59 protein-coding genes and 3 tRNA genes (1 of these 62 cut by a window edge) are annotated in these 54,553 nt (G+C 70.2%); 44 read left to right on the top strand and 18 right to left on the bottom strand.

From position 1 onward, the window contains the following. From DDV73_RS26150 to DDV73_RS26125, 6 genes are all read left to right on the top strand, one after another. Positions 1-1,013: the 3' portion of an acyl-CoA dehydrogenase family protein gene (locus DDV73_RS26150; protein WP_109510214.1), read on the top strand. 148 nt of this gene lie to the left of the window's left edge; only the last 1,013 of its 1,161 coding nucleotides appear in the window; its start codon lies beyond the left edge, outside the window; it ends in the stop codon at positions 1,011-1,013. After that, positions 1,013-2,092, top strand: a complete 1,080-nt coding sequence (locus tag DDV73_RS26145; protein WP_109510213.1) for an acyl-CoA dehydrogenase family protein — start codon at positions 1,013-1,015, stop codon at positions 2,090-2,092. The genes DDV73_RS26150 and DDV73_RS26145 overlap by 1 nt, the downstream gene beginning before the upstream one ends. A gap of 69 nt (positions 2,093-2,161) precedes the next feature. After that, the gene (gene mptB / locus DDV73_RS26140) at positions 2,162-3,616 is read left to right on the top strand and encodes a polyprenol phosphomannose-dependent alpha 1,6 mannosyltransferase MptB (protein ID WP_240617490.1); all 1,455 of its coding nucleotides are present in this window, start codon (positions 2,162-2,164) and stop codon (positions 3,614-3,616) included. A 13-nt stretch (positions 3,617-3,629) separates the two neighbouring features. Then, positions 3,630-4,721, top strand: a complete 1,092-nt coding sequence (locus DDV73_RS26135) for a glycosyltransferase 87 family protein (RefSeq protein ID WP_109510212.1) — start codon at positions 3,630-3,632, stop codon at positions 4,719-4,721. 23 nt (positions 4,722-4,744) lie between these two features. Continuing rightward, a complete protein-coding gene (locus DDV73_RS26130; protein WP_109510211.1) occupies positions 4,745-5,299 on the top strand; it encodes a hypothetical protein in 555 nt (184 codons plus the stop codon). Between the two features lie 74 nt (positions 5,300-5,373). Continuing rightward, positions 5,374-6,255 (top strand): bile acid:sodium symporter family protein, encoded by an 882-nt coding sequence (locus DDV73_RS26125; RefSeq protein WP_109510210.1) that lies wholly within the window; start codon positions 5,374-5,376, stop codon positions 6,253-6,255. A 12-nt stretch (positions 6,256-6,267) separates the two neighbouring features. Here the strand turns inward: DDV73_RS26125 and fahA are convergent, their stop codons facing one another. After that, entirely contained in the window at positions 6,268-7,476 is a 1,209-nt protein-coding gene (fahA, locus tag DDV73_RS26120) for a fumarylacetoacetase (RefSeq protein WP_109510209.1), read from the bottom strand. Continuing rightward, the gene (locus DDV73_RS26115) at positions 7,473-8,366 is read right to left on the bottom strand and encodes a hypothetical protein (protein WP_109510208.1); all 894 of its coding nucleotides are present in this window, start codon (positions 8,364-8,366) and stop codon (positions 7,473-7,475) included. The genes fahA and DDV73_RS26115 overlap by 4 nt, the downstream gene beginning before the upstream one ends. A gap of 80 nt (positions 8,367-8,446) precedes the next feature. Between DDV73_RS26115 and DDV73_RS26110 the strand changes: the two genes are divergently transcribed. The 7 genes from DDV73_RS26110 to DDV73_RS26080 all read left to right on the top strand — a co-directional run bounded on the left by DDV73_RS26110 (position 8,447) and on the right by DDV73_RS26080 (position 13,572). After that, the gene (locus tag DDV73_RS26110; RefSeq protein ID WP_109510207.1) at positions 8,447-9,670 is read left to right on the top strand and encodes a homogentisate 1,2-dioxygenase; all 1,224 of its coding nucleotides are present in this window, start codon (positions 8,447-8,449) and stop codon (positions 9,668-9,670) included. 86 nt (positions 9,671-9,756) lie between these two features. After that, positions 9,757-10,707, top strand: coding sequence for a hypothetical protein (locus DDV73_RS26105; protein WP_154402919.1), 951 nt, complete (start codon positions 9,757-9,759; stop codon positions 10,705-10,707). A gap of 134 nt (positions 10,708-10,841) precedes the next feature. Then, on the top strand, positions 10,842-11,501 hold the full coding sequence (locus DDV73_RS26100) for a type IV toxin-antitoxin system AbiEi family antitoxin domain-containing protein (RefSeq protein ID WP_109510205.1): 660 nt from the start codon (positions 10,842-10,844) through the stop codon (positions 11,499-11,501). A gap of 117 nt (positions 11,502-11,618) precedes the next feature. After that, a complete protein-coding gene (locus tag DDV73_RS26095; RefSeq protein ID WP_240617501.1) occupies positions 11,619-11,930 on the top strand; it encodes a DUF1905 domain-containing protein in 312 nt (103 codons plus the stop codon). 4 nt (positions 11,931-11,934) lie between these two features. Further along, positions 11,935-12,696: an alpha/beta hydrolase family protein gene (locus DDV73_RS26090; protein WP_109510204.1), complete on the top strand. Its 762-nt coding sequence runs from the start codon at positions 11,935-11,937 to the stop codon at positions 12,694-12,696. Positions 12,697-12,751: 55 nt separating this feature from the next. After that, positions 12,752-13,195, top strand: coding sequence for a helix-turn-helix domain-containing protein (locus DDV73_RS26085; protein ID WP_109510203.1), 444 nt, complete (start codon positions 12,752-12,754; stop codon positions 13,193-13,195). Beyond that, complete coding sequence (locus tag DDV73_RS26080) at positions 13,192-13,572, top strand: HepT-like ribonuclease domain-containing protein (protein ID WP_109510202.1); 381 nt, start codon at positions 13,192-13,194, stop codon at positions 13,570-13,572. The genes DDV73_RS26085 and DDV73_RS26080 overlap by 4 nt, the downstream gene beginning before the upstream one ends. Here the strand turns inward: DDV73_RS26080 and nemA are convergent. Further along, positions 13,539-14,645: an N-ethylmaleimide reductase gene (gene nemA / locus DDV73_RS26075; protein ID WP_109510201.1), complete on the bottom strand. Its 1,107-nt coding sequence runs from the start codon at positions 14,643-14,645 to the stop codon at positions 13,539-13,541. The genes DDV73_RS26080 and nemA overlap by 34 nt on opposite strands. Before the next feature lie 119 nt (positions 14,646-14,764). On the opposite strand from nemA, the gene DDV73_RS26070 reads away from it, so the two are divergent. Next, positions 14,765-15,688, top strand: a complete 924-nt coding sequence (locus DDV73_RS26070; RefSeq protein ID WP_109510200.1) for a hypothetical protein — start codon at positions 14,765-14,767, stop codon at positions 15,686-15,688. Positions 15,689-15,789: 101 nt separating this feature from the next. After that, positions 15,790-16,338, top strand: coding sequence for a hypothetical protein (locus DDV73_RS26065; protein ID WP_109510199.1), 549 nt, complete (start codon positions 15,790-15,792; stop codon positions 16,336-16,338). 3 nt (positions 16,339-16,341) lie between these two features. Here DDV73_RS26065 and DDV73_RS26060 read toward each other — a convergent pair whose 3' ends face one another. The 5 genes from DDV73_RS26060 to DDV73_RS26040 form a co-directional block, all read right to left on the bottom strand. Next, the gene (locus DDV73_RS26060; RefSeq protein WP_109510198.1) at positions 16,342-17,901 is read right to left on the bottom strand and encodes a sigma-70 family RNA polymerase sigma factor; all 1,560 of its coding nucleotides are present in this window, start codon (positions 17,899-17,901) and stop codon (positions 16,342-16,344) included. Positions 17,902-17,985: 84 nt separating this feature from the next. Next, positions 17,986-19,938, bottom strand: coding sequence for a serine hydrolase (locus DDV73_RS26055; protein WP_109510197.1), 1,953 nt, complete (start codon positions 19,936-19,938; stop codon positions 17,986-17,988). A 123-nt stretch (positions 19,939-20,061) separates the two neighbouring features. Further along, positions 20,062-21,276, bottom strand: a complete 1,215-nt coding sequence (locus tag DDV73_RS26050; RefSeq protein ID WP_109510196.1) for an acyl-CoA dehydrogenase family protein — start codon at positions 21,274-21,276, stop codon at positions 20,062-20,064. A gap of 28 nt (positions 21,277-21,304) precedes the next feature. After that, entirely contained in the window at positions 21,305-22,021 is a 717-nt protein-coding gene (locus tag DDV73_RS26045) for a hypothetical protein (protein ID WP_338066411.1), read from the bottom strand. 603 nt (positions 22,022-22,624) lie between these two features. Beyond that, positions 22,625-23,755, bottom strand: a complete 1,131-nt coding sequence (locus tag DDV73_RS26040; RefSeq protein WP_240617489.1) for a glycosyltransferase — start codon at positions 23,753-23,755, stop codon at positions 22,625-22,627. Positions 23,756-23,855: 100 nt separating this feature from the next. Between DDV73_RS26040 and DDV73_RS26035 the strand changes: the two genes are divergently transcribed. From DDV73_RS26035 to DDV73_RS26025, 3 genes are read left to right on the top strand one after another with little or no spacing between them, the layout of a single operon-like run. Continuing rightward, a complete protein-coding gene (locus DDV73_RS26035; RefSeq protein ID WP_109510194.1) occupies positions 23,856-26,117 on the top strand; it encodes an FdhF/YdeP family oxidoreductase in 2,262 nt (753 codons plus the stop codon). Continuing rightward, positions 26,114-26,830, top strand: a complete 717-nt coding sequence (locus DDV73_RS26030) for an endonuclease V (RefSeq protein WP_109510193.1) — start codon at positions 26,114-26,116, stop codon at positions 26,828-26,830. The genes DDV73_RS26035 and DDV73_RS26030 overlap by 4 nt, the downstream gene beginning before the upstream one ends. A gap of 32 nt (positions 26,831-26,862) precedes the next feature. After that, positions 26,863-27,825 (top strand): pirin family protein, encoded by a 963-nt coding sequence (locus DDV73_RS26025; protein WP_240617488.1) that lies wholly within the window; start codon positions 26,863-26,865, stop codon positions 27,823-27,825. 14 nt (positions 27,826-27,839) lie between these two features. On the opposite strand, the gene DDV73_RS26020 is transcribed toward DDV73_RS26025, so the two are convergent. After that, positions 27,840-28,481, bottom strand: coding sequence for a hypothetical protein (locus DDV73_RS26020; protein ID WP_109510192.1), 642 nt, complete (start codon positions 28,479-28,481; stop codon positions 27,840-27,842). Positions 28,482-28,662: 181 nt separating this feature from the next. Then, positions 28,663-29,532: an LLM class flavin-dependent oxidoreductase gene (locus DDV73_RS26015; RefSeq protein WP_109510191.1), complete on the bottom strand. Its 870-nt coding sequence runs from the start codon at positions 29,530-29,532 to the stop codon at positions 28,663-28,665. Between the two features lie 78 nt (positions 29,533-29,610). On the opposite strand from DDV73_RS26015, the gene DDV73_RS26010 reads away from it, so the two are divergent. The 3 genes from DDV73_RS26010 to DDV73_RS26000 all read left to right on the top strand — a co-directional run bounded on the left by DDV73_RS26010 (position 29,611) and on the right by DDV73_RS26000 (position 33,130). After that, positions 29,611-30,324, top strand: a complete 714-nt coding sequence (locus DDV73_RS26010) for a flavodoxin family protein (protein ID WP_109510190.1) — start codon at positions 29,611-29,613, stop codon at positions 30,322-30,324. A 9-nt stretch (positions 30,325-30,333) separates the two neighbouring features. After that, on the top strand, positions 30,334-31,239 hold the full coding sequence (locus DDV73_RS26005; RefSeq protein WP_109510189.1) for an alpha/beta fold hydrolase: 906 nt from the start codon (positions 30,334-30,336) through the stop codon (positions 31,237-31,239). 127 nt (positions 31,240-31,366) lie between these two features. Beyond that, entirely contained in the window at positions 31,367-33,130 is a 1,764-nt protein-coding gene (locus tag DDV73_RS26000) for a proprotein convertase P-domain-containing protein (protein WP_109510188.1), read from the top strand. A 46-nt stretch (positions 33,131-33,176) separates the two neighbouring features. Here the strand turns inward: DDV73_RS26000 and DDV73_RS25995 are convergent, their stop codons facing one another. Genes DDV73_RS25995 through DDV73_RS25980 form a run of 4 tightly spaced genes read right to left on the bottom strand, consistent with a single transcriptional unit; the run spans position 33,177 to position 35,149 of the window. Then, positions 33,177-33,482, bottom strand: a complete 306-nt coding sequence (locus tag DDV73_RS25995; protein WP_206051107.1) for a TfoX/Sxy family protein — start codon at positions 33,480-33,482, stop codon at positions 33,177-33,179. 4 nt (positions 33,483-33,486) lie between these two features. Further along, on the bottom strand, positions 33,487-33,819 hold the full coding sequence (locus DDV73_RS25990; protein ID WP_109510187.1) for a YciI family protein: 333 nt from the start codon (positions 33,817-33,819) through the stop codon (positions 33,487-33,489). Between the two features lie 35 nt (positions 33,820-33,854). Beyond that, complete coding sequence (locus tag DDV73_RS25985) at positions 33,855-34,835, bottom strand: TIGR03086 family metal-binding protein (protein WP_109510186.1); 981 nt, start codon at positions 34,833-34,835, stop codon at positions 33,855-33,857. Continuing rightward, the gene (locus DDV73_RS25980) at positions 34,832-35,149 is read right to left on the bottom strand and encodes an ArsR/SmtB family transcription factor (RefSeq protein WP_109510185.1); all 318 of its coding nucleotides are present in this window, start codon (positions 35,147-35,149) and stop codon (positions 34,832-34,834) included. Before DDV73_RS25980 ends, DDV73_RS25985 begins: the two co-directional genes overlap by 4 nt. A 72-nt stretch (positions 35,150-35,221) precedes the next feature. On the opposite strand from DDV73_RS25980, the gene DDV73_RS25975 reads away from it, so the two are divergent. The 11 genes from DDV73_RS25975 (at position 35,222) to rpmG (ending at position 42,293) form a co-directional block, all read left to right on the top strand. Further along, entirely contained in the window at positions 35,222-35,695 is a 474-nt protein-coding gene (locus tag DDV73_RS25975; RefSeq protein WP_154402918.1) for a hypothetical protein, read from the top strand. Continuing rightward, positions 35,673-36,266 carry a DNA-3-methyladenine glycosylase I gene (locus DDV73_RS25970; protein ID WP_206051106.1) on the top strand — a complete coding sequence of 198 codons (594 nt, stop codon included), beginning with the start codon at positions 35,673-35,675 and terminating at the stop codon, positions 36,264-36,266. The genes DDV73_RS25975 and DDV73_RS25970 overlap by 23 nt, the downstream gene beginning before the upstream one ends. A 7-nt stretch (positions 36,267-36,273) precedes the next feature. Further along, positions 36,274-36,618, top strand: a complete 345-nt coding sequence (locus DDV73_RS25965; RefSeq protein ID WP_109510182.1) for a CidA/LrgA family protein — start codon at positions 36,274-36,276, stop codon at positions 36,616-36,618. After that, entirely contained in the window at positions 36,615-37,319 is a 705-nt protein-coding gene (locus DDV73_RS25960) for an LrgB family protein (protein ID WP_109510181.1), read from the top strand. The genes DDV73_RS25965 and DDV73_RS25960 overlap by 4 nt, the downstream gene beginning before the upstream one ends. Positions 37,320-37,366: 47 nt before the next feature. Continuing rightward, entirely contained in the window at positions 37,367-38,794 is a 1,428-nt protein-coding gene (locus DDV73_RS25955) for an ATP-binding protein (RefSeq protein WP_109510180.1), read from the top strand. A gap of 45 nt (positions 38,795-38,839) precedes the next feature. Next, the gene (locus DDV73_RS25950; protein ID WP_109510179.1) at positions 38,840-40,240 is read left to right on the top strand and encodes an amidase; all 1,401 of its coding nucleotides are present in this window, start codon (positions 38,840-38,842) and stop codon (positions 40,238-40,240) included. Positions 40,241-40,364: 124 nt separating this feature from the next. Beyond that, positions 40,365-41,225, top strand: coding sequence for a dihydropteroate synthase (folP, locus tag DDV73_RS25945; RefSeq protein WP_109510178.1), 861 nt, complete (start codon positions 40,365-40,367; stop codon positions 41,223-41,225). Continuing rightward, the gene (locus DDV73_RS25940; protein ID WP_154402917.1) at positions 41,222-41,842 is read left to right on the top strand and encodes a class III extradiol ring-cleavage dioxygenase family protein; all 621 of its coding nucleotides are present in this window, start codon (positions 41,222-41,224) and stop codon (positions 41,840-41,842) included. Before folP ends, DDV73_RS25940 begins: the two co-directional genes overlap by 4 nt. Positions 41,843-41,907: 65 nt before the next feature. Beyond that, a tRNA-Thr gene (locus tag DDV73_RS25935) sits at positions 41,908-41,980 on the top strand. A 6-nt stretch (positions 41,981-41,986) separates the two neighbouring features. Next, positions 41,987-42,060 (top strand) — tRNA-Met (locus DDV73_RS25930). 62 nt (positions 42,061-42,122) lie between these two features. Further along, complete coding sequence (rpmG, locus tag DDV73_RS25925) at positions 42,123-42,293, top strand: 50S ribosomal protein L33 (protein ID WP_109510176.1); 171 nt, start codon at positions 42,123-42,125, stop codon at positions 42,291-42,293. Between the two features lie 156 nt (positions 42,294-42,449). Here the strand turns inward: rpmG and DDV73_RS25920 are convergent, their stop codons facing one another. Then, positions 42,450-43,307: a hypothetical protein gene (locus DDV73_RS25920; RefSeq protein WP_240617487.1), complete on the bottom strand. Its 858-nt coding sequence runs from the start codon at positions 43,305-43,307 to the stop codon at positions 42,450-42,452. Positions 43,308-43,523: 216 nt separating this feature from the next. Between DDV73_RS25920 and DDV73_RS25915 the strand changes: the two genes are divergently transcribed. Genes DDV73_RS25915 through DDV73_RS25900 form a run of 4 tightly spaced genes read left to right on the top strand, consistent with a single transcriptional unit; the run spans position 43,524 to position 45,939 of the window. Continuing rightward, positions 43,524-44,117 (top strand): TetR/AcrR family transcriptional regulator, encoded by a 594-nt coding sequence (locus DDV73_RS25915; protein WP_109510174.1) that lies wholly within the window; start codon positions 43,524-43,526, stop codon positions 44,115-44,117. Between the two features lie 4 nt (positions 44,118-44,121). Further along, complete coding sequence (locus DDV73_RS25910) at positions 44,122-44,523, top strand: FAS1-like dehydratase domain-containing protein (RefSeq protein ID WP_109510173.1); 402 nt, start codon at positions 44,122-44,124, stop codon at positions 44,521-44,523. Beyond that, complete coding sequence (locus DDV73_RS25905; RefSeq protein WP_109510172.1) at positions 44,520-44,897, top strand: MaoC/PaaZ C-terminal domain-containing protein; 378 nt, start codon at positions 44,520-44,522, stop codon at positions 44,895-44,897. Before DDV73_RS25910 ends, DDV73_RS25905 begins: the two co-directional genes overlap by 4 nt. After that, positions 44,890-45,939: a UDP-N-acetylmuramate dehydrogenase gene (locus DDV73_RS25900; RefSeq protein WP_109510171.1), complete on the top strand. Its 1,050-nt coding sequence runs from the start codon at positions 44,890-44,892 to the stop codon at positions 45,937-45,939. Before DDV73_RS25905 ends, DDV73_RS25900 begins: the two co-directional genes overlap by 8 nt. Before the next feature lie 16 nt (positions 45,940-45,955). Here the strand turns inward: DDV73_RS25900 and DDV73_RS28950 are convergent, their stop codons facing one another. The 3 genes from DDV73_RS28950 to DDV73_RS25885 form a co-directional block, all read right to left on the bottom strand. Then, positions 45,956-46,522 carry a DUF4190 domain-containing protein gene (locus DDV73_RS28950; RefSeq protein WP_206051105.1) on the bottom strand — a complete coding sequence of 189 codons (567 nt, stop codon included), beginning with the start codon at positions 46,520-46,522 and terminating at the stop codon, positions 45,956-45,958. Then, positions 46,519-47,574, bottom strand: a complete 1,056-nt coding sequence (locus DDV73_RS25890; protein WP_109510170.1) for an adenosine deaminase — start codon at positions 47,572-47,574, stop codon at positions 46,519-46,521. Before DDV73_RS25890 ends, DDV73_RS28950 begins: the two co-directional genes overlap by 4 nt. Positions 47,575-47,725: 151 nt before the next feature. After that, the gene (locus DDV73_RS25885; RefSeq protein ID WP_109510169.1) at positions 47,726-49,027 is read right to left on the bottom strand and encodes an aspartate aminotransferase type Ic; all 1,302 of its coding nucleotides are present in this window, start codon (positions 49,025-49,027) and stop codon (positions 47,726-47,728) included. Positions 49,028-49,185: 158 nt separating this feature from the next. On the opposite strand from DDV73_RS25885, the gene DDV73_RS25880 reads away from it, so the two are divergent. The 8 genes from DDV73_RS25880 to DDV73_RS25845 all read left to right on the top strand — a co-directional run bounded on the left by DDV73_RS25880 (position 49,186) and on the right by DDV73_RS25845 (position 54,391). Next, entirely contained in the window at positions 49,186-50,160 is a 975-nt protein-coding gene (locus tag DDV73_RS25880) for an ATP-binding protein (RefSeq protein WP_240617485.1), read from the top strand. Positions 50,161-50,196: 36 nt separating this feature from the next. Continuing rightward, positions 50,197-50,589 (top strand): SCO5389 family protein, encoded by a 393-nt coding sequence (locus tag DDV73_RS25875; RefSeq protein ID WP_109510167.1) that lies wholly within the window; start codon positions 50,197-50,199, stop codon positions 50,587-50,589. 125 nt (positions 50,590-50,714) lie between these two features. After that, a tRNA-Trp gene (locus DDV73_RS25870) sits at positions 50,715-50,787 on the top strand. A gap of 37 nt (positions 50,788-50,824) precedes the next feature. After that, on the top strand, positions 50,825-51,073 hold the full coding sequence (secE, locus tag DDV73_RS25865) for a preprotein translocase subunit SecE (protein ID WP_109510166.1): 249 nt from the start codon (positions 50,825-50,827) through the stop codon (positions 51,071-51,073). Between the two features lie 93 nt (positions 51,074-51,166). Further along, the gene (nusG, locus tag DDV73_RS25860) at positions 51,167-52,003 is read left to right on the top strand and encodes a transcription termination/antitermination protein NusG (protein ID WP_240617484.1); all 837 of its coding nucleotides are present in this window, start codon (positions 51,167-51,169) and stop codon (positions 52,001-52,003) included. 80 nt (positions 52,004-52,083) lie between these two features. Continuing rightward, a complete protein-coding gene (gene rplK / locus DDV73_RS25855; RefSeq protein ID WP_109510164.1) occupies positions 52,084-52,512 on the top strand; it encodes a 50S ribosomal protein L11 in 429 nt (142 codons plus the stop codon). A gap of 62 nt (positions 52,513-52,574) precedes the next feature. Then, the gene (rplA, locus tag DDV73_RS25850; protein ID WP_109510163.1) at positions 52,575-53,294 is read left to right on the top strand and encodes a 50S ribosomal protein L1; all 720 of its coding nucleotides are present in this window, start codon (positions 52,575-52,577) and stop codon (positions 53,292-53,294) included. Positions 53,295-53,575: 281 nt separating this feature from the next. Beyond that, the gene (locus DDV73_RS25845) at positions 53,576-54,391 is read left to right on the top strand and encodes an SCO4651 family lipoprotein (protein ID WP_154402916.1); all 816 of its coding nucleotides are present in this window, start codon (positions 53,576-53,578) and stop codon (positions 54,389-54,391) included. Positions 54,392-54,553 lie beyond the last annotated feature (162 nt).

Raw genomic sequence — 54,553 nt, 5'->3', positions numbered from 1 at the left:
GCCGCGACGGCTGGCTGGGCATCGGCTGGCCGACCGAGTACGGCGGGCAGGGGCGCTCGATCGAGGAGCAGTACGTCTTCTTCGACGAGGTGCAGCGGGCCGGGCTGCCGTTCCCGTTCGTCACCGTCAACACCGTCGGGCCGACCCTGATGGAGCACGGCACCGAGGCGCAGAAGCAGCGCTACCTGCCCGGCATCCTCAGCGGCGAGATCGTGTTCGCGATCGGCTACACCGAGCCGGAGGCCGGCACCGACCTGGCATCGCTGCGGACCCGCGCGGTCCGCGATGGCGACGAGTTCGTGGTCGACGGCCAGAAGATCTTCACCTCCGGTGCCAACACCGCCGACTACGTCTGGCTCGCGGCCCGCACCAACACCGCCGTACCCAAGCACAAGGGCATCTCGATCCTGGTCGTGCCTACCGACGCGGCGGGCTTCTCGTGGAGCCCGATCCCGACGGTGGGCGGGATGGTCGTCACGTCGACGTACTACAGCGGCGTCCGGGTGCCGGCCGACAGCATCGTCGGCGAGGTAGACGCCGGCTGGCGGCTGATCACCGCCCAGCTCAACCACGAGCGGATCGGGCTGGCCGCGCTCGGCGGCCGGATGATCCAGCTGTGGGAGCAGGTCATGGCCTGGGCGAGCGACAACGGCACCATCGAGCAGCCGTGGGTACGCCGCGAGCTCGCCCGCAGCCACGCCAAGCTCGAGGCGATGCGGCTGCTGAACTGGCGGATGACCACCGAGGTCGCGAACGGGACGCTCAGCGGCGACATGGCCGCGGCCGCGAAGACCTACGGCACCGAGACCCATATCGACGTCCAGCGCGCGCTCACCCAGGTGCTGGGTGCGGCGGGGCGGGTCCGGCCGGAGTCGCCGGGGGCGGTGCTGGCCGGCCAGGTCGAGCAGCTGTCGCGGCAGGGGATCGTGAACACCTTCGGCGGCGGCGTCAACGACATCCTGCGCGACATGGTCGCCACCGCCGGACTTGGCCTGCCGAGGAGCGCCCGCTGATGGACTTCACACCTTCCGAGGAGGTCCGCGCGGTGCAGCAGCTTGCCCGCCAGATCTTCACCGACCGGGTGACCGCCGAGCGGCTGCGCGAGGTCGAGACAAGCGCGTCGCGGGTCGACGAGGAGCTGTGGGCCGAGCTCGGCAAGGCCGGGCTGCTGGGCCTCGCCCTGCCCGAGGAGTACGGCGGCGCCGGCCTCGAGCTGGACGCGTTCGCGATGGTGCTGGAGGAGCAGGGCCGGACCGTGGCGCCGGTGCCGCTGTGGTCGGCCGGGGTGGCCGCGCTCGCGGTCGCGGCGTACGGCACCGGTGAGCAGCAGGGCCGCTGGCTGTCCGGCTGCGCCGACGGTACGACGCGGATCGCGCTGGCGCTGGAGGAGTGGGCGCCGGCTGTGCCGTCCTCGCCCACCTGCCGGGCGGTTCGCGACGGCGACCGCTGGCTGCTGACCGGCGAGAAGCCAGTCGTGCCGTCGTACGCCGATGCCGACGGTGTCGTCGTCTCCGCGACCGGCCCCGACGGCCCAGGATTGTGGGTGGTCGAGCAGCGAGCCCTGGCAAGCGTCGTCGAGACCACCACGAAGGACCACGCGGCAACCCTGACCTTCGACGCCACGCCGGCGGAGCTGCTGGGCGGTGCCGATGCGTTGGAGCGGACGCTGCTGTGGGCGGCGGTGGCGCTGGCGGCGGTCCAGGTCGGGGTGGCCGACGGCGCGATCGCGCTCACGGCGAGCTACGTGAGCGGGCGGGAGCAGTTCGGGCGGCCGCTCGGGACGTTCCAGTCGGTGCAGCACCAGCTCGCCGACTGCTCGATCGAGGCGGACGCGATGCGGGTGACGCTGTGGCAGGCGCTGGCCGAGCTCGAGCCGCGCGCGGTCCAGGTGGCGCGGTGGTGGTGCGACCAGGCCGGGCTGGACATCGTGCACCGGACCCAGCACCTGCACGGAGGCATCGGGGTCGACGTCGACTACCCGCTGCACCGCTACTTCCTGTGGGGCAAGCAGCTCGCGGGCACCCTCGCCGGCGCCGAGGCCGCCTTGTCCGACCTGGGCGATCTGCTGGCAGCCGAGCCGCCAACGTCCTGACGCGTGCTGGTCAGCTGGAGTTCACACGCACGCCCCGGAGGCGTTGAGGTAGCGGCCTAGCCTGCCTGAGTGCTGAGTCGTGGCCTGATCGGCAGTGTGCTGGTCCTGCTCGGGGGACTCGTGGTTTCCACGCTCCCCGAGTCTGCTGCGCTCATGCAGTTCCACATCCTGCAGGAGCTGCGCGGCCACGGCGCCGGCCGGATGCTCGGGCTGGCCTTCGTGATGCTCGGGCTCGGCATGCTCGGCGCCGCGTGGCTGGCCCTGTGCCGCTACGTCTCCCACGAGAAGAACAATGTCGAGCCCGACGAGGCGCTCAGCCTGGTCCGGCACGCCACCCTGGTCTGGTCCGCGCCGCTGCTGCTGGCGCCGCCGCTGTTCTCGCGGGACGGCTGGAGCTACGCCGCGCAGGGGATGCTCACCCGCCTCGACGTCTCGCCGTACACGCATGGTCCGGGGGTTCTCCAGGGCGGGCCGATCATCGAGGCGGTGGACCCGCGCTGGCTGTTCACGCCGACGCCGTACGGTCCGCTGCCGCTGATCCTCGGCGACCTCGCCGCGCAGGGCACCGGCAACCCGTGGCTGCTGGTCGTCATCCACCGGCTGATCGCGCTGGTCGGGCTGGCGCTGCTGGCCTGGGCGGTGCCGCGGCTCGCGCAGTGGACCGGCATGAACCCCGCCCTCGCCACCGCGATCGTGATCGCCTCGCCGCTGATGCTGGCCAACGGCGTCGGCGGCCTGCACAACGACCTGCTGATGGTCGGCCTGATGGCCAGCGCGCTCGTGGTCGCCGTGGAGCGCAGCTGGTTCTGGGGTGCGGTCCTCGGCGGCGCCGCGGCCGCGGTCAAGCTGCCCGGCGGCCTGGTCTGCATCGGGGTCGCGCTGGTGACGCTGCCGCTCGCGGCCACGATGCTGGAGCGGGTACGCCGGCTGGCGCTGGTCGGCGTGGTCGCCGTCGGGTTCCTGGTGGGCCTGGGCGTGCTGTGGGGGCTGGGCATCGGCTGGGCGGACGCGCTGTCGGTGCCCGGCACGGTCAACACCCCGCTCTCCGTTCCGACGCTGATCGGCGGCGCCCTGGACTGGACCGCAGAGGGGCTGAACACCGGACTGGCGCCGGCGACCTTCCTCGACGTGGTCCGCAAGGTCGCGCAGGTGGCCTCGGTCCTGGCGGCGGCGTACATCGCGCTGCGCTGGCGCACCGGCGACAAGGAGGCCTCGCTGCAGGCGGTGGCCACCGTCGTCGGCACCACGCTGCTGATGAGCCCGGTCGTACACCTGTGGTACTTCCTGTGGCTGGTGCCGTTCGTGGCGCCGCTGCGGCTGTCCCGGGTCGGCACCACCACGGTGATCGCGGTCTCGGTGATCATCGGCCTGGTCGCGCCGCTCGACTCGTCGCTGCACGGCGCCTATCTCGCGATCCTGCTGACCAGCATGCTGGCGGCCGTGGTCTTCGGGGCCCTGCTGCTGACCCGCTCGGCGCGCAACCGGATCGAGCGGATCGCGGACGCCGACTGGCTGCCGGTCTGATCGCCGCGCCCTGATGCTCGAGAAGTGGGTCGAGGAGCACTTCAAGGACCTCTCGGTCTACCGCTTCGGCGGGCAGACGCTGCTCAACGGGCTGCCGCTCTACGAGGGCGCCGACCCGGCCACGGTGCTGCCGTTCACCTACCCGCCGTTCGCCGCGCTGCTGTTCGTGCCGCTCACGGTGCTGCCGTGGCCGGTGCTGGTCGCGGTGTGGTCGGCGGCGTCGTTCGCGGCGCTGGTGCTGGTGTGCCGGCTGTACGGCGTGCCCGGGCGCTGGCTGCCGGTCGGCGTCGCGGTTGCCGCGCTGGCGCTGGAGCCGGTGTGGTCGACGCTCACGCTCGGGCAGGTCAACCTGTTCCTGCTGCTCCTCGTCTCCGCCGACCTGCTCCGGGGCGCGGACCGGCGCTGGGGCGGGGTGCTGATCGGCGTCGCCGCCGGGATCAAGCTGACCCCACTGATCTTCATCTTCTTCCTGCTGCTGGTCGGCCGCCGCGACATGGCCGGACGGGCGGTCGGCGCGCTCGCGGGCACGGTCGCCGTCGGCTTCGTGGTGCTGCCGAGGGACGCGGTCGAGTTCTGGACGCACGCCGTGCTGGACCCGGGACGGGTCGGCGGCGTGCCCTTCGCACGCAACCAGTCGGTCCTCGCCCTGCTGACCCGGCTGCTCGGCGAGGAGCCGTCGAAGCCGGTCTGGCTGCTGGTGGCCGGGCCGCTCGCGCTCGGCGTACTCCTGCTGGCGCGGCGCGCCTGGCTGCGCGACGACCGCCCGCTCGCCGTCGTCCTCGTCGGCCTCGCGATGCTGCTGGCCTCGCCGATCTCGTGGAGCCACCACTGGGTCTGGGTGGTGCCGGCGCTGGTCGTGCTGGCGAGGTCCGGGTGGTCGCGGCGCTGGGTCGCCGGCGGCCTGGTCGCGGCCGTCTTCGCGTCCTGCTGCATCCTCTGGCCGCCCAGCAAGGACGACCGCGAGCTGGCCTGGAACCCGCTGGAACAGCTCGCCGGCAACGCCTACCTGTGGGTCGCGCTCGCTGCGCTGCTGCTCCTGGCGAGGCACCGTGCCGCCGTCGGTACGGCGTCCCCAGGATTGTCGCATTCCGGACACCCGGCCTGACCGGGCTGCCTAGCGTTCGACGCATGACCATCTCGATCAGCAGGCCCGTGACGGCCCTGCTCGCCGTCATCACCGCCGGCGTACTCGTCGTCGGTGGGTACGCCGCGCACGCGGCACTCGCCGACCACAACCCCACCCACGTGACCTTCTCCGGAACCACGGTCGCGGGCGTCAAGATCGCCACCAGCAAGACCGGCGCCTCGGTCACGGGACCGACCTGGACGACGGTCCCAGGGTCCGGAGTCTCGGTCTTGGTGCCGGCCGGCAAGTCCCGGCTGCTCACCGCTACCTTCGGCGGCGAGACCCAGTGCAGCGGCCCGTCGCTGAGCTGGTGCTCGGCGCGGATCGTCGTTCGGAAGAGTGGCGCCACCACTCCGGCCGAGCTCAACCCGAAGTCCGGCGCGGGGTACGCGATGGACGCTGGCAACAGCACCGACAACTGGGAGGGCCACTCGATGGACCGCTCGGGTGTGATCGGGGCCGGGAGCTGGCAGGTCTACGTCCAGCTCGCCGGCACCGACGGCACCACCTTCTACGTGGAGGACTGGCACTTCCGGGTGCAGATCTTCAACCGCTGACGGGTCATCCACGGGTGCGGGCAGCTCCCTGGAAGCGGTAGTACGGGTCGTGGGCGCCACATAGGGTCCCCAGCATGGACACCGTCATCCTCACGGTCGGGATACCGCTGACGCTGGCGGTGATGATGTTCGGGCTCGGTCTGGACCTCACACTCGGCGACTTCCGCGACGTGTGGCGCCGGCCGCAGGCAGCGCTGGTGACGCTGATCCTGCAGATCGGCATCCTCCCGGGTCTCTGCTTCGGCCTGATCGAGCTGTTCCGGCTCGACCCGCTGCTGGCGGTCGGCATGATGCTGGTCGCCGCCAGCCCGGGCGGGATCATGGCCAGCGTCTTCAGCCACCTGTTCCGTGGCGATGTCGCGCTCAACGTCGCGGTGACCATCGTCAATACGCTGGTCGCGATCTTCACCTGGCCGCTGGTGATGGAGCTGGCGGTCAACTACTACGGCGTGGGGGCCGACATCACCGTTCCCGTCGTCGAGGTGCTGAAGGTGCTGCTGGTCGTGCTGGTGCCGGTGGCTCTCGGGATGCTGGTCCGGGCCCGCGAGTCGGCGTGGGCCAAGCACCGCCAGCGGCCGTTCCGGTCGGCCACCCTGGTCGCGGTGGCGCTGCTGGTGGTCGCCGGCGTCGTCGACCAGCGCAACAACATCGTCGGGTACATCGAGGACGCCGGGCTGATCGTGCTGGTGTACGCCGCCCTCAGCTTCGCGCTCGGATTCTTCCTGCCGCTGCTGCTCGGGGTGGACCGGCGGCGCGCGGTGTCCTGCTCGATGGAGCTCGGCGTACACCAGTCGGCGCTGGCGCTGCTGATCGCCAGCCAGGTGATCGACAACGACCGGGTCGCGATCCCCTCGGCGCTCTACAGCCTGTTCTCGCTGATCATGGCCGGCTTCTGGGGGCTGGCCATCCGCGGGAAGCGGGACGCGTACGTCGGCCGGCGGCGGGTCGAGGTCTAGTGGGCATACCCACTAGCTCACGACCTCGCCGGCGACCTCGCCGAGCGCGATCCGGCCGCCGAGGGTGCCGGGCGCGGTGTAGCGCAGTACCACCCGGTCGCCGTCCTCGAGGAAGGTCCGGGTGTCGTCGCCGACCGCGAACGGCTCCTTGCCGCCCCAGCTCAGCTCGAGCAGCGAGCCGCGCTGCTCCTTGTCCGGGCCGGAGATGGTGCCGGAGGCGAACAGGTCGCCAGTGCGGAGCGAGGCGCCGTTGACCGTCATGTGGGCCAGCATCTGGGCGGGCGACCAGTACATCGAGGAGTACGGCGGCCGCGAGACGACCTCGCCGTTGAGCTCAACCTCGACGCTGATGTCCAGCCCGGCCGGGCCGTCGACGGCGAGGTAGGGCAGCGGGGCCGGGTCCTGGCCGGGCAGGTCGACCCAGGCCGCGTCGAGCGCGGCGAGCGGGGTCACCCACCGCGAGATCGAGGTCGCGAAGGACTTGCCGAGGAACGGGCCGAGCGGCACGTATTCCCACGCCTGGATGTCGCGTGCCGACCAGTCGTTGAGCCCGACGACGCCGAACACGTGGTCGGCGAAGGACGCGGCCCCGACCGGCGTACCGAGCGCCGAGGGGGCGCCGACCACGAAGCCCAGCTCGGCCTCGATGTCCAGCCGGGCGCTCGGCCCGAAGGTCGGCGCGGTGGCATCGGGTGCCTTCCGCTGGCCGGACGGCCGGACGATCGGCGTACCGGAGGGGACGACGGTGCCGGCCCGGCCGTGGTAGCCGACCGGGAGGTGCCGCCAGTTCGGCAGCAGCGGCTCCTGGTCGGGCCGGAACATCTTGCCGACGTTGGAGGCGTGGTCGAGCGAGGCGTAGAAGTCGACGTAGTCGGCGACCTCGACCGGCGGCAGCAGCTCGACCTCGTCGAGCGGGATCAGGTGCGGCTCGACCAGGTCGCGCTCGGTCTCGTCGGTCAGCAGCCCGGTCAGCCACTGCCGCAGCGAGCGCCAGGCGAGCGGCCCCTCGGCCATCAGCGGGTTGAGCGACCGCTCCTCGAACACGTGGTGCAGGTCGAGCATGTCGGCAGCCGACACCGGCGTCGCGTCCAGCACGAAATCGCCGATCCGCACCCCCACCCGCGGGTCCTCGTCGGCGCGGGTGAACACGCCGTACGGCAGGTTGTCGACGTCGTACGGCGAGCCCGCCGCCCCTTCGACCCAACTTGTCGGCGTCGTCATCTGTCGTCTCCCTCAGTGGCACCCGTCACAAGACCTAAGGCCATCAGATCATCCAGGGGCTCGGCAATGCTGCAGGACCCGTACGACGTGAACCAGCGCCGCGCTCCGGTCAGGTCGACGGAAGCCGCGTCGTCCAGCAGTCGCCGAGAGTCGCGCTGTTCGAGCGTGGCCCGGGCGTCCGGGACCGATGCGCCGGCCAGGTACTGGGCGGTCGCGACCAGGATGTTGAGGAACCCGTGATGGTCGAAACCGTCGTCGCCGGTGTGCCGGACGGCGCGGTGCAGGCCGGCGGTGCACTTGAACGGGATCGCGTGGGCCTGCGCGAGGTCGAGCCAGTCGGCGAGGACCGCGGGCTCCGGGAAGAGATCCGCCTCGAGGCCCCCGGTGCGCAACTTGAGGCGGAAGTCGTGCTCGACGAGGACGTCGATGGGGTCGCCCCAGTGGCCGAAGTAGCCGGTGTTCGGGAGCTCGACATAGATCGGGGTGTCGAAGTCGAGCACGCCCTCGGACCGCGCGGCATCCACCGCGACCGCGACCCGCCGGACACCGCCGACCAGGTCGTCGGGATCGCGCAGCGCGACCTCGAGTGCGGCCAGCGTCCGCGGCGCCTTGCCGGCCAGCTTGGCCGCCCCGGCGATGGCCCCCGCGCCGCCGGTGAGGACCACGGAGACGGCCACCGACTGTGTGCCCGACGGAGTCACCGACGGCAGGTCGGTGTCCTTGACGACCAGCGGCCCGACCAGATCGGCGTACCAGCTCGCGCGGTAGCCGAGGTGGGCGGCGATGGCGTCCGGAAGCGGGCTGTTGCCGGGCGGGAAGATCGCGGCGTCGTCGATGAAGCCGGACCAGAGAGACGGAATCCGGGCGGGAGGGGCGACAGGGGTGGACACGGGCGCTAGCCTAGCCGTGACGCAAATACCGGACTTAATCGTCCGATAATCGATCAGGTGAACTCTGGGAGGCTGGATACATGGCGCACTATCGGCAGGTCGGCGAGGTCCCGCCCAAGCGGCACACCCAGTTCCGCGACCCCGACGGCAAGCTGTACCGCGAGGAGCTGATGGGCGAGGAGGGCTTCTCGTCGGACTCCTCGCTGCTCTACCACCGGGGCGTGCCGTCGGCGATCGTCGGCTCCGAGGTGTGGGAGCTGCCGTCGCAGGAGCGCACCCCCAACCATCCGCTCAAGGCGCGCCACCTCAAGCTGCACACGCTCTTTTCCGCCGGTGCCGATGCTGTCGAGGGTCGGCGGCTGGTGCTCGGCAATAACGACGTCCGGATTTCGTACGTCGTGACCGGCACCGAGGCCTCGCCGTACTACCGCAACGCGATCGGCGACGAGTGCGTGTACGTCGAGTCCGGCACCGGCACCGTCGAGACGGTCTTCGGCGCGCTGAGCTACCGCGCCGGCGACTACGTGCTGATCCCGCGCGCGACCACGCACCGCTGGCTCCCGGCCGAGCCGTCGAGGCTCTACCCGATCGAGGCCAACTCCCACATCGCGCCGCCGAAGCGGTACCTGTCGCGCTACGGGCAGTTCCTGGAGCACGCGCCGTACTGTGAGCGCGACCTGCACGGACCGGGCGAGCCGCTGCTCGCCGACGGTGAAGATATTGATGTCCTCGTCAAGCACCGGGTCACTAGCCAGCCGGGCGGCATCGGCGGAAGCAGGATGACCTACGCGACGCACCCGTTCGACGTGGTCGGCTGGGACGGCTGCCTCTACCCGTACACGTTCAACATCGAGGACTACATGCCGATCACCGGCAAGATCCACCAGCCGCCGCCGGTGCACCAGGTCTTCGAGGGCCACAACTTCGTGGTCTGCAACTTCCTGCCGCGCAAGGTTGACTACCACGAGCTGGCGATCCCGGTGCCGTACTACCACTCCAACGTCGACTCCGACGAGGTGATGTTCTACGTCGGCGGCGACTACGAGGCGCGCAAGGGCAGCGGCATCAACGTCGGCTCGATCTCGCTGCACCCGGGCGGCTACGCCCACGGCCCGCAGCCGGCGGCGATCGAGGCCTCGCTCGGCGCCGAGTACTTCGACGAGTCCGCGGTGATGGTCGACACCTTCCAGCCGCTCGACCTGGGCGAGGGCGGCATCGCGGCCGAGGACCCGGCGTACGCCTGGACCTGGGCCGGCCGGTCCAACGGAAACGGCGACGACCCGGCGGTCTTCTCTAACTCCTGAAGCGCTCACGGGTAAACCGATCGGGGCGCTCATCGCGTCCTTCATCGACGAGGCGGAGCAACCGCCCACCCTCCCGAGGAGACAGAATGCTTGGTCGATCTCAGTCAGCTCGCTACCGCCTGGTGGCCGCGTCCGTGACCTTGGCTGCCGGGCTGGCGCTGGTGGCCGCGCCGGCCGGCGCCGTACCCGATCATCGCGACCCCAAGGCCTCGTCGCCGACCAAGGGCCCGGCCGCCGCGGACTGCAGCACCAGTCTCTTCGGGGTCAGTACCGGCAACCGGATCATGTCCCGCTCCCTGGAGGACGACCGGGTGGTCGGCAACCATGCTGTCCCGAGGAGACTGCCTTTCGCGGTGACCAGCATGGGATACGGCGAGTCGGCCAGCGACATCAACGGCTCCTTCGTCGAGATCCTGAGCCAGAACGCCGATCGGACGCCGCGGCTGATCACGGTCCGGTACCGGAACAACTTCGACGACGGCAGGTGGACGGCTCGGCCGCTGGCCAACCGCGACTTCCGGCACCGGCTGCTGACCGGCAGTACTTCGAACTACTTCGCCGTCGACGCGAAGGGCGTCCTGCGGCGGTGGCACCTCCTGCGCAACGACCGCGGCCAGCGCTACCTCGGCTCGGGCAAGGCGGTCCGCCGCGGTCTGGGCGGCCTGAAGACCCTGACCCACTACGGCACCTTCGTACTGGGCGGGTTTCACACGGCGGTTCTGTTCGGTACGACGCGGTCCGGTGGGCTCGTCCAGATCAGGGTGGTCGACCGCAACACCGACCGGACCGACGAGCCGGTCGGCCAGGTCCGCCTGGTGTGGCTGCGGAAGACCGGGTACGGGAGGTACGACACCGCCACGGTCGGCAACTGCAACTGGACCTACAACCAGGCGGCGATCACCTTGGTCGACCGCGACGGGGACCGGGCGCGCACCTACAAGCTGTCCCAGGCGCTGACCGCTCCGTCGGGGAAGCGCCTGGTCGACGTCGGCCAGGTCGGGCCGAACGCACACTGGCAGCTCCGCGCCGCCTTCTGACGGCAAGGGCCACACCGAAGGGCAAACAGAGCGCCGGAGCACCAGATCTGGCCGATCGGCCGCTGTTTGCCCTCGGTTGTGGCCCCTGTGGATGACGAGGTGCGCTGACTCGCCCGACGGTGCAGGCTCGCCCCATGGATCCGGTGGCGGCACTCGAGCGGCTCGGCGGCGTAGCCTCGCACGCCGACCTGCGCCGCCTGACCAGCCGCAAGCGACTCCGTACGGCGCTGAAGTCCGGCCAGGTGCGGCGGCTGCGGCGTGGCCACTACATGCTCACCGAAGCGGACCGCGCGCTGGTCAAGGCCCGACGGATCGGCGGCGTCGTCTCGCATCTCAGCGCCGCACAGCTGCACGGCTGGGAGGTCGCGTTCCCACCGGCTCTGCCCTGGGTCACCGTGCCGCGCAGCCGCGTGGTTCCCGACCGCCACGGTTGTCACCTGTTCTGGGCCAACCTCGACGGTGAGTCCGGCGACCTCACCTCGCCGGTCCGCACCGTGCTCGACTGCGCCCGGCGGCTGCCCTTCGGCCCGGCGCTCGCCGTCGCCGACTCAGCGCTCCGGCATCGCGACGTCTCGCCGGAGAGGCTCGTCGCGGAGGCCGACCAGATCCGCGGCAAGGGGCTGCCGCCGCCCGCCGGGTGGCCGCCATGGCCAGCCGGCTCGCCGCGAACCCCTTCGAGTCGGTGCTCCGCGCACTGGCGCTGGAGGCCGGCCTCGACGTCGTCCCCCAGGCCCCGGTCCACACCGACGACCGGATCGTTCACCCAGACCTGGTCGACCGCGGCCGCCGGATAGTCCTGGAAGCAGACTCCTGGGAGTTCCACACCGGCAAGGACGCGTTCGAGCGTGACTGCCGGCGCTACAACGCGCTGGTGCTCGACGGTCAGGCGAGTGTCGGTGCCGCGCGGCATGATGCACAGCGTGGAGACTTTCGAGTTCACCGCCGAGCTGTGGGAGTGGGACGCGCAGGGCGGCTGGTTCTTCGTGACCCTGCCGCCCGACCTCAGTGAGGACGTCCGCTTCGACGCCGGTCCGCCGCGCGGGTTCGGCTCGGTGCGGGTGGAGGTGACCGTGGGCAGTACGACGTGGCGGACCTCGGTCTTCCCGAGCAACGAGACCGGCTCGTTCGTGCTGCCGGTCAAGAAGGCGGTACGCCGCGCCGAGGGGATCGACGCCGGTGACCCGGTTGCGGTGTCGCTCACCCTGGTGGACGCGGCACCATAGGCCCATGGCCGAACGCGTGAGCTTCCCCAGTGTCTCCGGCGAGAAGCTCGCGGGACTGGTGGACCTACCGGTCGGGGAGGTGCGCGGCTGGGGCGTGTTCGCCCACGGCTTCACGCTCGGCAAGGACTGCCCGGCCGCGGCTCGGATCTGCAAGCAGCTCGCGGCCGAGGGCGTCGGCATGCTCCGCTTCGACAATCTCGGCCTCGGCGACTCCGAGGGCGACTGGGGCAGCGGGTCGTTCTCCCACAAGGTCGCCGACACCGTCGAGGCGGCGAAGTTCATGGCGGCCGAGGGACGGCAGATCGAGCTGCTGGTCGGCCACTCGTTCGGCGGCGCCGCCGTACTCGCCGCCGCCCGCCAGATCGAGGGCCTGCGAGCCGTGGTGAGTATCGGCGCACCGGTCGAGCCGCGCCATGTCGAGCACAACTACGACGCCCTGCTCGACCGGGTGCACGCCGACGGTCAAGCCGAGTGGGTCGTCGGCGGCAAGGCGCTGACGCTGCGCCGCGACTTCGTCGAGGACGTACGCCGCGCGGACCTGCGCGAGAAGATCCAGACCCTGAAGATGCCGCTGCTGGTCATGCACTCGCCGACCGACAACACCGTCGGCATCGCCAACGCCAGCGAGATCTTCCGGACCGCCCGCCACCCGCGCAGCTTCGTCTCCCTCGAAGGCTCCGACCACCTGCTGACCAAGCCCGGCCAGGCCCAGCGCGCCGCCCGGATAATCAGCGCCTGGGCCGACCAGTACCTCGCGATGGACTGAGTGGAGCCGTCGCGCACCACCGACTCTCGACATACCAGACGGTATAGTCAATGGCATGAACGACGTACGCTCCATCCGTCTGGCCGCCGGCCTGTCTCAGGCGGAGCTTGCCCGCCGGATCGGAACCTCGCAGCCGAGCATTGCGGCCATGGAGTCCGGACGGCGCAACCCATCGCCAGCCATGCTCGTGAGGTTGCGGGCCGCAGCGAAGCCCCGACCGTCACGCGTGCTGGCCGAGCACCGGGATGCCATCCTCGCTCTTGCTCATGAGCACCAAGCGACCGACGTCCGGGTCTTCGGCTCGGTGGCCCGCGGTGAGGACGTGTCGGGTAGCGATATCGACCTGCTCGTTCGATTCACCGCAGACGCCGATGTCTTCGACCTGGCTGACCTGGTCGCCTCCCTCGAGGAGCTCACCGGACTCGACGTGGATGTGGTGTCGGAGGGTGGCCTGGCGCCTGGTCCCAATCCGATCAGAGACCAGGCAGTCGCCCTGTGACCCTCGATGAGCGTACGACGCGCATCTTGCGCGACCTGGTCACGTTCGCCGCCATGGCGGAGCGGTTGGTCGCGCGGGGCAAAGAGGAATACGACGAGGACGAGACGCTGCGGCTGGCCGCGGAGGCAATCCTCCACAAGATTGGCGAGGCAGTGTCGCGGCTGCCCGACGAGTTCCTGGCCGACCATCCGGAGGTCCCCTGGCGCGCCATGAAGGCGACCCGAAACATCGTGGCGCACAAGTACGAACAGGTCGACTACGAGATTCTGTGGCGAGGTCTCGCTGTCCGTCTGCCGACTGAGATGGAAAGCATCCGGGCTGTGATCGCCGCCGAGGAACCGGCTCAGTCGACGGGCGAGGAAACGAGCGCGGGGTAGTCGGTGTAGCCCTCGGCTCCGCCGCCGTAGAACGTCGCCTTGTCCGGCGGGTTGAGCTGTGCGCCGCTCGCCAGCCGGTAGGGCAGGTCGGGGTTGGCCAGGAACGGCCGGCCGAACGCGGCGGCGTCGATGAAGCCGGCCTCCAGCAGCCGCTCCGCCTTGGCGAGGTCGTAGCTGCCGGCGCCCACGATCACGCCGGAGTACGCCGCGCGCAGGGCCTTGCGGAACTCGTCGGTGTGCTGCGGTCCGCCCGCCCAGTCCGGCTCGGACAGGTGCAGGAAGGCGATGCCGCGCTGGTCGAACTGCTCGGCGAGATGGAGGCCCATCTCCTGCCCGGCGACGTCGTCGATGCCGTTGAAGATGCCGAGCGGCGAGATCCGGATGCCGACCCTGTCCGGGGACCACTCGCCGACGACCGCGTCCAGCACCTCCAGCGGCAGTCGGGCCCGGTTGGCCAGGGACCCGCCGTACTCATCGGTGCGGTGGTTGCTCTCGGCCGACATGAACTGCTGAAGCAGGTAGCCGTGCGCGCCGTGGATCTCGACCAGGTCGAAGCCGGCCTCGCGGGCGTTGCGGGTGGCGCGCCGGTAGTCCTCGAGCAGCCGTGGGATCTCCGCGGTCTCCAGAGCGCGCGGCGTCGGACACGGCACCCGGACGACTTGCCCGTCCTCGCCGATCACCGAGGTCCGGCCGCCGAACGGCAGCGCGCTGGCCGAGACCGGCAGCGCGCCGCCCTCGTGGAGCGACTCGTGGGAGACCCGGCCGACGTGCCACAGCTGCAGCGCGATCCGGCCGCCGGCGTCGTGTACGGCGTCGGTGATCCGCCGCCAGCCCGCGACCTGCTCGTCGCTGTAGATGCCCGGGGTGTCGCCGTACCCCTTGGCCTCCGGCGAGACCTGGGAGCCCTCCGCGATCACCAGTCCGGCGCTGACCCGCTGGACGTAGTAGGTCAGCATCAGCTCGTTGGGTACGTCGCCCGGCTGGGTCGCCCGCATCCGCGTCAAGGGCGCCATGAACACCCTGTTCGGGACGTCGAGGGCACCGACGGTCAGCGGCTCGAACAGTGTCGTCATGTGGGTCGGAACTTTGGCCCGTGAGGCGCGTATTCCCGTTTGCCGGACGATTGTCGGTGGCTCGGGTTAGCGTCGGGCCGTCCGAGTGCGTGGGCACTCACCGAACACGGGGGATTACCTTGAATCTTCGTCGTACCCTGCTCACCGCAGCCGCCTCCGCGGCCACCGGTCTGACCCTGCTCGCGGCGCCCGTCGCCGCGCAGCCGGTGCTGGCCGACGACCCGACCGTCACCGCCCGGGCTGCCTCGTCGGCACCCGTCTGCGAGACCGCCGTCTATGCCTTCACCCAAAGTCAGCGGTTCGTCCGCCGCGTCGTGCGCAAGACGACGGTGCCTCAGAAGGACTACCTGTCGACGACCTCGATGCGGTTCAAGGTGAAGTCGTCGGCGCACGCGTTCGCGCCTCGCGACAACCAGGTGGGCGTGCTCACGGTCAACGGTGACTTCCGAGCCCGTCACCTCGTCTTCAGCGTCAACAGGCAGACCAAGAAGTACAAGCTCGTGCAGACCAAGGTCCTGCTCAACCGCAACTTCCGGCAGCGCCTGATCGTGCCGGCATCGGGTGCCAACTACTACACCGTCGACCCGGCCGGCACTCTCCTGCGTTGGGAGTTCTTCCGGAACTCGAAGGGGCAGCTCTTCCTGGGCAACCGGACGCTCGTCAAGCGCGGCCTCGGCAACCTCAAGACCCTGGCCTACTACAAGCAGGCGAGGTTCGACGGAGTCGCCTACAACGTGCTGGTCGGCACCACCAAGCAGGGCGCGGTCCAGCAGATCCGGGTGCCCGTGCAGAACCCAGCGAGGACCAAGGTGCTCACGCTCCAGGCGACGGGCTTCAAGCGCTACGAGGCGATCTCGCCGAGCATCTGCATGGTCGACGGCAAGCCCGACTGGAACCACGCGACCCTCACCATGATCGACACCGACTCGAACCTGGCCCACTTCTACGGCCTGAAGCCGTTCCTGCGGCCGGCCGAGCCGGTGATCACCAACCACGGCCGGATCGCGCGGTCGCTCAACTGGCGTCTGCACGCGGCGTACTGACTGCCTGAGGCCGGCTGCCGGGCTGATCCGCGGGGCGTTCTGGGAAACCCTGGGGCTCTGCGGCTTCCGTCTGGCAGTCGGGTCAGGCACGATTGCGAGCCATGTCCGTCAAGCTGCTGCCCGGGATCGGCGCGATGCTTCCAGGCGGGCTGACGCTGGAGTTCGGCGCCGGCCCGGAGAAGGCGCTGGAAGTCCTGCGCGCATCGGCGGCCCACCTCACCGCGCAGCGGACCTGCTTCGGCGGCGAGATGGATGGCCGGCGAAGCCTGCCGGACGCCCATGAGAGCTGGCTGAGCGGCCTGGTGTTCTACCCGGAGTGGGACTTCGTCGCCGAGGTCGGGTCGATCGCGGTCCGGCTGCTGGGCGGCGGGCCGGGTGAGACCGGCCGGCTGTCCTGCATCGAGGCCCACGGCTTCGAGTCGGGTGGCGAGATCGCGCTGGACGGCGTCCAGCTCGCCGGCATCGCGGTCGACGACCTGGGCCTGACCATCCCGGACCTGTCCCGGCAGCCACCCGGCGCCGTGGTCTCCGAGCAACTGGCGCTGCGGCTGCGGCTGCAGCGCGAGCGGGTCACCACCGTGCTGCTGTACGACGGCCGCCCGGAGACCTGGGCGGCCTGCTGTGCCGGCCGGGCCCGGTGCCTGGCCTAGAACTCACTGGGGCAGGGTGATGGTCAGCGTGAGCCCGCCGGGGTTGAACGTGATCGTCATCGGGTACTCCGTCCGCGGCGTGCGCCCGCTGACCGACAGCACGACCAGAACGGTCTCGTCCTCTGCCAGCGAGCCGGAGGCCGGGCTGACCGTGACGTAGTTGCTGCTCGAAGTAGCCGTCCATTTCTCCACTGGCCCGCCGACGGCGGTGAGCTGGACCCGACCGTTGCTTCCGGGAGCGATCGCCACGCTCGTCCGGTCCAGCCTGAGCGTCCCGACCGGATCGTCCGGCGGCGTCGTCGGTGGGTCGCTGGTCGGCGGCGCGGTGGTCGGGTTCCGGGTTGGCTCCCTGGTCGGGGTGGGCCGGTCCGGGGTCGGATCGGCCGAGGTCGGCGTACCCGGAGTCGGGTCGTCCGGCATGGACGGCGTCTCGCCGTCGGTGGGCGTGGTGGTCGGCGACTCGGAGGCGGTCGGCGAGACGAGGGCGGAGTCGGTCGGGGACAGGGTGTGGTTGGTGAGCACCTCGTACGACGGCTCGGTGCTGGTCTGGTCGGGCAGCGCCTGCCGCGACACCACCTCCTGGTCCGGTGTCCGGGCCAGCGCCAGCCAGCTGATGGTGCCGACCGACCCGATCAGCAGGAGTACGCCGAGCAGCACCAGCGCGCCGCGGCGCCGGCGGGAGCCCATCGCGCCGGGGAAGCCGCCGTCCCGGTCGAACGGTCCGGCTCGCTGGGCCAGCGGCCGGGAGGCCGAGACCAGGTCCAGGTCGTCGCTGAACAGCCGGTCCCGCACCAGGACCGGCGCGGCGACCAGCGGCAGCACGGACAGCAGCGCGGCGGGGGAGACCTCGCGCTTCTGGACAGCGGAGCAGGTGGCGCAGGAGTCGACGTGCCGGGCGATCCGCTTGCGCCAGAGCGCGTCGAACTCGCCGTCCCAGCCGGTCAGCAGCTGGTCCAGCTCGCCGCAGGACTGGCGGCCGTGCCGGGCGACGCTCAGCGCGCCGAGCGCCCGCTCGAACTGGCCGCGGACGCGCGAGAGCATCGCGTGCGCCGCGTTGTCGGTCACCCCGAGCGCGGCCGCCACCTCGGGGGCCCGCAGGTCGTGCCGCAGGCCGAGGTCGAACACCTCGCGGTCCTTGGGGCTGAGCCCGGCGGCCGCGGCAGTGACGAGCGTCCGCAGGTCGGCGCGGTCGAGATCGCTGGACATGTCGGGGCTCCCTTCTGCTTCGGCCGCCGCGAGAGCGGGGTGGGTCGATCCGTCGTCGTACTCCAACGGGTCCCGGCGCTTGGTCTGGCGGAGCACCCGCAGACACTCGTTGCGGGCGATCGCGTACAGCCAAGGCCGGAGCCGCTCGGGGTCGCGCAGCCCGGGAGCCTTCGCCTGCGCGATCAGGAAGGTGTCGTGCGTGACGTCAGCCGCGGCCGCCGGGTCGGCGGCGCGCAGCATCCCGTGGGCGTAGTCGTGGATCCGGTCGGCGTACGCCGAGTACGCCGCCTCCAGTCCACGTCGTACCGTCCCCTGGTCGTCGGCGACGAGCAGGGCGACGATGTCGCTGTCACGCATGACCCTCAACCTATTCCTGTTGGTGCGGGTCTGGGCGGGGAACTCGGTGAGTTCCCCGCCTGACCCAACCCCCGTTGGTCTTGCTTAGCCGAGGCTGTCGAGGACCAGTGCCCCGATGTCCTGGCCGAGGCCGGTCGCCGACTGATCGCCGGACCGGTCATTCATCATCACCGCGACCGAGATGCCCTTCGCCGGGTAGAGCCGCAGGTAGGCGAGGTTGCCGGTCCAGGAGCCGTTCTTGGCGACCACCTGGGTGCCGTCCTCGGTGCCGGTGCTCCAGCCGTGGGCGTAGTTGCTCGCGCCGTTCGGCGGGGTCCACATCTCGGTCCGCGACGCGGCGGACAGGATCTGGCCGCCGATCAGCTTCGACCCGAAGCCGGCCAGGTCGGCCGCCGAGGAGTCGATGCCGCCGCCGTAGACCTTCCAGTCGTTGTTCGGGGTGTCGACCTCGTCGTTGCCCGAGGTGTAGATCGACATCCGGTGCACCGACGCCGAGAAGTTCTGCGGGCCGAGCGTGCCGAGCTTGAAGGGCGTGGTCAGCTTCTTGCGGACCAGGTCCTTCTGGTCGTCGTTGCCCGCTGCCTCCATGGCGGCGGCGGCCAGCGTGTAGCCGTGGGTGCTGTAGTTGTACGCGACCCCGACGTTGGCCTGGCTGCAGACCAGGTCGTCGTCCCAGAACTCCTCGGCGGCGTCCAGGGCGGTGGCGTAGTCCTCGTTGGCGAAGCCGTCCTGCCCGCTGACGTAGTGCCGCACGCAGCCGCGGTTGGCGAGCAGGTCACCGATCGAGTGCGAGTGCTTGGACGGCATCGCCGGGACGTGGTCACGGGTGTCGTCGTCGATGTCGAGCAGACCCTGCTCCTGCATCCGGAAGGCCAGCGTGCCGGCGACGGCCTTGCTCACCGAGGCGGTGGAGCCGACGTGGGTGGAGTCCATCCAGACGCCGTCGTCGAGGTCGGCGTTGCCGAAGCCGCGGGTGTAGACGGCCTTGCCGTTCTGGTAGACGGCCACGCTGATGCCCGGTACGCCGGTCGAGTCGAGCTCCTGCTGCACCAGGGCGTCCACGTCGCTGCGCAGCGACCACTTCACCTTGTTGTCGTCGTTCTGCCGCCACACCGCGCTGTAGCGGGTGCCGGACGCGGTCTGGTAGCGGTTGAAGGCGACGACCCGGTAGCCGAGGTCGCGGTAGCGGTACCAGTAGTTCTTGTACGACGTCAGGCCCATGTCGCGGCGCGCGGCCCAGCCGCGGCCGTTGGTGTTTTGGATCCAGATGCCGGCGTACCGCTGGCCACTGGAGACCTTGAGCGAGTCGAAGCTGAGGACCCGGTACTTGGACTTCAGCTCGTCGAACTTGTTGCCGTAGCCGGTCGAGGTCAGCCCGCGGTAGAGCTTCCACGAGGTGCGCGCGGGTGCCTTCACCCAGACCGAGTTGTAGCGCAGGCCGCTGGAGGTCAGGTACTCGTCGTAGTCGACCGGCATCAGCCCGGCGTCACGGTGCGCGTTGAACGACGCCACGAACTGGGCGTTGGTCTGGCCGCGGTGCGAGGCCCAGCTGTAGCCCTCGACGTTCTTGATCCAGATGCCGGCCCAGCGGCGCTCGCCGTTGACCAGGTAGGTCTCCTGCTCGACGGTCCGCATCCCGGCGTTCTTGGCCGAGGTCCACTCGGAGTGGAACTGCGACGAGGTGAGGTTGCGCTTCTCCTTCCAGGAGCGGCCGTCCGGGTTCTTCTGCCACACCGAGCCGACGGCGTACCCGCTGTTCGTCTCGATGTCGATGTCGGTCGGGATGTAGCTCGACTTGAGCGCGTTGAAGGTGGTGGAGAAGCTCACCGAGGACTGGTCGCGATAGGAGTACCAGCTCGTCGAGTTCGGGTCGAAGGCAGACGCCGGTACGCCGGGCACCGAGCTCGCCGGTGTGGTGGTGGCGAGCGTGCTGGCGGCGGTGAGGACGGCAGCGGCCCCGGCCACTGCCGCGGTGACGCGCCGGGTCCGGCTCTGCGTGGGGCGGGTCAGGTGGGGGGCGTGGAAGGGAGTGCGCATCGGTGGCTCCTAGGTGTGTGTCGCGTTTGGGGACACAGGTAGGAGGAGCACCGAGAAGCGATCCCAATAACTTTCCAAAGTAAAACTCCAGAAAGTTTCTGGGATCGGGTTTAGGCGCGCGGCCTAGCGGATCTGTACGCCGGACACCGTGCGCGCGATGACCAGCCGCTGGATCTCCGAGGTGCCCTCGAAGATCGTGAAGATCTTGGCGTCGCGGGCCATCCGCTCGACGGGGTAATCGCGGGTGTAGCCGTTGCCACCGAGGATCTGGATCGCCTGCTCGGTGACTCGGACCGCGACCTCGCTCGCATAGAGCTTGGACATCGAGCCCTCCGCGGCGTCGAAGGACTTGCCGGTCGCCGCCATCCACGCCGCCCGCCACACCAGCAGCCGGGCCGCGTCGATCGAGGTGGCCATGTCGGCGAGCGTGAACGCGACCGCCTGGTTGTCGATGATCGGCCGGCCGAACTGCTCGCGCTGCTTGGCGTAGTCCAGCGCGTACTCGTACGCCGCTCGGGCCACGCCAACCGCCTGGGCGCCGACGCCGGGCCGGGTGCGCTCGAAGGTCGCCATCGACGGCTGGCTGCGGCCGGTGCGGGTGCCCTCGCGGGCCCGGGCCAGCCGCTCGTCGAGCTTCTCCTTGCCACCGAGCAGGCAGCGGCCGGGGATCCGGCAGTTGTCGAGGACGACCTCGGCGGTGTGCGAGGCGCGGATGCCATGCTTGGCGAACTTCTGGCCCTGGCTCAGCCCCTTCGTGCCGGGCGGGACCACGAAGCTGGCCTGGCCGCGCGACCTCAGCTCGGGCTCGACGACCGCGGTGACGACGTGGACGTCGGCGATGCCGCCGTTGGTGGCCCAGGTCTTGGTGCCGTTGAGCACCCACTCGTCGGTCGCCTCGTCGTACGTCGCCTTGGTGCGCATCGCGCCGACGTCCGAGCCGGCGTCGGGCTCGGAGGAGCAGAACGCCGCGACCTTGACGTCGCCCGGCGTACCGAACATCTGCGGCACCCACTCCATCAGCTGCTCGTCGGTGCCGTTGCCGCGGACCGCTGCTGCCGCGAGCGTGGTGCCGACGATGGACAGGCCGATCCCGGCGTCGCCCCAGAACAGCTCCTCCAGCGTGAGCGGGATGCCGAGGCCGGTCGGGTCGAAGGCCTGGGTGGCGAAGAAGTCGAGCGAGTAGAGCCCGATCTTGGCGGCCTCCTCCACGATCGGCCACGGGAACTCCTCCCGCTCGTCCCACTCGGCGGCGGCCGGCCGGATCACGTCGGCGGCGAAGGTGTGCACCCAGTCGCGCAGCGTGGTCTGGTCCTCGGTGAGCTCGAACGACGCAGTCATGGTGGGAGCCTACGGTCCCGCCCACCCGTCAGAAGTCAGGTTCGTTGTCACCGGTGGTGAGCCATGGCTGGGCGGAGCCGCCCACCACGTTGGAGCAGCCGGTGCCACCGATCGCGCTCGTGCTGTACGGGCTGCGCTTGAACAGCGGCACGACCTGGCCGCGATAGCCGGTCCAGCGGCGCGTGCCGTCGCGCATGACTGCCGAGACCCGGTTCTCGGTCAGCGCGTTGCCGTGGCTGGGGCACTCGTAGCCACCGGATGGCTGGGTGCTGGTGCAGCCGCGGGGCACGCCGGCGCTGGCGCTGGCGCACCTGAACTTCTCGATCCGGTCGTAGTAGACGCCGTCGGTCGGGGCGCCGGCGTGGTAGAAGGTGTTGCCGGTGACGGTGTTCGAGTGGGCGTCGTTGCGGGCCTTGATCGGCGAGCCGCTGACAACCGTGAAGTCGTTGTCGCGGATCAGGTTCTTCTGCGACCAGTCCTTGATGTAGAAGGCGTGAATCAGGTCGAGCTCGTTGCCCTTCTGGGCCGGGTCGTCGACAGACTCGAGCAGCTTGAAGGTGTTGTTGCGGAACGAGTTGGCGCTGGAGTTGCTCAAGGCCACCGCGTAGTTGCCCCGGAGTGCGGTGCTCCCGGCCACGGTCTGTGACGGCGCCGCGCCGTTCCAGTTGTAGCGGTCGCCGAGCCGATAGAACGTCATGCCGTAGAGCGAGTTGTTGTTGAACGGCGTGCTGTCGGCGCGCCGCATTCCGCTGGCGACCGTGGTGCCGCCCTGGAGAGCGAGCCCGTTGGAGTAATTCTGGATCTTGAGGTGGCGGAAATGCAGACCCTCGCCGGGGCCGGTAGCTGCCTTCGGCGCCGCGAAGAACCAATAGACGCCGTGCTCCTTGGCCCAGGTCGTCCCGCTGGTCGGGCCGACGAAGACGGGCAGCTCGGCGGGGCCGCCGTACCGCCGGTGTCGGTGGTCGGCAGGAAGGTGATCTTGTGGTTGGGGACGAGCGTGCTCCAGTACGTCCCGGCGGCCTTCGAGTAGGTGCCGGGTGCGATCCGTACCTCGACATCGGCGTCCGGCCGGCTCTCGGCGATGACCTGCTCGGCGCGCTCCAGGGTCTTGACCGCGGCCGCCAGCGTGAGGCCGGTGTTGACGTCGCTGCCGGTCGTCGAGACGTAGACGCGGAACACCGTTTCGGCGGCTGGTTCGGACGCATTCGCGGGACCGACCACGACAGCGGACGCCGTGGCGACGAGGAGGGAGACGAACCTACGGAGCTTCAAGGATCGGCCTTTCGAGACGTCGGGAAGGGATGGCATTTCGTCTCGTGTGACGCCGCGAACGCCGGAAGGGTTCGCCTCAGGCGTCGAGAGCCCGGGGCCGTGCGTACGGCGCGGAGCTGGCCAGCTCGCTGTGCAGCGCGAGCATGCTGTCGATGGTCCGGTGCCACGGGAACTGCTCGGCGCGGCGGCGGGCGGCGACCCGGCGGGCGGCCTCGGGACGCGCGGCCAGCTCGAGTACGGCGTCGGCCAGGGCCTCCGGCTCGGGTGCCGCCCAGGCGCCGGACTCCTCGTCGACCAGCTCGCGGGCGCCGCCGACCGAGGCGGTGACCACCGGCGTACCGCTGGCCAACGCCTCCAACACCGCCAGCCCGAACGTCTCGCTCGGGCAGACCGAGAGCGAGATGTCGGCCTCGGCGATCCGTCGGCTGAGCTCCTCGCGGGAGTCGACGTGGCCGTGGAAGACCACCGGTGCGCCGCCGGCGATCTCCTCCAGCTCGTCGCGGTGCGGGCCCTCGCCGTACACGTCCAGCCGCAGGGGTACGCCGCGCCGGTGCAGCGCGACCGCGGTGGCGACGGCCAGGTGCGGCGACTTCTCGCGGGACAGGCGCCCGAAGTGGACCAGGCGGAGCACTTCGCTCGTCCCGCCGGCGACCGGCCGGAACGTCTCGAGGTCGACGCCGAGTGGCACCCGCAGGATCGGGCAGCCGACGGCGGCGGCCGGGATCCGGAACTCCTCGCGGGCGTACTCCGAGGTGGTCACGATGGTGTCGAAGCTGCGCACCAGGACCCGGTTGAGCAGCTTGATCGACACCTTCGCGCTGGTCTCGAAGCCGCTGCGCATCGCGAACATGTGGTCCATCCGCTCGTGCGAGAGCAGCAGCGAGCCGATGCCGTTGCGGCGCGCCCAGCGGGCCACCGGCACCAGGGTCAGCTTGTCGTTGAACTCCACCGAGGTGGGCCGGAACTGCTCCAGCACCTCGGTCACCCGCCACGGCTCCACGATCAGCCGGTAGCTGCTGCCGAACATCGGCGCCCGGAGCTGGACGACGTCACCGGCCGGGGTGCTGGTGCGGGCGTCGTACGGGCCGGGGATCACGAGCAGCCGCTGAGCGCCGGCAGCGACGTAACCCTCGCCCAGCGCGTTCACCGCGACCTTCATGCCACCGGACGCGGGGCCGATGAAATTGGCAAGCTGGGCGATTCTCACGGGGCGACCGTCCCAGCGCGCAGTGAACGAGCCGTTATCTCTGAGTTGCTGTGACGTGGCCGCTGGGCGCCGTCGTACGCCGCGGGGGATGATGGCGAGCATGACCCGCGCACCTCGCCACGACATCGACGAGTCCAAGGTCGAGGTCGGGCACCCGCACGACTCCGCCGCCGGCCCGGAGGCGGTGGCGGTCGCGCTGAAGCGGGCGGTCGACCAGATGGGGGCGGTCCGGGCGACCAAGGCGCTGACCAAGCTCAACCAGGCCGACGGGTACGACTGCCCGGGCTGTGCCTGGCCGGAGACCGAGCACCGGCATCCCGCGGAATTCTGCGAGAACGGCGCGAAGGCGGTCGCCGAAGAGGGCACCAGGCTCACCATCGGCGGGAGGTTCTTCGCCAAGCACCCGGTCGCCGAGCTCGCCGAGCGCACCGACTACTGGCTCGGCCAGCAGGGCCGGCTGGTCGAGCCGCTAGTGCTCCGGGAGGGCGCCACCCATTACGAGCCGATCGAGTGGGATGACGCGTTCGCGCTGATCGCGTCGCACCTCCAGGCGCTGAACTCGCCCGACGAGGCGCTGTTCTACACCTCCGGCAAGACCTCCAACGAGGCCGCGTTCGTCTACCAGCTGTTCGCCCGCGCCTTCGGCACCAACAACCTGCCCGACTGCTCCAACATGTGCCACGAGTCGTCCGGCACCGGTCTGATCGAGACCATCGGCATCGGCAAGGGCTCGGTGTCGATCGAGGACATCCACCAGGCCGAGCTGATCGTGGTCGCCGGCCAGAACCCCGGCACCAACCACCCGCGGATGCTGTCAGCGCTTGAGATCGCCAAGGGCAACGGGGCGAAGATCATCTCGGTCAACCCGCTCCGCGAGGCCGGGCTGGTGCGATTCAAGAACCCGCAGCGGCCGCGCGGAATGATCGGCGGTGGCACCAAGCTGGCCGACCTGCACCTGCCGGTGCGGATCAACGGCGACCTGGCGCTGTTCCAGGCGATCGGCGCGCTGCTGCTGGACTGGGATGCGCTCGACCGGGAGTTCATCGACACCTACACCACCGGATTCGACGAGTACGCCGCCCACGTCGGAGCCCTGGACTGGGACGCCGTACACGCCGCGACAGGGCTGGACCGCGCGCAGATCGAGGAGGCGGCGGCGTACTTCCGCGACTCCGCGGCGACCATCGTGTGCTGGGCGATGGGCATCACCCAGCACAAGAACGCCGTCGCGACGGTCAAGGAGATCGTCAACGTCTCGCTGCTGCAGGGCAACATCGGCAAGCCCGGCGCGGGCATCTGCCCTGTGCGCGGCCACTCCAACGTGCAGGGCGATCGCACGATGGGCGTCTGGGAGCGGGTGCCGGACTTCTTCCTCGACGCGCTGCGCGACGAGTTCGGCTTCGAGCCCCCGCGCCACCACGGCTTCGACACCGTCGACTCGGTCCGGGCACTGCGCGACGGCCGGGCCCGGGTGTTCATGGGGATGGGCGGCAACTTCGTGGCCGCCGTCTCCGACACGTCCGTGACCGAGGCGGCGATGCGGAAGGCCGACCTCACCGTCCATGTCTCCACCAAGCTCAACCGGTCACACGTCGTCCACGGCCGCGAGGCGCTGATCCTGCCCGTGCTCGGCCGCTCCGAGCGTGACCGCACCGGCGGCCGCGACCAGCGGGTCTCGGTGGAGGACTCGATGTCGGCCGTGCACGTCTCCCGCGGCCCGCTCAAGCCCGCATCCCGCGCGCTCAAGTCCGAGGTCGACATCGTCTGCTCGCTGGCGGAGGCGGTCGGCCTGGACGCGATCCCGTGGGCGTCGTTCCGCGAGGACTACACCGAGATTCGGCGCCGGATCGGCCGAGTGGTGCCCGGCGCCGCGGCGTACGAGGAGAAGGTCGAGCAGAAGACCGGGTTCGTCCTCCCGCACCCGCCCCGCGACTCGCGCACCTTCCCGACCGCCTCCGGGAAGGCCGTCTTCTCGGTCAGCCCGCTGGAGGTGCTCGCCGTGCCGGACGGCCGGCTGCTGCTCCAGACGCTGCGCTCGCACGACCAGTTCAACACCACGATCTACGGGCTCGACGACCGCTACCGCGGCGTGAAGGGCGGCCGCCGGGTCGTCTTCGTCCACCCCGACGACATCGCCGACCTCGGTCTCACCGACGGCGGCCGGGTCGACCTGGTGAGCGAGTTCGAGGGAGTCGACCGTCGCGCGGCCGACTTCCGGATCGTCTCCTACGACCAGCCGCGCGGCTGCGCCGCGGCGTACTACCCCGAGACCAACCCGCTGATCCCGCTCGACTCGGTCGCCGACGGCAGCAACACCCCCACCTCCAAGTCGGTGATCGTCCGGCTCGAGCCCGCGGAGTGACAGCCGACTGGCCCGCGACCGCCGAAGAGGCGATCGCCGAGCAGCTCCGGCTGCGGGACCAGGTGGTCGACGCCGTGCCCGACGGCTTCGCGTCGCGGACGGCGGCCGGGTTCGACGTCCACTACGACGGCGACCAGGCGGTGGGAGCGGTCGTCGTACTCGACCTGGACTCGCTGGCCGTCGTCGACCAGGCGGCGGTCCGCGGAGAGGTCGGATTCCCGTACGTCCCCGGGCTGTTCGCCTTCCGTGAGCTGCCGCTCCTGCTGCCGGCGTTGGAGCGGCTGGACACCGCACCCGACGTCCTGGTCTGTGACGGCCAGGGGATCGCGCATCCGCGACGGTTCGGGCTGGCCTGTCACGCCGGAGTGCTGACCGGCCTTCCGTCGATCGGCGTGAGCAAGTCGCCGTTCGGCGACTACGCGGAGCCGGGGCCGGACCGCGGCGACTGGACCGCGATCACCGACGAACGGTGGCCGATGGGCCGGGCCTTGCGCACCCGGGCCGGCGTCAAGCCAGTGTTCCTGTCGATCGGGCACCTGATGGACATCGAGGCCGCCACCGAGCTGGTCCTGAGGCTGACTCCGCGGTTCCGCCTCCCCGAGACCACCCGGCATGCCGACCGCCTCTGCCGGCAGGCGCACGCTCCGGCCAAAACCGGTCGACAAATTCGTCCAAACCTCTCGACTCGGTCGGCTGGACGCGCCGAAAGGTGACGGCATTACCCCTAGCGAGCAACGATGGGGCCGTGACGTTCTCGGCGCCGGAGATCATGACCCCGCGTGATGTGCCCCTGGGTGGGCTGCGCGCGATGCGGGTGCGGCGTACCTTGCCGCAGCGTCATCGGTCGCTGATCGGAGCCTGGTGCTTCGCCGACCACTACGGCCCGGACGAGGTCGCAGACACCGGCGGGATGCTGGTCCCGCCGCACCCGCACACCGGCCTGCAGACGGTCAGTTGGCTGTTCACGGGCTCGGTCGAGCACCGCGACAGCGCCGGCAACCACGCACTGGTGCTGCCCGGAGAGCTCAACCTGATGACCGCCGGCAGCGGGGTCAGCCACTCCGAGGTGTCGACCCAGGCCACCAACGTCCTGCACGGCGTCCAGCTCTGGGTGGCGCTGCCGGATGCGACCCGCAACGGCCCGGCCCGCTTCGACCACTACAAGCCGTCGCCGGTGCGCGGGCCGGGCTGGGAGGCGCGCGTCTTCCTCGGCTCCGCGTTCGGCGACACCGCACCGGTGCCGACCAGTACGCCGCTGCTCGGCGCCGAGCTGATGATCGCGCCCGGACGGACGCTGCGGATCGACCTCGACCCGGCCTTCGAGCACGGCGTGCTCCTCGACACCGGCGTGGTCGCGGTCGGCGAGGACCCGGCCGTCGAGCTGAAGTCAGCCGAGCTGGCCTACCTCGCGCCGGGCCGGGACCACGTCGAGATCACGGCGTACGACGAAGCCAGGATGCTGCTGCTCGGTGGTGAGCCGTTCGGCGAGCCGATCGTGATGTGGTGGAACTTCGTGGGCCGCACCCACGAGGAGATCGTCGGCTTCCGCGAGGAGTGGCAGCAGCAGATCGCCGGCGGCGGCCCGGGCGGGGTGGTCGGCGATAGCCGGCTCGTGGAGCCGGGCCGGTTCGGCGTCGTGGTCGGCGACCACCTGGCCCCGATCCCCGCACCTCCGCTCCCCAACGCCCGTCTCAAGCAGCGCCGCTAGGCGCCGACTCGGCGTTAGAGGCCGAGGTTGGTGCGGGCTTCGTCGACCCAGCCCGCGACGGCGACGGCTCCGCTCTCGGCGGCGACGTTGGCGGCCTCGTCCAGCAGTGCCGGCGCCGCACCGGCGTCGTCGTCCTCCGCGGCCAGGTAGGCGAGCCCGACCAGGTTGGCCGCAACGCCGGGCAGGAAGCCGACCTTGCGACGCAGCTCGGTCGACTCGGACATCAGCCTCCGGGCCTCAGACAGCCGTCCGGCCGCCTGCTCGACGAACGCCGTGTGACGCAGCACGTAGGACCGCGTCAGGTCGTCGCCGGCGGCGACCGACAGCTCCTCGGCCCGCTGCAGCAGCGGCAGGGCGGTGTCGTGGTCGTCGTGCAGCACCTGGTGGTACGTCGCCAGCCAGAACCGCGCCTCGGCCTCACCGCGGCCGTCGCCCGACGCGGCATACAGGTCGATCGCGCGCTCGAACAGCCCGCGCTCGGCGGGGTGCTCGTCGCGGTCGGTGAGGTACGACGCGTGCAGCAGCCGACCGCGGGCCAGAGCGACGTCCGCCTCGACCGAGTCCAGCTGGCGATGCCCGGCGATGACCGCGTCGGCATCGCCCGCGAAGACCGCCCGCTCGTACAGCTCCTGCGCTCGCTCCAGCCGCTGGTCCATCGACTCTCCCTGGTCTCTTGCTAGTGGGCATCTCCGGAAGTTCATCGGGGTCTGAGCGGCCATGGCACGCACATCGCTGCGTTGTCGTCGGTCGACGGGCCACCGGCCCGCCTCCCTCCGACGCCTTGCGCTGCACGCACCCTGACCACTCAGACCCTCGAAGAACTTCCGGAGATGCCCACTAGTTCGTGGCGCCGCGGGCCGCGGCGACGTTCTCCCTGACGGCAGGAGCGATCTGGTCCGCGATGGTGCGGAACGTCTGCTCGGTGGGCGGGCCGCCGAGAAGGAACCCGTTCATGCCGTGCTCCACCACCAGCGACGTCAGCCGCTCGATCCATTCCGCCGGCGTGGGCCGGTCGTCCCAGATGTTGTAGAGGCGGGTGATCGCGGCCGGGTCGCGGCCCGCCTCGACCGCAGCCTCGTCGATCCGCGCGTGCGCCTCGGCGAGCTTCGCGGCCGGCATGCCGGGCTCCGAAGGCAGCCAGCCGTCGGCCTTGCTGCCGACCAGCCCAAGCATCTTCGGGCCGTACGCACCCAGCCAGATCCCGACCTGGTGCGCAGGCTGCGGGCCGGGATGGACGCCGCGCAGGTGGTAGAACTCGCCGTCGACCCGGGCCGACCGCTCGCCGGTCCACCACCGGCGGAGCACGTCGATCGCCTCGCTAAGCGCGCGCACCGACTCACCCGGCGTACGCCGCGGCCCGCCCATCGCCGCGATCGCGTCCCAGAAGCCACCGGCGCCGAGACCGAGCTCGACCCGGCCGTCGGTGAGCAGGTCGAGCGAGGTCACCGCCTTGGCGAGTACGGCAGGCTGCCGCAGCGGCAGGTTGGCCACGTCGGGGAAGATCCGGATCCGCTCGGTCTGGACGCCGATCGCGGTGAGCAGGGTCCAGGTGTCGAGGAACCGCCGCTGGTAGGGATGGTCCTGGATGCCGAGCAGGTCCAGCCCGGCCCGGTCGGCGAGCACCCCCGCCGCCACCGTCGCCTGCGCGTCTGCCGCGGTCGGCTCCAGGAAGAAGCCGAACTCCACCGGGCGCCCGTAGTCGGTCACCTTGCCAACCTAGGGCATGTCACCGACTCGTAAGCGCGGCCCGTTGCCGAACCGGCTGAAGCCGAGCAGAGTCGGAGCATGAGCGAGTGGGACTTCACCGGCCTGAAGGCGACCTTCATCAACTGCACCCTGAAGAAGAGCCCGGAGCCTAGCCACACCCAGGGGCTGGTCGACGCCAGCGCCGAGATCATGACCAAGCACGGGGTCGAGGTCACCCAGCTGCGCGCGGTCGACCACCAGATCGCGACCGGCGTCTACCCGGACATGCGCGAGCACGGCTGGGAGCACGACGAATGGCCCGACCTGTATCCCGGGATCCTCGCGTCCGACATCCTGGTCATCGCCGGCCCGATCTGGCTCGGCGACAACTCAAGTGTCACCAAGCAGGTCATCGAGCGGCTCTACGCGCTCAGCGGCGAGCTCAACGACAAGGGGCAGTACCTCTACTACGGCCGCGCCGCCGGCTGCCTGATCACCGGCAACGAGGACGGCATCAAGCACTGCGCGATGAACATCCTCTACAGCCTGCAGCACCTCGGCTACACGGTCCCGCCCAACGCCGACGCCGGCTGGATCGGCGAGGCCGGCCCGGGCCCGTCGTACCTCGACCCCGGCAGCGGCGGCCCCGAGAACGACTTCACCAACCGCAACACCACCTTCATGACCTGGAACCTGATGCACCTCGCGAAGATGCTGAAGGACGCTGGCGGTGTGCCCGGCTACGGCAACGTCCGGTCGGAATGGGACGCCGGCGCCCGGTTCGACTTCGAGAATCCGGAGTATCGCAGCTAACGTCGCGGCATGGACCGTCGTCGCCTGCTGCGTCTCGGCGGCGGCATGGTCGCCGCGGCCGGGTTGAGTACGACGATCGGCTGCAGCCCGGAGGCCAAGCCGAAGGCGCGACCCCGGCCGCGCCCGACCGAGACCTTCGAGCCGCCGATCCCACCGACGGCGCCGTCGGGTACGACGTACGAGGGCATCATGGTGTCGCCGAAGGCGCCGGACCTGACCGTGGGCTGGACGGTGACCAGGCCGTACGGCGTACCCGACAAGCAGCGGCTGCCGGTCGTGATCGCCCTGCACGGCCTCGGCGGCAACCGCTACACCTTCCGCGACGTCACCCTGCTCCCGGCGTACCTCACCGATCACGTACGCCGTGGCGGTGAGCCGTTCGCTGTGGCGACGATGGACGCGTTCGCTTCCTGGTACCACCCGCGGACGACCGGCGGCGAGGCCGGTACCGACTTCGGCGCGGTCGTGACCGACACCCTGATCCCGACGCTGGCGATCCGCAAGGACCTCCGGCTCGACGTCGAGCGGGTCGGGCTCTACGGCTTCTCGATGGGCGGGTACGGCGCGCTCCGGCTCGCCGGTCTGCTCGGTCCGGACCGGGTGTTCGCGGTGGCGGCCAGTTCGCCGGCGCTCTTCGACACCTGGAAGGACGTCAGGTACGACGCCTTCGAGGACGAGGCCGCGTTCGACGATTACGGCACCACGTTCCGGCAGGGCGAGCTACGCGACATCCCGGTGCGGATCGACTGCGGCGCGGACGACGAGTTCGCCGAGGCCACCCGCCACTACATCTCCGGGCTGCTCACCAAGCCCGAGGGCGGCATCCACCCCGGCCGCCACGACGCGCAGTTCACGATGCGCTACCTGCCCGAGACCCTCGACTTCTTCGGGAAATGGGCGGTAGCCGCGAGCTGACCGGATCATTTCCGGCCAGATCCAGTTTGGCCAGAGTTGGTCCGTTGTGCTAGGGGATCCGGGAGGAGGATATTCGCCCCACTCTCGGGCGTGCCCGCGCTCGGGTTATCCCCTGCTAGGAGCATCGATGAAACGTTGCGCCACCAGGTTCGCCGCTCTCGTCGGCGGACTCTTGATTGCCATGGCCGTGCTCGCGGCCCCCACCCAGGCCGATGACGACCCGGGGGACATCACCCCGAACGTCGTCGGTGGTACGCCGGCCGCTCAGGGCGAGTTTCCCTGGGTCGTCCACCTTTCGATGGGCTGTGGCGGTTCCTTCATCCGCGAGGACATCATCCTGACCGCCGCCCACTGCGTGTCCGGCACCGGCAACAACACCAGCATCACCGTCGAGTACGGCAATGTGAACCTCGGCAGCGGCACCACGATCCGCTCGAACTATGTCCACGACAACGGTGACGTCCCCAACGACTGGGCCCTGATCCGGCTGCAGTCGAAGGTGGCCGGAGCCCCGCTGATCCAGCTCGGCAACACCTCCCACGACACCGGTGACTTCACCATCATGGGCTGGGGCGCCACCAGCGAGGGCGGCCCGGGCAGCAACCGGCTGCTCAAGGCCACCGTGCCGTTCGTTCCGGACGACACGTGCGACGACTACTACGGTTCCCGGCTGAACAAGCCGACCGAGATCTGCGCCGGCTTCCCTCAGGGAGGCACCGACACCTGTCAGGGTGACTCAGGCGGTCCGATGGTCAAGAACACCGGCAACGGGTTCGTGCAGGTCGGCATCGTGTCGTGGGGTGACGGCTGCGCCCGCCCGAACGCCTACGGCATCTACGCCCAGGTCAGCCACTTCGCGTCGGTGATCAACGCCAAGGCCGAGGAGCTCTCGCCCGGCGGCAACCCCGGTGGCGTGACGGTGACCAACCCGGGCAGCCAGACCTCCACGGTCGGGACCGCGGTCAACCGCACCAACAGCGCGAGCGGCGGCACCGCGCCGTACACGTGGTCGGCCACCGGCCTGCCTGCCGGGCTGTCGATCAGCGCGTCGACCGGCACCATCACCGGTACGCCGACCACGGCCGGCACTTCCAACGTGACGGTCACCGCGACCGACAGCTCAAACCCGGCCAAGACCGGGTCGGCGTCGTTCAGCTGGACGGTCAACCCGACCGGTGGCGGCGACTGCACCGCACAGACCAACGGCACCGACTTCGCCATCGCCGACAACGCCACGGTGGAGTCCCCGGTCACCCTGTCCGGCTGCACCGGTGCTGCCTCGGCGACCGCCAAGGTGAGCGTGAACATCCAGCACACCTACATCGGTGACCTGAAGGTCGACCTGGTCGCGCCGGACGGATCGGTGTATGTCCTGCACAACCGGACCGGTGGCAGCGCCGACAACATCAACACGACGTACACCGTCAACCTGTCGTCGGAGACCGCCAACGGGACTTGGAAGCTCCGGGTCAACGACAACGCCGCCCAGGACACCGGCAAGATCGACACCTGGACGCTGGACGCCGGCGGTGGCGGGACCACGCCGACCTGTGCCGCGCAAACCAACGGCACCGACTTCGCGATCGCCGACAACGCGACCGTGGAGTCGCCGGTCACGATCAGCGGCTGCACCGGTACGGCGTCGGCCGCCGCCAAGGTCGCGGTCAACATCCAGCACACCTATATCGGTGACCTGAAGGTCGACCTGGTCGCTCCGGACGGGTCGGTCTACGTGCTGCACAACCGAGCGGGTGGCAGCGCCGACAACATCAACACCACCTACACGGTGAACCTGTCGTCGGAGACCGCCAACGGGACTTGGAAGCTCCGGGTCAACGACAACGCCGCCCAGGACATCGGCAAGATCGACACCTGGACGCTCACCCCGTAGCCGCTGAATAGGAGTCGTGGGTCTGAGCGTGCGCCATGGCGCACGCTCAGGCCCACGACTCTGCTGCGCGCACGATCCAGGCGGTGATCTCCTCGTCGGAGTACGACGCGGGCAGCGCCAGCCACTGCTTCATCGGCTTGACCGGCAGGAACGGACCCACTCCCTCGACCGCTGAAAGCTCGGCTAGGTCCGCCGGCGCCAGCTTCACTCCGATCGCCTCGCCGTACATGCCGGCGAACATCTTGCCGTCCCGGAACGCGCCGAGCTGCCCGAACATCGGCTTGACAACGACGTCCGGCAGCTCCGGGACCAGTGCCCGGAACCGCTCCTTGTCCTCGTCGCTCGCCTTCACCGAATCACATCCCCGGGATCGCCTGCGCCTCGTGGACCTCGATCTCGCCGCCCGGCCAGGCGAGGTGCGGGTGGCCGTCGGTGAGCGCGATGGCGGCGTCGAGGTCGGGCGCCTCGATGATCGAGTACCCGGTGACCTGCAGCTGGCTCGGCTTGGTGCCGTCCGGGGAGACCCGGACGCCACCGGCGGTCGGCGTGCCGAAGTCGACCATGCCGGCGCCGACCCGCTCGCGCCAGTCGAACCACGGCTTCATGGCCGCCTCCATCTCAGCCGGTGTGGGCTCGGGAGCATCCGCTGGCAGCGGCGGGGAGTGGTAGACGTACAGGAACTTCGTCATTGCAGTTCTCCTTCTCGTGGTGGTGTTGTTGTTGATCAAGCGGCGGCCGGCGTCCGGCCGGCGTACGCCGCGAGCTGGTCGATCGGGCTGGCGCCGGCGCCGGCTTCGACCTCGGGCCCGAACGAGCCGTTCGGCCGGGCGGCCGGTACGACGACCTCGGCGAGGCCGCGGATGTAGGCGACGACCTCGTCGCTGACGTGCAGTCGCTGACCGCTGGTCCGGGCGAGGTCCCAGCCGTGGACCAACAGCTCGAGAGGCAGGATGCCGGCCGCGAACGACGCCGGCAGCTCCCCGCCGCGCGGGCCGGGCACGGTGCCGTCGAGGTCGACCGTGCGCCAGGCGTCGATCGCCTGAGTGGCCATGGTCGACACGGTGTCCTCCAGCGAGGCGTCCTCGGGACGGGCCACAGTCGCGCCGGCCATCGCTCCGAGTTCCGCGATCGAGCTCATCAGGTGCTCGGCCAGCTCGTGGCAGGAGAAGTCCGGGCACGGCGTGGGCTTCTCGCGGTCCTCGGCCTTCATCCCGCGCAGCACCGGCTGGATCACCGCGAGCGCGGCGTCGGCGGCGGTGGCCGGGGTGAGGTTCTCGGGGGCGTAGGCCCACTCGTCCGGCCCGGCGTCGCCGGTGGTGGCCACCCGGACCAGGCGCTCGAAGAAGTGCTCCCAGCCCTCGGCGTGCCGCTTGGCGAGCTCCTCGGTCAGCCCCTCGTGGAGCAAGGTGACCAGGGTGCCGCCGTCCGCGGGCTCGACGGTGACGGTGACGGTCGAGCCGTCCGGGTCGAGGCCGGAGTCGGACTCCCAGCCCCAGCCGAAGACGATCCGCTTGCCGGGCTCGACCTCCTTGAAGGTGCCGGCGGCGACGTGGCCGGGCGTGACCGTCCAGCGGTAGCCGCCGCCGGCGCGCAGGTCGACGGTCGCCGACACGGTCATCCAGCGGCGCAGCCGCTCCGGCTCGGTGATCAGGGCGAAGGCCTCGTCGGGGCCGACCGGCAGCAGCGCGGTCTTGGTGTAGCTCATGGTCTGTTCTCCTTCGACTGGGTCAGCGATGTTGCGTCGGTGACGAGCTGGTCGAGCTCGTTGGTCCAGAAGCGATCGATCTCGGCCTGCAGCCGTCGCAGCCCCGAGGGCAGCACCCGGTAGATCCGTTGCCGGCCGACCTTCTCCGCGCCGACCAGCCCGGCTTCGCTCAGCACTCCGAGGTGCTGGGAGATGGCCGACCGGGTCACCGTGAACTCTGCCGCGATCTCGGTGACCGGCCGAGGCCGTGACGCGAGCAGCTGCAGGATCCGCCGGCGGTTGGGCTCGGCCGCGGCGGACAGGGCGTCGGTCACAGAAATACGTTAGTCATCACTAACGCATTCTGGCAAGGGTGCTGGATGGTCCGGCATGAGAAGGTGCTTTCCGTGACGGACTATCCAACCCGGGGGCGCGCTGGGGCTGTCGCTCTGGCCGGCGGGATCGGACTCGTCGGGTTGGTCGTGGGGTGCGGGGCGCTCGAGGGCGAGGAGACGGGCGAGCCGTTCGGGCTGGAGCTGCTGGTCAGCGAGTCGCGAGAGATCGGCAGGATGGATGCCCGGGTCCGCGGCACCGTGGCCGATATCGGCGGCTGCGTCGGGTTCGTCGACGGCGACATCAGCTACCTGGTCGTCTGGCCGCGCGGCACCGAGGCGACCGCCGAGGAGATCGTCGTGGACGGCCGCTCGATCCGGCTCGGCGACGCGGTCGACGGTGCCGGCGGCTACCTCTCGCCGACCACCACCGGCTTTCCGCGGATCCCGAAGTCCTGCGCGGCCGCGGCAGACGACCAGGTGATCCAGCTCGATGCTGTCGGCGGCGTACGCGAGGATTCTCGGCATGAGCGGACCGGTGATCGGTGAGGACGGCGTCGCGCGTTGCCCCTGGGCGGCGGCGCCCGGGGTCATGCGCGAGTACCACGACACCGAGTGGGGCGTGCGGGTGCGCGGCGAGAGCGCGGTGTTCGAGCGGCTGACGCTGGAGGCGTTCCAGTCCGGGCTGTCGTGGTCGACGATCCTCAACAAGCGGCCGGCGTTCCGCGAGGTCTTCGACGGGTTCGACGTCGACAAGATCGCGGCGTACGACGACACCAAGCGCGAGTCGCTGCTCGCCGACGCCCGGATCGTGCGCAACCGGCTGAAGATCAACGCCACGATCACCAACGCCCGGGCGACCATCGAGCTGCGCCCCGAGGTCGGCGGTGAGGCCGGGCTGGAGGAGCTGGTCTGGTCGTTCCGGCCGGAGCGATCACCCGCCCCGGAGTCCAGTGACCAGGTCCAGGCCACCTCCAAGGAGTCGACCGCGCTCAGCAAGGAGCTGAAGCGCCGCGGGTTCGTCTTCGTCGGCCCGACCACCATGCATGCGCTGATGGAGGCGATCGGCATCGTCGACCCCCACCTGGCCGGCTGTCACCGCCGAGGCTCCGGCCAGTGATCAGCCGGTGATCAACGGGCTGCTCTGGCTGCTCGCCTGCCAGCTCGCCGGTGAGGTCGTGGTCCGGGCGCTCGACCTGCAGCTGCCCGGGCCGGTCGTCGGGATGGCGCTGCTGTTCGTGCTGCTCCGCTGGCGTAGGCCGAGCGACGAGTCCCCGACGATCCGCGCCGCGGACGCGCTGTTGCGCCACCTCCAGCTGCTGTTCGTCCCGGCCGGCGTCGGCGTGGTCACCTATCTGACGCTGCTGCGCGAGGACGCGCTGCCGATCGCGGCCGGACTCCTCGTCTCCTGGCTGGCCGGCCTGGTCACCGTCGCCGGGCTCGTAGTGCTGCTCCGTAGGCGGCGGGCATGAGCGAGGTCCTGGACTGGCTGCGCAGCTCACCCCTGCTCGGCGTCTTCCTCACCCTCGCCGGCTACCGGCTCGGGCGCGAGCTCCACGAGCGCACCGGCGGGCATGCGCTGGCCCAGCCGGTCCTGGTCGCGATCGTCACCGTCGGCCTGGCGCTGTGGGCCCTCGACGTGGAGTACGACGCGTACCTCACCGGTGCCGGCATCATCGGCTTCTTCCTCGGTCCCGCGACCGTGGCGCTCGCCGTACCGCTGCACCGGCAAGCCCATCACCTGCGCGAGCTGGCGCTGCCGATGCTGGTGGCGATCCCGGTCGGCGCCGCGGTCTCGATCGTGACTGCCGTGCTCACCGTGCGCGCGCTCGGCGGTGGCGACACCCTGCAGCGGACGATGGCGCCGAAGGCGGCGACCACACCGGTCTCGATCGCGCTGTCGGACACCATCGGTGGACTGCCGCCGCTGACCGCCGTACTCAGCATCGTCGTCGGCATCCTCGGCGCGGTCGCCGCACCCGCGGTCCTCACGCTGCTGAGGTTTCGCGATCACCGCGCCCGCGGCCTGGCGATGGGGGCGGTCTCCCACGGCATCGGCACCTCCCGCGCCCTCCACGACGACCCGACCGAGGGCGCCTTCAGTGGGCTGTCGATGGGGCTCACCGCGCTGGCCATCGCCGGCCTGCTGCCGCTCCTGTTTCTCGTCATCTGAACGGCGGGGCGTCTTGCAAACTACTCTAAATCATTTAGAGTAATGCGATGACCGGAAATGCAGTGGAGCAGGCGCTCGCCATCGGTTCAGCCGGCGTCGGCGAGGCACTGCTGGTACTTGCCGAGGACCAGTGGTTCGATCGCAAGTCAGTTCGCATCGCCCCGAGAGACCTGGCGGAGTCCCTCGTGGCGTTCGCCAACGCCGAAGGTGGCACGGTTGTCGTCGGACTGCACAGTGGTCGGGTCGAGGGTGTGCGGCATCTTGCGCACAAGGTCAATGACCTACGGCAGGCCGCAATGGATCACACGGTTCCGACCGTGCGCGTCGCCGTGGAAGAGATCGAGTGCATCAACGACAAGCAGGAGCCCGACAGTCTGCTCGTCTTCCGTGTCGAACCGGGCGAGATGGTCCACGAGATGACGAGAGGCGACTGCTACCTGCGAGTCGGCGACGAGTCGCGACGTCTGTCCTTTCACCAGCGTCAAGAGCTCCACTACGACCGTGGTTCGGCGCCTTACGATGGGACGCCGCTCGCCGGCGTGACCCTCTCGGCGCTCCACCCGCTGCATACCGCGAGCTATCTCGCGTCCGTCGGTTCCCAGCGACCGCTTGCCGCGGTCTTGCGAGCGCGCAGCCTCCTGACCCGAGACGAAGAGGTGACCGTTGCGGCCTACCTACTGTTCGGCGAGCATCCACAGGATCTGCTGCCGCACGCACACGTGCGCGTGCTCCGCTACACGGCCTCGGATCGCGGGACGGGCGCCCGCCAGTCGCTTGCCGCCGACGGCGACCAACGCGTGGAAGGCCCGCTACCGGACGTGCTCAATGCCGCGGCGAATGGCATCGGTCAGTGGATTGCGAAGCGCCGCGTCCTTGCGCCCGGCGGTCGGTTTGTTGCGGAGCCCATCGTGCCCGCGGATGCGTGGCTAGAGGGCCTCGTCAACGCCGTCATCCATCGCTCGTACAGCGCGGCCGGCGACAACATTCGGGTGTCGCTGTTCCCCGATCGGATCGAGATCGAGAGCCCAGGTCGGTTCCCCGGTCTGGTTGATCCGCGTCGCCCCATGGAGATCTCTAGATATGCGCGCAACCCCAGAATCGCTCGGGTCTGCACGGACCTCGGCATTGCTCAAGAGCTGGGTGAGGGTATACCCCGGATGTTCGACGAGATGCGAGCCAAGGGACTCAGTGATCCGGTCTACACCCAGACTGCGGGTTCGGTGCGGCTTGTCCTCTCGGCAACCTCGCGCCTGCCCGACGAGCTGCGTGGGCAGTTGCCGCATGGCGCTGAAGGTTTGCTGGACCTGCTGCGCCAAGCCGGCCAGCGGCTGGGTACAGGCGACCTGGTGGACCTGAGCGGACTTAGTCGGCCCACCGTGACCAAGGCAATGGGTTCGCTTCGTGAGGCGGGCCTCGTGGTGTGGGACGGGAAGTCCGCCAAGGACCCGCGGGCGACCTGGAGTCTTTCTCCGTGAGCGGCGGACTGACATCCGTTGTGACCGAGAAGTAACGTGACCGCCATGACACGCGTGCACGCCTTCACCGACGACGCTCTCGGCGACCTCGATACGGTCGGTCTGGTCGAGGCCATCCAGGGCCGGCAGGTCTCGATCCCGGAGGTCGTCGACGCAGCCATCGCCCGGATCGAGAAGGTCAACCCCGAGCTCAACGGCCTAGCGTACGCCGACTACGACCGGGCCCGGATGCAGGCGAAGGACCCGCGCGGCGGCTACTTCGCCGGCGTACCCACGCTGGTCAAGGACAACTCCAACGTCGCGGGCATCCCCACCCAGAACGGCAGTGACGCGTTCACCATGCCGCCCTCGCGCGCGGACGGCGACTACGCGCGGATGTACCACGCGACCGGGATGCTCACCCTCGGCAAGAGCCAGCTCTCGGAGTTCGGCTTCACGCCGACGGCCGAGCACGCCCGGCTCGGCTCGGTGGCCAGCCCGTGGAACACCGAGCACCCCGCCGGCGCCTCGTCGGCGGGTGCCGCGGCCTTCGTCGCGGCCGGCGCGCTGCCGATCGCCCACGCCAACGACGGCGGCGGCTCGATCCGGATCCCGGCGGCGGTCAACGGCCTGGTCGGGCTCAAGCCGACCCGCGGCCGGATCCCGTCGGACAAGGAGCTGCGGCAGATGCCGGTCCAGGTGGTCGCGGACGGTGTGGTCACCCGGTCGATGCGGGACACGGCGGCGTTCTTCCGGGAGGCCGAGCGGGTCTATCGCAACCGCGCCCTGCCGCCGGTCGGCGAGGTCACCGGTCCGGGCCGGGACCGGCTGCGGATCGCGGTCGTCACCCGGTCCCCCGACCGGGCATCCACGCCCGAGGTCCGCGAGCAGACCCTCAAGACCGCCGCGCTGCTGGAGGGCCTGGGCCACCACGTCGAGGAGATCGCCCCACCGGTCCCGCACTACCTGACCGAGGACTTCATCACCTACTGGTCGTTCCTGTCGCTGTTCGTGATGCAGACCGGCCGCCGCGCGTTCGGGGCCAGCTACGACCCGACCAAGCACGACGGGATCACGCTCGGCTTCGCCCAGCTCGCCCGTCGCCGGATGCCGATGCTGCCGTTCGCGATCGCGCGGCTGCGCGCCAGCCGCCGGCTCACCGCCCGCGTGTTCAAGCAGTACGACGTGATCCTGACGCCGACCCTCGGCACCGCCACCCCGAAGCTCGGCTGGGTCGGCGCCGAGGTCGACTTCGAGACACGGCTGGAGCGGCTGCGGGACTGGGTCGTGTTCACCCCGCTCCACAATGCGACCGGCGACCCCGCCCTCTCGCTGCCGCTCGGCCAGACCACCGACGGAATGCCGCTCGGCATGATGTTCGCCGCCGCTGCCGGCCGCGAGGCCCGCCTCCTTGAGCTCGGCTTCGAGCTCGAGCAGGCCCAGCCCTGGGCCCGCATCCAGGACTGACCCCGCCACGCGCAAGGCGCTGACCGGGCACAAATGGTTCCTGAGGCACGTCGACCTGGCACATATGGTTCGCCGTTCGTGCCCGGTCAGCGCTGGCTGGGGCGGGTTGCCTAGGCTCGATGGCATGCTCCGGCTGGGACGCCACACCTTCGACGACGACGCGCTGCTGGTGATGGCGATCGTCAACCGCACCCGCGACTCGTTCTACGACAAGGGCGCGACGTACGCCGAGGAGGCGGCGCTCGACCGGGTCCGTGAGGTGGTGGCCGAGGGCGCCGAGATCGTCGACATCGGCGGCGTGAAGGCGGGGCCGGGGGACGAGGTGACGGCCGAGGAGGAGGCCCGGCGCACGGTCGACTTCGTGGCCCGGGTGCGCGCCGAGTTCCCGGACCTGGTGATCTCGGTCGACACCTGGCGCGCGAGCGTCGGCGGGGCGGTGTGCGAGGCGGGCGCCGACCTGGTCAACGACGCGTGGGGTGGCCACGACCCGGAGCTGATCGAGGTGGCGGCGGCTGCGGGTGCGGCGTACGTCTGCACCCACACCAACAACGCGACGCCCCGCCAGCCTCCCCACCGCGTCAGCTACGACGACGTGGTCGCCGCCGCGATCCGCGACACGGTGGCGTTGGCCGAGCGTGCCGTCGCGGCCGGTGTACGGCGGGAGTCGGTGCTGATCGACCCGGCCCACGACTTCGAGAAGACCACCTGGCACTCGCTGGAGATCACCCGCCGCCTCGACGAGATGGTCGCGACCGGCTGGCCGGTGCTGGTGAGCCTGTCCAACAAGGACTTCGTCGGCGAGACCCTCGACTTGCCGACCGACCAGCGGCTCACCGGCACCCTCGCTGCGACCGCGATCAGCGCCTGGCACGGCGCCCGAGTGTTCCGTGCCCATCAGGTCGTCGAGACCCGGCAGGTGCTCGACATGGTGGCCTCGATCCGCGGCGTACGCCCGCCCGCCCGCGCCACCCGGGCCCTCGCATGAGGGCCGCCGTCGTCCCGATGGCGCCGCTGCTCCTGCCGGGGGAGAGCGGCCTCGTCGACCCGATGACCGACCTCCGCAAGACGGCGGTCGAGACCGTGGCCGACCTCGCCGAGGGACTGGATGCGCTGGCGGTGCTGGTGCCGAGCGGGATCGTCGGCGCACCCGAGGACTACCGGCGCCCGAGTGGGCGGGCCGGCAGCGGCCCGCTGGCCGCCCAGGTCGCGACCGAGCTGCTTGCCCTCGCCGAGGTCGCCGTACCCACCGAGATCGTGCCGATCACGGAGCCGAGCACCGGTCCGCCGCTGACCTGTCTCGAGGGGCATGGGTTGCTCGTCCTCGGCGACGGTACGGCGTGCCGCGGCCAGGCCGCGCCGGGCCATCTCGACGAGCGCAGCTTCGCCTTCGACGACCGTCTCGCCGAGGCGCTGGCCGCCGGCGACGGCACCGCTCTCGCCGGCCTGGACCAGCAGCTCGCGGCGGAGCTGATGGTGACCGGCCGGCACACGTTCGCGGCCCTGGGCAGGGCGATCCCGAAGGCGTCCCGCGCCGAGCTGAGGTACCGCGACGACCCCTTCGGCCTGACCTATTTCGTGGCCCTCTGGAGGTCCTCGGAGTAGCCTCTGCAACGGGGCTGCAGCCGATTTCGGGATCGGCGCTGCCCTGTGTATTCTTCTCGGTCGTTGCCCCTTTAGCTCAGTCGGCAGAGCGTCTCCATGGTAAGGAGAAGGTCTACGGTTCGATTCCGTAAAGGGGCTCTCGGCGGCGGGGTAGCTCAGGTGGTTAGAGCACACGGCTCATAATCGTGGTGTCGCGGGTTCGAGTCCCGCCCCCGCTACACGAACCGCCCGCTACCCGTAGCACCCGCGCAGCACCATCCGCTTCAACGAAGGACCTACCGTGGCCAGCAAGAGCTCTGACGTTCGCCCCAAGATCACGCTCGCCTGCGTGGACTGCAAGGAGCGCAACTACATCACCAAGAAGAACCGTCGGAACGACCCCGACCGGCTTGAGATGAAGAAGTTCTGCCCGCGTTGCCGCAAGCACACCGAGCACAAGGAAACGCGCTGACGCGTCACCCCTAACCACCGCCGAGGGCGGCCACCCGATCGTTGGGTGGCCGCCCTCGACGCATCTGCGGGTGGCGTGGCATGGCCGGGCTGTTTCACAAGGTCCCTTGTGAAACCGTCCCAGCCCGTTGGAAACTTCGCGCGGGTCGGGACAGGTTCACAAGGTCCCTTGTGAAACTGCCACCGCTTGGACCTCCTCAGTGGTGCGCCGAGAGGGCAGCATGATCAGTACGACGCCGGCCAGCACCCAGCAGCCGAGCACGATCAGCGGCGTACCCACGGCCGCGCCGTCGAAGAACGCCGTCGACCGAAGCCCGGTCCCCGTCGCGCCGGGCGGGAGCACCTGGCCGAACGCGCCCCAGCCGGTCGGCAGCAGCTCCGGCGCCGAGGTGAGGCCGGACAGCGGGTTGCCGAGCAGCATCACCACGATCGCGCCCAGCGCGATGCCTGGCGGCCCGATCTGGTTGACCAGGCCGACGATGACCGCGGCGATCGCGGCGATGCCGAGCGCCATCACGCCAGCGTTTGCCCAGTAGCTGCCACCCAGCACGTCCAGCCAGCCCTGCATCACGCCCGCGAGCGCCAGGCCGGCAGCCGCCGAGACGCCGAGCACGCCGATCACCCGCTCCTCACGACCCCGGAAGACCAGCCCGAAGACCACGCCGGTGATGATGCCGCCGATCGCCAGCGGCAGCGCCCCGGAGGAGAACACGGCACCGCGCGGGTCGTCCTCCGGCAGCGGTACGACGTCGGTCACGGTGCCGGGAGGCGCATCGGGTCCGGCCGCGTGGCTGCCGATGTCGCGGGCCAGCTGGGCGACGGTCGGGCTGGCGGCGGAGGCGGTCAGGGTCTCGGTGCCGGCCGGATCGAGCACGAACGCGGCGTACACCTCGCGGTCCTGGATCGCCTCGACCGCCTCCTCCCGGGAGTCGAGGGTGGTGAGGTCGAGGGCGTTCTCGCCGAGCTGGGCGGTGCCCTGCTCGAAGGCGGTGACGGCCTGCGGCGGCCCGACCACCGCGACGGGTACGGCGCGCGGCTCGAGCTCGCTGGCCGGCCAGGTGAACGCGACCAGGACGAGCGAGAGGAGTGCCGTCAGGCCGAGGACTGCGATGGTGAGCTTCTTGGGGTTTATGGTCGAGCTCCTAAAAAGAATGTTCGTTCTGTATGGCTCAACTGTGGATCCACGACCGCCGCCTTGTCAAGAACGAATATTCGTTTTACTGTGAGGCGCATGCCCAGAGTGACCGAGGAACACCGCACCGCCCGTCGCGACCAGATCCTGTCGGCGGCAATGCGCTGTGTCGCTCGGGACGGGTTCCACAAGATGACGATGGCCAACGTCATCGCCGAGTCCGGGCTCTCTGCCGGCGCGGTCTACGGCTACTTCAAGGGCAAGAACGACCTGATCCAGGCCATCGCGCGGCGCGCGGTCGGGGGCTTCGCCGCCGACCTCGACACCCTCGCCGACGGCGATGACCAGGTGACGCTGCCGGGCGCACTCGAGGTCGTGCTGGCCCGTGCGCGCGGGCTCACCGCCGACAGCGAGGGTGGTCTGCCGCGGATCGCGATCCATGCCTGGTCCGAAGCGGCGCGCGACGACGAGGTCAAGGAGATCGTGCGCACCAACATCGACTCGATCATCAAGTCCTGGGCCCGGGTGCTCGCCCGGGCCCGCGCCGACGGCAACCTCGGACCCGACGGCGACCTCGACCAGATGGCCCGGTCGATGTACAGCCTGATGATCGGGTTCGCCCTGCAGGGCCTGATCCTCGACGACGTCGACGAGGAGTCGTATCTCGCCGGCTTCACCGCGTTGCTAGCGTGACGCCATGCCGGTTGACCAGTCCCTCGTCGGGCGTGCCTATCCGCCCACCCAGCCGTACGCCGTGTCGGAGGAGAAGGTGCGCGCGTTCGTCGCCACCACGGGAGCGACGTACGACGGCGGCCCGGCGCCGGCGACGTTCCCGATCGTGCTCGCCTTCGAGGCGATGAACGCGTTCCTCGAGGCCGAGCAGGTCGACCTGTTCCGGATCGTCCACGGCGAGCAGCGGTTCAGCTACACCCGCCCGATCGTGCCCGGCGACGTACTCTCCGCGACGCTCACCGTCGCCAGCCTGCGCCAGATCGGCGGCGCCGACATCATCGGCACCGCCAGCGAGATCACCGACGCCGACGGCTTGGTCGTCTGCACCACCAAGGCCACCCTGGTCCACCGGGGGGCCGACGCATGAGCCTCGCACCGCAGGCCTTCACGATCACCCGCGCCGACCTGGTGGCGTACGCCGAAGCCAGCGGTGACCACAACCCGATCCACCAGGACGAGGAGGTCGCGCGCAGCGTCGGCCTGCCCGGCGTGATCGCCCACGGCATGTACACGATGGCGCTCGCCGCTCGCGCGGTCGCGACCTGGTTCCCGGACGCCGAAGTGGTCAGCTTCGGCTGCAAGTTCACCAACCCGGTCGTCGTACCCGCCGACGGTGGGGCCGAGATCGAGGTCTCCGGCGAGGCTGCCGAGGGCGACGACAGGCTGACCACGGTGTCGCTCACCGTCACCTGCGACGGCCAGAAGGTGCTCGGCCTGCCCAAAGCGGTGCTGCGTGGCTGAGCCGACTGCCAGGCTGGCTGACCACACCACCCTCCGGCTCGGCGGGCCCGCCGCCACCTGGGTCGAGGCGACGACCGAGACGGAGCTGATCGACGCCGTCCGGAGCGCGGACGAGGCCGGTGAGCCGCTGCTGGTCCTGGCCGGCGGCAGCAACCTGGTCGTGGCCGACGAAGGCTTCCCCGGCACCGTCGTCAGGGTCGCCACCCGCGGGGTGACCGCCGACCACGAGCCCGGCGCCGACCCGACCTGCGGCGGCGTCACCGTCACCATCGCCGCCGGCGAGACCTGGGAGGACGTGGTCGCCCAGGCGGTCGCGTCCGGATGGGTCGGCATCGAGGCCCTCTCCGGGATCCCCGGGTCGATCGGCGCAACCCCGATCCAGAACGTCGGCGCCTACGGCCAGGAGGTCTCCCAGACCGTCGCCAGAGTCCGGGTCTGGGACCGCGTCCTCAAGGGCGTGCGCACCTTCGCCAACGCCGACTGCGGCTTCGGCTACCGGCACAGCCGGTTCAAGGCCGACCCGCTGCGCCACGTCGTACTCGACGTCACCTTCCAGCTCGCCCAGGGCACGCTCAGCGCACCCATCAAGTACGCCGAGCTGGCGCGCACGCTCGGCGTCGAGCAGGGTGAGCGGGCGCCGCTCGCCGAGGTCCGGGAGGCGGTGCTCGGCCTGCGCCGTGGCAAGGGGATGGTGCTCGACCGGGACGACCACGACACCTGGAGCGCCGGCTCGTTCTTCACCAACCCGTTCCTGACGCCGGAGCAGATCGCCACCCTCCCCGAGGACGCGCCGCGCTGGCCGCAGCCCGACGGCACCGTGAAGACCAGCGCTGCCTGGCTGATCGAGCGCTCCGGCTTCCACAAGGGCTACGGCAACGAGCGGGTCAGCCTGTCGACCAAGCACACGCTGGCGCTCACCACCCGCGGCGACGCGACCACGGCCGACCTGCTGGCGCTGGCGCTGGAGGTCCGCGACGGCGTCGAGCTGAAGTACGGCGTCCGGCTGGTCAACGAGCCGGTGCTGGTCGGCTGCTCCCTGTGACCCAGCTCCGCGTGACTCAGTAGGTCGTGGTGCTGGAGCCGTCGTCGAAGCCGCCGGCGATGCCGATCGCGACGAAGATCCCGATCGCGACGATCATCAGGATCAGCAGGACGGTGCCGATGATGCCGCAGATCATGCCGGCCTGCGCCTCGCCGCGGCCGCCGTACTGACCGCCGGACTCGTCGATCTCCCGCTTCGCCTTGGCGCCGAGGTACCACGCGAACGGCGACACCACCGCGACGCAGCCACAGACCGCGAAGCTGACCAGACCGACGATGCCGAGCACCAGCGCCGTGGTCGCCGACGGGTGCTTGGGCGCCACCGCCGGCGGGTAGCCGTAGCCGTACGCCGGGTAGCCCTGCTGCGGGTAGGCCCCGGGCGCGCCGTACGTCGGCTGTGTGTACGGCGCCTGCTGCTGGCCGTAGTCCTGCTGTGGGAACGGCTGCGTGCCGTACGCCTGTGTCGCGTCGGCCGGCGGCTCGATGGGCGGCGGCTCGATGGGCGGCTGGGCGGGCGGCTGGTCCGACGGCTTGCGTAGGAAGTCCTCGGGGAGCCGCGTGGGCTCGTCGTCTGACGACGTCATGACGGGATCGTTGCAGGAATCTCGGCCAGCCAAACCTCGATCTCGGCCAGCAGCGCGGATTTCACCTCGTCCGGAGCGCAGGACGCCCGGATCGACATCCGGCCGAGCTCGGCGAGCTGCGCGTCGGACAGGTCGTGCGCGACGCGCATCGTGGAGTACTGGCTGGCCAGCCGGGACCCGAACAGCAGCGGGTCGTCGGCACCCAGCGCCACGGTCGCCCCGGCGGCCATCAGCTGCGGCAGCGGCACCGAGGTCAGGTCGGAGTAGACACCGAGGGCGACGTTGGAGACCGGGCATACCTCCAGCGCGACCCCGCGCTGCACGATCCGGTCGAGCAGCTCCGTGTCCTCGGCGGCGCGGACGCCGTGACCGAGGCGGCCGGCGTTGAGCTCGTCGAGGCAGATCCGGACGTGGTCGGGTCCCCGCAGCTCGCCGCCGTGCGGGGCCAGCAGCAGCCCCGCCCGGTCCGCGATCCGGAATGCCGGCGCGAACTCACCGGTGCGGCCGCGCCGCTCGTCGTTCGAGAGGCCGAAGCCGACCACCCCGCGGCCGGCGTACTGACCGGCCAGCCGGGCCAGGGTGCGGGCGTCGAGCGGGTGCCGGGTCCGGTTGGCCGCGATCACCACGGCCATGCCGAGCCCGGTGCGCTCGGAGGCGTCGCGCACGCAGTCCAGCACCAGGTCGGTGAAGGCGGTGATGCCGCCGAACCGGGCGCCGTAACCGCTCGGGTCGACCTGGATCTCCAGCCACCGGCCACCGTCGGCGACATCGTCCTCGGCCGCCTCCACGACCAGCCGGCGTACGTCGTCCTCTGTGCGCAGCACCGAGCGCGCGACGTCGTACAGGCGCTGGAACCGGAACCAGCCCTTCTCGTCGGCGGCCGACAGCTGCGGTGGCCACTCGTCCACCAGGGCGTCGGGCAGCACGATGCCGTCCCGCTTGGCCAGCTCCAGCAGGGTGGAGTGCCGCATCGACCCCGTGAAGTGGAGGTGGAGATGCGCCTTCGGAAGGGTGTGTACGTCGCGCAAGCCAGGGCCGGGTCTAGTGGTCATCTCCGGAAGTTCTTCGGGGTCTGAGCGGCCAGGGCACGCACATCGCTGCGTTGTCGTCGGTCGACGGGCCACCGGCCCGCCTCCCTCCTCCGCCTTGCGCTGCACGCACCCTGATCACTCAGACCCTTCGACGAACTTCCGGAGATAACCACTAGCCGGCGAGCTTCTCGGCGGCGGCGAGCAGGACGCAGGTGGTGACAGCGTCGATCGCGGCGGTGACGTCGGGAAGCTCAGGGAACGTCGGCGCCAGCCGGATGTTGCGGTCGTGGGGGTCCTGGCCCTGCGGGAACGACGCACCCGCCGGGGTGAGCGCGACGCCGGCCTCCTTGGCGAGCGCCACCACCCGGGCGGCGGTGCCGTCCAGTACGTCGAGGCTGACGAAGTAGCCGCCGCTCGGCTTGGTCCACGAGGCGACCCCGAGGCCGCCGAGGCGCTCGGTCAGCACCTGCTCCACCGCGTCGAACTTCGGCGCGATGATCGCCCGGTGCTTGGCCATGTGGTCGCGAACGCCCTGCGGCGAGCCGAAGAACTGGGCGTGCCGGAGCTGGTTGATCTTGTCCGGGCCGATGGCGCCCTTGCCGAGGTGGGTGGTGTACCACTTCACGGTCTCGACCGAGCCGGCAATGAAGGCGACGCCGGCGCCGGCGTAGGTGATCTTCGAGGTCGAGGCGAACATCACCGGCCGGTGCGGGTTGCCGGCCGCGGCAGCGAGCGAGAGTACGTCGGCGCTCTTGGCCTCCTCCTCGGTGAGGTGGTGGAAGGCGTACGCGTTGTCCCAGAAGATCTTGAAGTCGGGCGCCGCGGTCGGCATCGAGGCCAGCCGCTCGGCGATCTCCTGGGTCACGATCGACCCGGTCGGGTTGGCGTAGGTCGGCACCACCCACATGCCCTTGATGCTCGGGTCGGAGGCGGCCAGCTGGGCGACGGCGTCCGGGTCGGGCCCGTCGGCGCTCATCGGGACGGTGACGGTCTCGATGCCGAACCAGTCCAGCAGCGTGAAGTGGCGGTCGTAGCCGGGCACCGGGCAGATGAAGGTGACCTTCTCCTCGGCGCTCCACGGGCGCTCGCTGTCGACGCCGCCCTTGAGCCACAGGTCGGTCAGCACCTCGCGCATCATCACCAGGCTCGAGTTGCCGCCGGCGACGACCTGCTCCGGCTCGACCCAGAGCAGGTCGGCGAACATCTCGCGGAGCTCGCGGATGCCTTCGAGGCCGCCGTAGTTGCGGGTGTCGACGCCGGCCCGGTCGAACTGCCCCTTGGGCAGCGACATCAGCTCGTCGGAGAGGTCGAGCTGGGCCGAGGCGGGCTTGCCGCGCGTGAGATCGAGCTTCAGGCCGCGCCCCTTGAGCGCGTCGTACGCCGCCTCCTGAGCGGTGCGGAAGGCAGCGATCTGGTCGGCGGGGCGCTGGCTGAGGGGCGTGTTCGTCACGTTCTGCTCGGTCACGGGGGACATCGTCCCAGACACCTGCGGCAGAGGCGAGGAGCACCTGCCCATCCGGCATTCATCGCGACGCACCGGCGGTAGGTAGTAGCGAATGAGAGTCGTTCTCATCTAGGCTGTCCGTTGTGTCCGGTTGTCACGCCGGGCGCAGCTGTGTCCGCACCCTGACGATGGATGGGAACCCCGTGAAGATCGCGTTCGTGGGCAAGGGCGGCAGTGGGAAGACCACACTGTCGTCGTTGCTCATCAGTCACCTTGCGGCGACCGGCCGGCCCCTGCTGGCCGTCGACGCCGACATTAACCAGCACCTCGCCGTGGCGCTCGGCGCCAGCGACACCGAGGCAGCCTCATGGCCGACGCTCGGCGACCGGCTGCCGCTGATCAAGGAGTACCTCCGCGGCGACAACCCGCGGATCGCCTCCGCGGCCGATATGATGAAGACCACGCCACCCGGCGCCGGCTCCCGGTTGCTCGGAGTCGCCAGCGACAACCCCGTCTGGGCCGAGTGCGTGCGTGAGGTGCGCGGCGTACGACTCGCGGTCACCGGCCCCTTCGCCGACACGGATCTCGGCGTCGCCTGCTACCACTCCAAGGTCGGCGCTGTGGAGCTGATGCTCAACCACCTGGTCGACGGCCCGGGGGAGTACGTCGTGGTGGACATGACCGCCGGCGCCGACGCGTTCGCGTCCGGGCTGTTCACCCGGTTCGACGTCACCTTCCTGGTATGCGAGCCGACCGTCCGCAGCGTCGGTGTTTATCGCCAGTACCGCGACCACGCCCGGGACTTCGGCGTCCAGATCGCCGTCATCGGCAACAAGGTCGAGGACCTCGACGACCTGGAGTTTCTCCGCGGCGAGGTCGGCGATGCCCTGTTCGGGTGGGTCGGCAGATCCGCCCACGTCCGCGCGGCAGAGCGCGGCGAGGTGCGCCCGATCGACCGGCTGGAGCCCGAGAACCGGGACACGCTGGCCCGGATGACCGAGCTCGCCGACGGTACGCCGAAGGACTGGGTCCGCTTCCAGCGGCAGGCCGCGGAGTTCCACCGCCGCAACGCCCTGGCGTGGGGCAACGAGCGCGCCGGCGCCGACCTCACCGACCAGATCGACCCGGACTTCGTCCACGGCCCGCTCTCGCTGGTCGACTGAGTTTGCTCCACCCAACCCAACCCTGAAAGGCAGCATATGTCCCTCGATGTACCCCAAGCCACGCTCGAGCGCGCCGAGCGTGACGAGGTCACCGACGCCGAGTTCGTCGACGTCGTCCGCGAGTCGCTTCCCTACGCGTGGAGCGTGATCAGCACCGTCACCACCGACCTCGGGGCCGGTGACGCGCCGTACGCCGACCACGCGGTGCCGCCGCCCAGTGAGGCCGAGCGCGGCCAGCTGCTGCGCGCGCTGGCCTCGGACGCGATCCGCGGCGGCCTGGAGCGGCACTTCGGCGTCCGGCTGGCGTTCCAGAACTGCCATAAGGTCGCGGCGTTCCTGCCGAGCGAGGTGGACGGTGCGGCGTACGCCGAGTTCGTCTCGCCGCGCGGGCAGCTGCTCAACCAGAGCCCGGAGCTGCGCGACTGCTAACCGGTCGCATTCACGGGTTGCCGAGGCTGCGTTTGGACGCCGCCTCGGCAGCCCCGTACACTCCTCGTTTGGTGGTTCTCCACATGCTTACCCATGCCCTGCATGTGTAGGTTGGAGACCGGCAAAGGGCACTAGCTCAACTGGCAGAGCATCGGTCTCCAAAACCGAAGGTTGGGGGTTCAAGTCCCTCGTGCCCTGCAAGGACAACTGGTCAACGGATCGATGAGGTGAAGGCGTGACGGAGTCGAAGGCCGTGCACGGATCGCGCGACGACAGGCGTGAGAAGCGCACGAGTCCCGCCACGTTCTACCGACAGGTCGTTGCTGAGCTGCGCAAGGTCGTCTGGCCGACGCAGGAGCAGCTGGTCACCTACTTCCTGGTGGTGATGGTGTTCGTCATCGTGATGATGAGCCTCGTCTCCGCACTCGACCTCGGCTTCGGCAAGCTCGTCTTCGCGATCTTCGCCGGAGAGACGGGCGAGTAGGCCGCAGCCGCGGCCGTACGCCGCCGGCCAGGGTGTCCCACAGCGCGCCCGGGACCGGACGCGCATGAAAGCAATCGAGTGACGGAGCAGCACGTGTCGGAGCAGTACGACCAGTCCACGGACGACGAGTTCGTCGACCCCACGGCCGAGGCCCCCGAGGCCGCGGTCGAGGAGTCGGCTGAAGAGCCGGCCGAGGAGCCTGCTGACGAGGTCTCGGTCGACGAGGAGCCCGAGGCAGAGGTCGAGGAGCCCGAGGAGTCGGCCGAGGAACTGGCCGAGGACGAGGCAGCCGAGCCCGAGGCCGGCGACCCCCTCGAGGAGTTCCGGCAGGAGCTGTGGGCAAAGCCGGGCGACTGGTTCGTGATCCACACCTACTCCGGCATGGAGAACCGGGTGAAGGCGAACCTCGAGAACCGCATCATCTCCCTCAACATGGAGGACTACATCCACGAGATCGTGGTCCCCACCGAAGAGGTCGCCGAGATCAAGAACGGCCAGCGCAAGATGGTCCGCCGGACCGTCCTGCCGGGCTACGTGCTGGTCCGGATGGACCTCACCGACGAGTCCTGGGCCGCTGTCCGGCACACGCCGTCGGTCACCGGCTTCGTCGGTCACAGCCACCAGCCGGTGCCGCTGAGCATGAACGAGGTCGAGACCATGCTGGCCCCGGCCGTGGTCGCCGCTGCTGAGGCCGAGGCCGCCGCAGCCGGTACGCCGTCCGCTACCGCGACGCCCGCCACCAAGAAGCCGATCGAGGTCGCCGACTTCGGCGTCGCCGACTCGGTGATGGTGGTCGACGGCCCGTTCGCCACGCTGCACGCGACGATCACCGAGATCAACGCGGAGTCGCAGAGGGTCAAGGCCCTCGTCGAGATCTTCGGCCGGGAGACTCCGGTCGAGCTGAGCTTCGACCAGATCCAGAAGGTCTGAGCCCAGAGCAACAACAAGGTGGCAGAGGGCGCGCCGTACGCCCTCGTCATGACCACGGACAAGAAAGAGATCAGAAGAAGATGCCTCCCAAGAAGAAGATTGCTGCGCTGGTCAAGGTGCAGCTGCAGGCTGGCGCCGCGACTCCGGCCCCGCCGGTGGGTACCGCCCTCGGTCCCCACGGTGTGAACATCATGGAGTTCTGCAAGGCCTACAACGCGCAGACCGAGTCGATGCGTGGCAACGTCATCCCCGTTGAGATCACCATCTACGAGGACCGTTCGTTCACGTTCATCACCAAGACCCCGCCGGCCGCGGAGCTGATCAAGAAGGCCGCAGGCCTCTCGAAGGGCTCGTCGGTCCCGCACAAGGACAAGGTCGGCAAGCTGACCAAGGACCAGGTGCGCGAGATCGCGACCACCAAGCTCCCCGACCTCAACGCCAACGACATCGACGCCGCGATGAAGATCGTAGAGGGCACCGCCCGGTCGATGGGCGTTACCACCGACTGATCAAGTGGGAGGGCCGCGCTGGCCCGCTAACCACGCACTTTCACCACAGAAGAGAGAAAGCCATGCAGCGCAGCAAGACCTACCGCGCGGCGGCGGAGACGTTCGACAAGGACGCCCTCCACCAGCCGTTCGAGGCGATCAAGATCGCCAAGACCACCAGCAAGAAGAAGTTCGACGAGACCGTTGACGTCGTGATGCGTCTCGGCGTCGACCCCCGCAAGGCCGACCAGATGGTCCGCGGCACCGTCAACCTCCCGCACGGCACCGGCAAGACCGCTCGGGTCCTGGTGTTCGCCAACGCCGACAAGGCCGAGGCTGCCCGCGAGGCCGGCGCCGACGTCGTCGGTGGCGACGAGCTGATCGAGAAGGTCAACGGCGGCTGGCTCGACTTCGACGCCGTCGTCGCGACCCCGGACATGATGGGGAAGGTCGGCCGGCTCGGCCGCGTCCTCGGCCCGCGTGGCCTGATGCCGAACCCGAAGACCGGCACGGTGACGCCCGACGTCGCCAAGGCGGTCAACGACATCAAGGGCGGCAAGATCGAGTTCCGGGTGGACCGGCACGCCAACCTGCACTTCATCATCGGCAAGGCGTCCTTCGGTGAGCAGCAGCTCGCGGAGAACTACGCCGCCGCGCTCGAAGAGGTGCTCCGGCTCAAGCCGTCCAGCTCCAAGGGCCGCTACATCAAGAAGGTCACCGTCTCCACGACCATGGGCCCCGGCGTCCAGGTCGACCCCAACCGGACCAAGAACGTCGCGTCCGAGGACGAGGCGCAGGCCTGACGCTGACCGGGCACTTTTGGTTTCACCCAACACGCCGACCGGGCACTTCTGGTACCAGAAGTGCCCGGTCAGTGGATTTCAGGAACCATTAGTGGTCATGCCCGGAAGTTCGTCGGGGTCTGGGCGGCCATGGCACGCACATCGCTGCGTTGTCGTCGGTCTACGGGCCACCGGCCCGCCTCCCTCCGCCGCCTTGCGCTGCACGCACCCTGACCACTCAGACCCTCGAAGAACCTCCGGGCATGACCACTTGCGCCCGGTCAGCGCATAGCATTCGCCGGGTGCGCGACAAAAGACGGCTGGTATTGATCGGTGCGGTAGCGGCGGCGGTGGTCGCGCTCGGCCTTGTCTTCGTGTTCGCGAGCGGCGACGACGACGGGCCGGCGAAGGCGGACATCGAGCTACCGGAGGGCTTCGAGCGGCTCGACGAGGCCGAGTTCTACCAGGCCATGCGCGACTCCCAGCTGGCTGCGGAGACCTTCCACCTGCGGTCGCAGATCCGCACCGAGGGCGCCGCGGCCGAGCCGCCGGCCGAGGCCGACGTGCAGTTCGCCGACGACGGGCAGCTCGCCTCCCACCTGCGGATTCCGGGCGGCAACGGCCGCACGCTGCAGATCGTGCTCCTCGACGGCCGGGTGTACGTCGCCGGCCTGAACCCGGGTGCCAAGCCGTGGTGGCAGGTCAACATGCAGGCGACGGAAGGACTCGCCGCGTCGATGGCGCAGCTGGTGGAGACCGCGAACCCCCAGCGCCAGTTCGAGGCGCTGCAGGACCCGGAGAGGTTCGCACTGGTCGGGCCGGACGATATCGGCGACACCCCCGCGGTCAGGTACTCGGTGACTCTGGACGTGACCGACTACTACACCGCGCTCGGCCGTGCCGACGAGGCGGCGCTGCTTCCCGACCCGGACGCGCCGATCGACATCGACCTGTGGCTGGACGCCGAGAACCGGCCGATCCGCACCATCGCCGTCACCCGTGCGACCGGCGTACTGTCCACAACCACGATCGCCTACTCCGACTACGGCCAGGACGTGGAGGTCGTCGCACCGCCGGCGGCCAAGGTCACCACGACCCCGCCCAAGATCCCCACCTGACCCGGCTCGTGTCGACGTGTGAGAGCGCCGCCAGCGGAGCTCCGGGTCGACGCAGGGTCTTCGCAAGCTGTGAGTGTCAGTGGTGGCTGGCCCGGGGCTGGCTGGCAGGGTGAACCGGCTGGTTCTCCTCCGTGTTCGTGACCCATCGCAAGCTTGGCCCGA

This window comes from Nocardioides speluncae (assembly GCF_003121585.1).
GTDB classification, from domain to species: Bacteria; Actinomycetota; Actinomycetes; order Propionibacteriales; family Nocardioidaceae; genus Nocardioides; species Nocardioides speluncae.
This window is presented reverse-complemented; position numbering and strand designations above follow the sequence as displayed.

What these genes read in the sequence shown, in the direction of transcription:
- DDV73_RS26145 (WP_109510213.1), top strand. Translation starts at nt 1,013, where the DNA reads ATGGACTTCACACCTTCCGAGGAGGTCCGCGCGGTGCAGCAGCTTGCC.
- DDV73_RS26135 (WP_109510212.1), top strand. Translation starts at nt 3,630, where the DNA reads ATGCTCGAGAAGTGGGTCGAGGAGCACTTCAAGGACCTCTCGGTCTAC.
- DDV73_RS26130 (WP_109510211.1), top strand. Translation starts at nt 4,745, where the DNA reads ATGACCATCTCGATCAGCAGGCCCGTGACGGCCCTGCTCGCCGTCATC.
- DDV73_RS26125 (WP_109510210.1), top strand. Translation starts at nt 5,374, where the DNA reads ATGGACACCGTCATCCTCACGGTCGGGATACCGCTGACGCTGGCGGTG.
- fahA (WP_109510209.1), bottom strand. Translation starts at nt 7,476, where the DNA reads ATGACGACGCCGACAAGTTGGGTCGAAGGGGCGGCGGGCTCGCCGTAC.
- DDV73_RS26110 (WP_109510207.1), top strand. Translation starts at nt 8,447, where the DNA reads ATGGCGCACTATCGGCAGGTCGGCGAGGTCCCGCCCAAGCGGCACACC.
- DDV73_RS26105 (WP_154402919.1), top strand. Translation starts at nt 9,757, where the DNA reads ATGCTTGGTCGATCTCAGTCAGCTCGCTACCGCCTGGTGGCCGCGTCC.
- DDV73_RS26100 (WP_109510205.1), top strand. Translation starts at nt 10,842, where the DNA reads ATGGATCCGGTGGCGGCACTCGAGCGGCTCGGCGGCGTAGCCTCGCAC.
- DDV73_RS26095 (WP_240617501.1), top strand. Translation starts at nt 11,619, where the DNA reads ATGCACAGCGTGGAGACTTTCGAGTTCACCGCCGAGCTGTGGGAGTGG.
- DDV73_RS26090 (WP_109510204.1), top strand. Translation starts at nt 11,935, where the DNA reads ATGGCCGAACGCGTGAGCTTCCCCAGTGTCTCCGGCGAGAAGCTCGCG.
- DDV73_RS26085 (WP_109510203.1), top strand. Translation starts at nt 12,752, where the DNA reads ATGAACGACGTACGCTCCATCCGTCTGGCCGCCGGCCTGTCTCAGGCG.
- nemA (WP_109510201.1), bottom strand. Translation starts at nt 14,645, where the DNA reads ATGACGACACTGTTCGAGCCGCTGACCGTCGGTGCCCTCGACGTCCCG.
- DDV73_RS26065 (WP_109510199.1), top strand. Translation starts at nt 15,790, where the DNA reads ATGTCCGTCAAGCTGCTGCCCGGGATCGGCGCGATGCTTCCAGGCGGG.
- DDV73_RS26060 (WP_109510198.1), bottom strand. Translation starts at nt 17,901, where the DNA reads ATGCGTGACAGCGACATCGTCGCCCTGCTCGTCGCCGACGACCAGGGG.
- DDV73_RS26055 (WP_109510197.1), bottom strand. Translation starts at nt 19,938, where the DNA reads ATGCGCACTCCCTTCCACGCCCCCCACCTGACCCGCCCCACGCAGAGC.
- DDV73_RS26050 (WP_109510196.1), bottom strand. Translation starts at nt 21,276, where the DNA reads ATGACTGCGTCGTTCGAGCTCACCGAGGACCAGACCACGCTGCGCGAC.
- DDV73_RS26045 (WP_338066411.1), bottom strand. Translation starts at nt 22,021, where the DNA reads ATGCGGCGCGCCGACAGCACGCCGTTCAACAACAACTCGCTCTACGGC.
- DDV73_RS26035 (WP_109510194.1), top strand. Translation starts at nt 23,856, where the DNA reads ATGACCCGCGCACCTCGCCACGACATCGACGAGTCCAAGGTCGAGGTC.
- DDV73_RS26020 (WP_109510192.1), bottom strand. Translation starts at nt 28,481, where the DNA reads ATGGACCAGCGGCTGGAGCGAGCGCAGGAGCTGTACGAGCGGGCGGTC.
- DDV73_RS26010 (WP_109510190.1), top strand. Translation starts at nt 29,611, where the DNA reads ATGAGCGAGTGGGACTTCACCGGCCTGAAGGCGACCTTCATCAACTGC.
- DDV73_RS26005 (WP_109510189.1), top strand. Translation starts at nt 30,334, where the DNA reads ATGGACCGTCGTCGCCTGCTGCGTCTCGGCGGCGGCATGGTCGCCGCG.
- DDV73_RS26000 (WP_109510188.1), top strand. Translation starts at nt 31,367, where the DNA reads ATGAAACGTTGCGCCACCAGGTTCGCCGCTCTCGTCGGCGGACTCTTG.
- DDV73_RS25990 (WP_109510187.1), bottom strand. Translation starts at nt 33,819, where the DNA reads ATGACGAAGTTCCTGTACGTCTACCACTCCCCGCCGCTGCCAGCGGAT.
- DDV73_RS25985 (WP_109510186.1), bottom strand. Translation starts at nt 34,835, where the DNA reads ATGAGCTACACCAAGACCGCGCTGCTGCCGGTCGGCCCCGACGAGGCC.
- DDV73_RS25970 (WP_206051106.1), top strand. Translation starts at nt 35,673, where the DNA reads ATGAGCGGACCGGTGATCGGTGAGGACGGCGTCGCGCGTTGCCCCTGG.
- DDV73_RS25960 (WP_109510181.1), top strand. Translation starts at nt 36,615, where the DNA reads ATGAGCGAGGTCCTGGACTGGCTGCGCAGCTCACCCCTGCTCGGCGTC.
- DDV73_RS25955 (WP_109510180.1), top strand. Translation starts at nt 37,367, where the DNA reads ATGACCGGAAATGCAGTGGAGCAGGCGCTCGCCATCGGTTCAGCCGGC.
- DDV73_RS25950 (WP_109510179.1), top strand. Translation starts at nt 38,840, where the DNA reads ATGACACGCGTGCACGCCTTCACCGACGACGCTCTCGGCGACCTCGAT.
- folP (WP_109510178.1), top strand. Translation starts at nt 40,365, where the DNA reads ATGCTCCGGCTGGGACGCCACACCTTCGACGACGACGCGCTGCTGGTG.
- DDV73_RS25940 (WP_154402917.1), top strand. Translation starts at nt 41,222, where the DNA reads ATGAGGGCCGCCGTCGTCCCGATGGCGCCGCTGCTCCTGCCGGGGGAG.
- DDV73_RS25915 (WP_109510174.1), top strand. Translation starts at nt 43,524, where the DNA reads ATGCCCAGAGTGACCGAGGAACACCGCACCGCCCGTCGCGACCAGATC.
- DDV73_RS25910 (WP_109510173.1), top strand. Translation starts at nt 44,122, where the DNA reads ATGCCGGTTGACCAGTCCCTCGTCGGGCGTGCCTATCCGCCCACCCAG.
- DDV73_RS25905 (WP_109510172.1), top strand. Translation starts at nt 44,520, where the DNA reads ATGAGCCTCGCACCGCAGGCCTTCACGATCACCCGCGCCGACCTGGTG.
- DDV73_RS28950 (WP_206051105.1), bottom strand. Translation starts at nt 46,522, where the DNA reads ATGACGTCGTCAGACGACGAGCCCACGCGGCTCCCCGAGGACTTCCTA.
- DDV73_RS25890 (WP_109510170.1), bottom strand. Translation starts at nt 47,574, where the DNA reads ATGACCACTAGACCCGGCCCTGGCTTGCGCGACGTACACACCCTTCCG.
- DDV73_RS25885 (WP_109510169.1), bottom strand. Translation starts at nt 49,027, where the DNA reads ATGTCCCCCGTGACCGAGCAGAACGTGACGAACACGCCCCTCAGCCAG.
- DDV73_RS25880 (WP_240617485.1), top strand. Translation starts at nt 49,186, where the DNA reads ATGGATGGGAACCCCGTGAAGATCGCGTTCGTGGGCAAGGGCGGCAGT.
- DDV73_RS25875 (WP_109510167.1), top strand. Translation starts at nt 50,197, where the DNA reads ATGTCCCTCGATGTACCCCAAGCCACGCTCGAGCGCGCCGAGCGTGAC.
- rplK (WP_109510164.1), top strand. Translation starts at nt 52,084, where the DNA reads ATGCCTCCCAAGAAGAAGATTGCTGCGCTGGTCAAGGTGCAGCTGCAG.
- rplA (WP_109510163.1), top strand. Translation starts at nt 52,575, where the DNA reads ATGCAGCGCAGCAAGACCTACCGCGCGGCGGCGGAGACGTTCGACAAG.